This window comes from Ruegeria sp. O4, assembly GCF_056535125.1.
In genome coordinates this window covers 1-57,671 of record NZ_JBQERO010000018.1, presented here as the reverse complement: position 1 = coordinate 57,671, position 57,671 = coordinate 1, and the positions used below count along the sequence as shown (strand labels likewise).

General features: G+C 52.7%; 40 protein-coding genes and 1 tRNA gene (1 of these 41 running past the window's edge). 17 read left to right on the top strand and 24 right to left on the bottom strand.

The window, feature by feature from the left end:
• The 3 genes from ACR0J7_RS16790 to msrA form a co-directional block, all read left to right on the top strand.
• Positions 1–786, top strand: the 3' portion of a protein-coding gene (locus ACR0J7_RS16790; RefSeq protein ID WP_480898523.1) for a DMT family transporter. 99 nt of this gene lie to the left of the window's left edge; 786 of the gene's 885 nt are visible here — the last part of the coding sequence; the start codon falls outside the window, past its left edge; its stop codon occupies positions 784–786.
• A gap of 125 nt (positions 787–911) precedes the next feature.
• Positions 912–1,361 carry a peptide-methionine (R)-S-oxide reductase MsrB gene (gene msrB, locus ACR0J7_RS16785; protein WP_267363147.1) on the top strand — a complete coding sequence of 150 codons (450 nt, stop codon included), beginning with the start codon at positions 912–914 and terminating at the stop codon, positions 1,359–1,361.
• On the top strand, positions 1,358–1,870 hold the full coding sequence (gene msrA / locus ACR0J7_RS16780) for a peptide-methionine (S)-S-oxide reductase MsrA (RefSeq protein ID WP_209598908.1): 513 nt from the start codon (positions 1,358–1,360) through the stop codon (positions 1,868–1,870). Before msrB ends, msrA begins: the two co-directional genes overlap by 4 nt.
• A gap of 39 nt (positions 1,871–1,909) precedes the next feature.
• Here msrA and ACR0J7_RS16775 read toward each other — a convergent pair whose 3' ends face one another.
• The 8 genes from ACR0J7_RS16775 to ACR0J7_RS16740 form a co-directional block, all read right to left on the bottom strand.
• Positions 1,910–3,913 carry a hydantoinase/oxoprolinase family protein gene (locus ACR0J7_RS16775; protein WP_480773105.1) on the bottom strand — a complete coding sequence of 668 codons (2,004 nt, stop codon included), beginning with the start codon at positions 3,911–3,913 and terminating at the stop codon, positions 1,910–1,912.
• Positions 3,914–3,985: 72 nt separating this feature from the next.
• Entirely contained in the window at positions 3,986–5,023 is a 1,038-nt protein-coding gene (queG, locus tag ACR0J7_RS16770) for a tRNA epoxyqueuosine(34) reductase QueG (protein ID WP_480915019.1), read from the bottom strand.
• 75 nt (positions 5,024–5,098) lie between these two features.
• Complete coding sequence (fzlA, locus tag ACR0J7_RS16765) at positions 5,099–5,764, bottom strand: FtsZ-binding protein FzlA (RefSeq protein ID WP_480474603.1); 666 nt, start codon at positions 5,762–5,764, stop codon at positions 5,099–5,101.
• Positions 5,765–5,822: 58 nt separating this feature from the next.
• Positions 5,823–6,557 carry a monofunctional biosynthetic peptidoglycan transglycosylase gene (gene mtgA, locus ACR0J7_RS16760; RefSeq protein ID WP_480915017.1) on the bottom strand — a complete coding sequence of 245 codons (735 nt, stop codon included), beginning with the start codon at positions 6,555–6,557 and terminating at the stop codon, positions 5,823–5,825.
• Between the two features lie 39 nt (positions 6,558–6,596).
• The gene (locus ACR0J7_RS16755; protein ID WP_480915015.1) at positions 6,597–7,511 is read right to left on the bottom strand and encodes a Hint domain-containing protein; all 915 of its coding nucleotides are present in this window, start codon (positions 7,509–7,511) and stop codon (positions 6,597–6,599) included.
• Positions 7,512–7,692: 181 nt separating this feature from the next.
• Entirely contained in the window at positions 7,693–12,225 is a 4,533-nt protein-coding gene (gltB, locus tag ACR0J7_RS16750; RefSeq protein WP_480915014.1) for a glutamate synthase large subunit, read from the bottom strand.
• On the bottom strand, positions 12,222–12,659 hold the full coding sequence (locus ACR0J7_RS16745) for a GFA family protein (protein WP_480487077.1): 438 nt from the start codon (positions 12,657–12,659) through the stop codon (positions 12,222–12,224). The genes gltB and ACR0J7_RS16745 overlap by 4 nt, the downstream gene beginning before the upstream one ends.
• Positions 12,660–12,683: 24 nt before the next feature.
• The gene (locus tag ACR0J7_RS16740; RefSeq protein ID WP_480487075.1) at positions 12,684–14,117 is read right to left on the bottom strand and encodes an NAD(P)-dependent oxidoreductase; all 1,434 of its coding nucleotides are present in this window, start codon (positions 14,115–14,117) and stop codon (positions 12,684–12,686) included.
• A gap of 231 nt (positions 14,118–14,348) precedes the next feature.
• Here ACR0J7_RS16740 and ACR0J7_RS16735 point away from each other — a divergent pair, with 231 nt between their 5' ends.
• A complete protein-coding gene (locus tag ACR0J7_RS16735; RefSeq protein WP_480487073.1) occupies positions 14,349–15,152 on the top strand; it encodes an undecaprenyl-diphosphate phosphatase in 804 nt (267 codons plus the stop codon).
• On the opposite strand, the gene ACR0J7_RS16730 is transcribed toward ACR0J7_RS16735, so the two are convergent.
• The gene (locus ACR0J7_RS16730; protein ID WP_480915012.1) at positions 15,153–16,136 is read right to left on the bottom strand and encodes a complex I NDUFA9 subunit family protein; all 984 of its coding nucleotides are present in this window, start codon (positions 16,134–16,136) and stop codon (positions 15,153–15,155) included. It abuts the gene before it with no gap.
• Positions 16,137–16,337: 201 nt separating this feature from the next.
• On the opposite strand from ACR0J7_RS16730, the gene ACR0J7_RS16725 reads away from it, so the two are divergent.
• Positions 16,338–16,424, top strand: a tRNA-Leu gene (locus ACR0J7_RS16725).
• A gap of 821 nt (positions 16,425–17,245) precedes the next feature.
• Here ACR0J7_RS16725 and ACR0J7_RS16720 read toward each other — a convergent pair.
• Positions 17,246–20,554 (bottom strand): hypothetical protein, encoded by a 3,309-nt coding sequence (locus ACR0J7_RS16720; protein WP_480915010.1) that lies wholly within the window; start codon positions 20,552–20,554, stop codon positions 17,246–17,248.
• A 349-nt stretch (positions 20,555–20,903) separates the two neighbouring features.
• Between ACR0J7_RS16720 and ACR0J7_RS16715 the strand changes: the two genes are divergently transcribed.
• Both ACR0J7_RS16715 and ACR0J7_RS16710 read left to right on the top strand, forming a co-directional pair.
• Complete coding sequence (locus ACR0J7_RS16715; protein ID WP_480915008.1) at positions 20,904–21,584, top strand: AAA family ATPase; 681 nt, start codon at positions 20,904–20,906, stop codon at positions 21,582–21,584.
• A gap of 13 nt (positions 21,585–21,597) precedes the next feature.
• A complete protein-coding gene (locus ACR0J7_RS16710; protein WP_480915006.1) occupies positions 21,598–21,897 on the top strand; it encodes a hypothetical protein in 300 nt (99 codons plus the stop codon).
• Positions 21,898–22,107: 210 nt separating this feature from the next.
• On the opposite strand, the gene ACR0J7_RS16705 is transcribed toward ACR0J7_RS16710, so the two are convergent.
• Genes ACR0J7_RS16705 through ACR0J7_RS16690 form a run of 4 tightly spaced genes read right to left on the bottom strand, consistent with a single transcriptional unit; the run spans position 22,108 to position 32,511 of the window.
• Positions 22,108–25,425: a DUF499 domain-containing protein gene (locus ACR0J7_RS16705; protein ID WP_480915004.1), complete on the bottom strand. Its 3,318-nt coding sequence runs from the start codon at positions 25,423–25,425 to the stop codon at positions 22,108–22,110.
• A gap of 10 nt (positions 25,426–25,435) precedes the next feature.
• The gene (locus ACR0J7_RS16700) at positions 25,436–28,228 is read right to left on the bottom strand and encodes a DUF1156 domain-containing protein (RefSeq protein ID WP_480915002.1); all 2,793 of its coding nucleotides are present in this window, start codon (positions 28,226–28,228) and stop codon (positions 25,436–25,438) included.
• Positions 28,229–28,243: 15 nt separating this feature from the next.
• Complete coding sequence (locus ACR0J7_RS16695) at positions 28,244–28,999, bottom strand: hypothetical protein (protein WP_480915000.1); 756 nt, start codon at positions 28,997–28,999, stop codon at positions 28,244–28,246.
• Positions 28,996–32,511 carry a helicase-related protein gene (locus ACR0J7_RS16690; RefSeq protein WP_480914998.1) on the bottom strand — a complete coding sequence of 1,172 codons (3,516 nt, stop codon included), beginning with the start codon at positions 32,509–32,511 and terminating at the stop codon, positions 28,996–28,998. The genes ACR0J7_RS16695 and ACR0J7_RS16690 overlap by 4 nt, the downstream gene beginning before the upstream one ends.
• Positions 32,512–33,451: 940 nt before the next feature.
• Between ACR0J7_RS16690 and ACR0J7_RS16685 the strand changes: the two genes are divergently transcribed.
• From ACR0J7_RS16685 to ACR0J7_RS16675, 3 genes are all read left to right on the top strand, one after another.
• The gene (locus tag ACR0J7_RS16685; protein WP_480914997.1) at positions 33,452–35,224 is read left to right on the top strand and encodes a hypothetical protein; all 1,773 of its coding nucleotides are present in this window, start codon (positions 33,452–33,454) and stop codon (positions 35,222–35,224) included.
• A 498-nt stretch (positions 35,225–35,722) separates the two neighbouring features.
• Positions 35,723–38,083, top strand: coding sequence for a hypothetical protein (locus ACR0J7_RS16680; RefSeq protein ID WP_480914995.1), 2,361 nt, complete (start codon positions 35,723–35,725; stop codon positions 38,081–38,083).
• 59 nt (positions 38,084–38,142) lie between these two features.
• Complete coding sequence (locus ACR0J7_RS16675) at positions 38,143–39,600, top strand: hypothetical protein (protein ID WP_480914993.1); 1,458 nt, start codon at positions 38,143–38,145, stop codon at positions 39,598–39,600.
• A 397-nt stretch (positions 39,601–39,997) separates the two neighbouring features.
• On the opposite strand, the gene ACR0J7_RS16670 is transcribed toward ACR0J7_RS16675, so the two are convergent.
• Both ACR0J7_RS16670 and ACR0J7_RS16665 read right to left on the bottom strand, forming a co-directional pair.
• Positions 39,998–40,171 (bottom strand): hypothetical protein, encoded by a 174-nt coding sequence (locus ACR0J7_RS16670; RefSeq protein ID WP_170558597.1) that lies wholly within the window; start codon positions 40,169–40,171, stop codon positions 39,998–40,000.
• Between the two features lie 286 nt (positions 40,172–40,457).
• On the bottom strand, positions 40,458–40,892 hold the full coding sequence (locus ACR0J7_RS16665; RefSeq protein WP_480914991.1) for a hypothetical protein: 435 nt from the start codon (positions 40,890–40,892) through the stop codon (positions 40,458–40,460).
• A 171-nt stretch (positions 40,893–41,063) separates the two neighbouring features.
• Here ACR0J7_RS16665 and ACR0J7_RS16660 point away from each other — a divergent pair, with 171 nt between their 5' ends.
• Together ACR0J7_RS16660 and ACR0J7_RS16655 are read left to right on the top strand one after the other, a co-directional pair.
• A complete protein-coding gene (locus ACR0J7_RS16660) occupies positions 41,064–41,474 on the top strand; it encodes a hypothetical protein (protein ID WP_480914989.1) in 411 nt (136 codons plus the stop codon).
• Positions 41,471–42,403, top strand: coding sequence for a hypothetical protein (locus tag ACR0J7_RS16655; protein ID WP_480914987.1), 933 nt, complete (start codon positions 41,471–41,473; stop codon positions 42,401–42,403). The genes ACR0J7_RS16660 and ACR0J7_RS16655 overlap by 4 nt, the downstream gene beginning before the upstream one ends.
• A gap of 38 nt (positions 42,404–42,441) precedes the next feature.
• Here the strand turns inward: ACR0J7_RS16655 and ACR0J7_RS16650 are convergent, their stop codons facing one another.
• The 8 genes from ACR0J7_RS16650 to ACR0J7_RS16615 all read right to left on the bottom strand — a co-directional run bounded on the left by ACR0J7_RS16650 (position 42,442) and on the right by ACR0J7_RS16615 (position 49,596).
• The gene (locus ACR0J7_RS16650) at positions 42,442–44,562 is read right to left on the bottom strand and encodes an AAA family ATPase (RefSeq protein WP_480914985.1); all 2,121 of its coding nucleotides are present in this window, start codon (positions 44,560–44,562) and stop codon (positions 42,442–42,444) included.
• A 259-nt stretch (positions 44,563–44,821) separates the two neighbouring features.
• Positions 44,822–45,124: a hypothetical protein gene (locus tag ACR0J7_RS16645; protein WP_480914983.1), complete on the bottom strand. Its 303-nt coding sequence runs from the start codon at positions 45,122–45,124 to the stop codon at positions 44,822–44,824.
• Positions 45,125–45,446: 322 nt separating this feature from the next.
• The gene (locus ACR0J7_RS16640) at positions 45,447–46,028 is read right to left on the bottom strand and encodes a hypothetical protein (protein WP_480914982.1); all 582 of its coding nucleotides are present in this window, start codon (positions 46,026–46,028) and stop codon (positions 45,447–45,449) included.
• Between the two features lie 253 nt (positions 46,029–46,281).
• The gene (locus tag ACR0J7_RS16635; protein ID WP_480914980.1) at positions 46,282–46,623 is read right to left on the bottom strand and encodes a hypothetical protein; all 342 of its coding nucleotides are present in this window, start codon (positions 46,621–46,623) and stop codon (positions 46,282–46,284) included.
• Between the two features lie 401 nt (positions 46,624–47,024).
• Entirely contained in the window at positions 47,025–47,768 is a 744-nt protein-coding gene (locus ACR0J7_RS16630) for a hypothetical protein (RefSeq protein ID WP_480914978.1), read from the bottom strand.
• Positions 47,765–48,493, bottom strand: a complete 729-nt coding sequence (locus tag ACR0J7_RS16625) for a hypothetical protein (protein WP_480914976.1) — start codon at positions 48,491–48,493, stop codon at positions 47,765–47,767. Before ACR0J7_RS16625 ends, ACR0J7_RS16630 begins: the two co-directional genes overlap by 4 nt.
• Positions 48,478–48,972, bottom strand: coding sequence for a hypothetical protein (locus tag ACR0J7_RS16620; RefSeq protein ID WP_480914974.1), 495 nt, complete (start codon positions 48,970–48,972; stop codon positions 48,478–48,480). The genes ACR0J7_RS16625 and ACR0J7_RS16620 overlap by 16 nt, the downstream gene beginning before the upstream one ends.
• A 33-nt stretch (positions 48,973–49,005) precedes the next feature.
• Entirely contained in the window at positions 49,006–49,596 is a 591-nt protein-coding gene (locus ACR0J7_RS16615) for a hypothetical protein (protein WP_480914972.1), read from the bottom strand.
• A 698-nt stretch (positions 49,597–50,294) separates the two neighbouring features.
• On the opposite strand from ACR0J7_RS16615, the gene ACR0J7_RS16610 reads away from it, so the two are divergent.
• The 5 genes from ACR0J7_RS16610 (at position 50,295) to ACR0J7_RS16590 (ending at position 57,622) form a co-directional block, all read left to right on the top strand.
• The gene (locus ACR0J7_RS16610; protein ID WP_480914970.1) at positions 50,295–52,217 is read left to right on the top strand and encodes a hypothetical protein; all 1,923 of its coding nucleotides are present in this window, start codon (positions 50,295–50,297) and stop codon (positions 52,215–52,217) included.
• Positions 52,211–52,588 carry a hypothetical protein gene (locus tag ACR0J7_RS16605; protein WP_480914969.1) on the top strand — a complete coding sequence of 126 codons (378 nt, stop codon included), beginning with the start codon at positions 52,211–52,213 and terminating at the stop codon, positions 52,586–52,588. Before ACR0J7_RS16610 ends, ACR0J7_RS16605 begins: the two co-directional genes overlap by 7 nt.
• Positions 52,589–52,592: 4 nt before the next feature.
• Positions 52,593–55,109: an Hsp70 family protein gene (locus ACR0J7_RS16600; protein WP_480914967.1), complete on the top strand. Its 2,517-nt coding sequence runs from the start codon at positions 52,593–52,595 to the stop codon at positions 55,107–55,109.
• A 707-nt stretch (positions 55,110–55,816) separates the two neighbouring features.
• Entirely contained in the window at positions 55,817–56,122 is a 306-nt protein-coding gene (locus ACR0J7_RS16595; RefSeq protein ID WP_480914964.1) for a hypothetical protein, read from the top strand.
• A 132-nt stretch (positions 56,123–56,254) separates the two neighbouring features.
• Positions 56,255–57,622: a hypothetical protein gene (locus tag ACR0J7_RS16590; protein ID WP_480914962.1), complete on the top strand. Its 1,368-nt coding sequence runs from the start codon at positions 56,255–56,257 to the stop codon at positions 57,620–57,622.
• Positions 57,623–57,671: the final 49 nt, after the last annotated feature.

Below are 57,671 nucleotides of genomic sequence, written 5' to 3'. Positions count from 1 at the left end.
TTTTCGTTGGCTCTGCGGTTTTTGATCTCAGGGGGTCTGGGGGTTCTGATTGCCCGGGCGATGGGGCAAAGTTGGCACCTGACCCGGAACCAATGGCGGGCAACGATCCTGTTCGGAACTTGCCAAAATGCCCTTTATTTGGGTCTGAATTTTTACGCGATGCAGACGGTTGAAGCCTCGGTCGCGGCGATTATCGCGTCCACAATGCCCTTGCTGGTGGCGCTGGCAGGGTGGCTGATTTTTGGCGAGAAACTGCGCCCTCTCGGGATTTTGGGATTGTTTGCCGGATTCACTGGCGTCGCCCTGATCATGAGCAGCCGGATCAGTGCTGGTGTCGACATTTTCGGCGTCGCGCTATGCGGCATCGGAGCTTTGGCGCTGACCTTTGCCACCCTCGCGGTTCGCGGCGCGACTTCGGGCGGTAACTTCATGATGGTCGTGGGTCTACAGATGCTTGTAGGCTCAGCCATGTTGTTCGTGGCCGCGCCGATCTTTGAGACCATTTTCATCCACCCGACGCTGCCACTGGCCTTGGCGTTCACTTACACAACCCTGTTTCCTGGGCTGCTAGCCACGCTGATCTGGTTCCTTCTTCTGGATCGCATCGGCGCAATCCGCGCAGCCACGTTCCATTTTTTGAATCCGGTATTCGGTGTCACGATTGCGGCCATATTGTTGGGCGAGAAACTGGGCGCGATGGACGCAATTGGCGTTACAGTCACGACATTGGGTATTCTTGCTGTTCAGCTGTCACGCCAACCTGCCGGCAAAACGACTTCGGCCTAACGCAAGGACCTACGTGTTTGCGTCTGACCGACTGCACGACTGTGAGAGCGCTTTGAAATATCGCTTTGCTTTCTGTACGGCAGCCCCCAGATAATGGCACAAACGTCAAATCAGCCGGAGGATCCATGACACGCTACACCAAAGACCCCACGGTTATTGCGGCGCTTTCGCCCGAAGAATTTCACGTCACCCAACGCAACGGCACCGAACGGCCGGGGACAGGCAAGTATTTGGGGAACAAGGAACCGGGTATCTACGTGGACATCGTGTCAGGCGAACCGCTGTTTGCTTCGACCCACAAATACGAATCCGGATGTGGCTGGCCCAGCTTTACCAAGCCGATCATCCATGAGCATGTGGAAGAGTTTCGCGACACGACACATGGTATGATCCGGACCGAGGTTCGCTCGAAACACGGCGACAGCCATCTGGGGCATGTCTTCCCCGACGGCCCGCGAGAACATGGCGGCCTGCGATATTGCATCAACTCGGCCTCGCTCAGGTTCATCCATCGGGATGAGATGGAGGCTGAAGGTTACGCCGAATTCCTGATCCACGTGGAGGAAATCCAATGACTGAACAACGTGCTGTACTGGCCGGAGGCTGCTTTTGGGGTATGCAGGACCTGATCCGCAAGCTGCCAGGCGTCTTGCGAACTCGGGTGGGCTATACCGGAGGCGATGTGCCCAACGCCACCTATCGCAACCACGGCACCCACGCCGAAGGGATCGAAATCTGGTTTGACCCATCGCTAATCAGTTACCGCGACCTGCTGGAATTTTTCTTCCAGATTCACGACCCGACCACGGTGAATCGACAAGGCAACGACCGAGGCATGAGCTATCGTTCCGCGATTTACCACGTCGATGAAGCCCAAAGAGCAACCGCCCTGGATACAATCGCAGACGTGAATGCCAGCGGCTTGTGGCCGGGAAAAGTCGTAACCGAAGTCGAACCCGTCGGCGATTTCTGGGAGGCCGAACCCGAGCATCAGGATTATCTTGAGCGTATCCCGAACGGATATACCTGCCACTTCCCGCGCCAGGACTGGGTTCTTCCCAAACGTGCCAGCGCCGCAGAATAATGCACCACCTGCCCGGCCCCTCTGAACGAGTCAGAGGGGCTAGCCCGCCGCAACCCGCGGTCGCCCGCTCGCCTCGACCGTGATCATTGCTTCGACAAACACATCATTGGCCTCGACCCGCGCGGTTTTGATGTCGCGATCCACGATCACCCGGATATCTTCTGCACCGGCTTCGCGCACCGCGCCTTCAGCTTCCGACCTCAGAACATTTTCCAGCAAAGCCAGCGCATCTTCTGATGCGGAAAAATCCTTGGGCCCGCCCTCGAGATGTACACGATACCGCCCTTCGGCAGGACTTGTCACCGTGCCCGTTCGCCGTAAGGTCAACCGCCCCACGACAGCGCCAATCGCATTGGCTACGCCCGCATGTTCCGGCAGTATCATCCGGCAGTGAAGCCGTTCACCAACCGCCGGGTAATAGCTGGGGGCAGATGCCCCAAGTCCCACAACATCAACGTTCAGGGCTGCGGTCAGCGACAACAAACCGCGATGCTGCGCCAATCCGCGCTGTGTCAGGATATGCCGCGCCAGCTCCTGCGGCGAATGCCCGAAACTGTCTGGCTCCTCATCAAAAGCAGCCTCTAACAAGGTCAAACTGGTCTGTTCTGTCAACTGGTCCACGATCATCTGCGCCAGCGCTTCGGCGGAATTTGCCAACATATCTCCGGACCCGACCCGTTTGCGCGCGACCAGTTCAAGTGCCTTACGGGCGGCGTCCGCATCCCAGGCATCCACCCGCCCCAGTACATGGCTGGCATCCGACGGCGTCACGCCCGAGATCTGAATGATCCCGCGGTCCACCAACCGGGTCAATGCGCCGCTCTCCATTCGGGACCGAAGCAAGGAACCGATCGGCAGAACCTGATCTCCCAACCGCTCCAACAGGGCTTCTTCTCGCACATCTATACCGTCGTCACGTATTCCCGGCACGCGACGGGCAAAGCGCGTATCGTGCTCACCAACCGTCGTGGCCCGCAATTGCTCGTCCAGAACGGCATGGACGATCTCGGGCGCTTCCGAGGCGATCAGGGACACCGGAAGAACGCGGCGCGGCCCCAGAAAAACACCGCCCTGCAACCCCTCGGTCACGACATGCACCTGACTGTCACCTCCAAGGCCATGGGTGCGCATCGCAACTGCCTCGACCATTGTGCGGAACCCGCCCACCTGTGCCCCGGCCGAGTCTATCGCGGGCTTACCGTCACGGATCAACGCCACGTCAGTTGTCGTGCCGCCAATATCCGACACCAACGCATTCTCTGCGCCGGTCAACCAGCGCGCGCCTACAATTGACGCGGCTGGTCCGCTCAGGATCGTTTCAATGGGGCGTTCACGCGCCTGTTCAGCACTCATCAACGCCCCATCACCGCGCACGACCATCATCGGGGCCATTATCCCCAACTCGCGCAGCTGGTCCTGCGCACGCCCGATCAAACGATCGATCATCCCGATCAGCCGCGCATTCAACACGGCCGTCACGGCGCGTTTCGGCCCATTCAGCTTTGCCGACAAGTGATGCGAACATGTTACCGGAGCCCCGGTTCTTTCCGTAACGATCCGTGCGGCTTCCAGTTCATGCGCGGGATTACGGGTGGCAAACTGAGCGGCTATGGCAAAGCCAGAAATCCCTTTATGAGAGTCTAAAAACTGCTCCAGCGCGGCAACGTCCAATGGCGCAGCTTCGCTGCCAGAATGAGAATGCCCACCAGACATAACCAGGGACGGGTCCCCTTTTAACGCGTCCTTCAAACCGTGCTTTTCAAGGTCGCTGTCTTTGAATCCGATATAGATCAACGCAACGCGCCCGCCCTGCCCTTCGACCAAGGCATTAGTCGCCAATGTTGTGGACAAAGACGCCATTGAAATCTGATCCGGCGCAACTTTCGCCTGCTCCAGAACGGCAGAAATCGCCTTGCCCACACCAATTGCCAAATCCGCGCGTGTGGTCAGGGACTTGGCCGAGGCTATGACCTCTTTTTCATCCCGGATCAGTACCGCATCGGTATAGGTTCCACCCGTATCCACCCCCAAAGCCAGCGCCATCGGGTTCTCCTTACTGTTCGCTGCAGATTGGTGTAGCGATTGGGGCCGACACGTCCAGCCTGTTTGCGGCAATTATGAAAGTTGTTCCACCGCCCAGCGCGCTGCGTCTGCCACGGTTTCATCCGGGTCATCTGTCAAACTCTGGGCCGCAGCCCTCAGTTTCGACTGCCCCGAGTTTCCAATGGCATAAAGCACGTTGCGCACAAACCGGTCGCGCCCAATCCGTTTGATGGGTGAGCCAGAGAACTTCGCTCGGAACGAGGTATCATCAAGTGCCACCAGCTCTTCCAACGCAGGCGCTGCCAGATCTTCACGCGCGGCATAGCGTATGTCACTTGCGGCAACCGCAAACTTGTTCCACGGGCAAGCTGCCAGGCAATCATCACAGCCGTAGATTCGATTGCCCAGCTTTCCGCGAAGTTCAGGCTCTACAGGGCCTTTATGTTCGATGGTCAGATAGGAGATGCACCGCCGTGCATCCAATTGATACGGGCCTGGAAAGGCGTCCGTGGGGCAGCTGTCCAAACAGGCCCGACAAGACCCGCAGCGATCAATCTCAGCAGAATCTGCGGGTATATCCAAAGTTGAAAAAACAGACCCTATAAAGGCCCAATTACCCCATTCCCGACTGACAAGATTCGTGTGTTTCCCCTGCCAGCCCAACCCGGCAGCCTGCCCCAAGGCTTTCTCTGGCACGGGTGCAGTGTCAACAAACACCTTAACCTCGCCGCCCGCCTCGGCAATCAGCCACCGCGCCAGGCGCTTCAGTCGCTTTTTGACCAGATCATGATAGTCTTTGTTCTGCGCATAGACAGAAATCGCCCCGTGGACGCGTTGCTTCAAGACGTCTGTAGGATCATGTTCCGGCGTGTAACTCTCGGCCAGCATGATCACTGATCGCGCCTCGGGCCAAAGGGCCGCAGGATCACCGCGCCAATGCGTCCGCTCGGCCATCCATCCCATCTGCCCATGATACCCTGCGTCCAGGAACGCTGCCAAACGCTCGGGAACTTTTGGAACATCCCAGGGGCGGCAGACACGGCACGCAACAAACCCCTCTTCAAGGGCCTGCTGTACCAGCTTTTCCTTCAAATCTGATCCGCTCTTCATCTGGCCAAAAATATCCTCGGGGGGAATCGCGCAGATGCGCGATGGGGGGGCAGACAGCCCCCCTGGCACACCCTATCAGAAATCCAGATCCGCGTAATGGGGCGGCGGCCGGAAACCCGGCACCTGATCCGCCAGAATAGAGCGAAAAGCAGGGCGCGATTTGATTTTTGCATACCAGTCCTTGACCACCTGACTGCGGTTCCAATCCACATCCGAGATATAGTCCAGCGACGACAGGTGCGCCGCTGCCGCGAAATCAGCCAGTGTCATCTGATCACCGGCCAACCACCGGCGGTGATCCAACAGCCATGCCATATAATCCAGATGGTACTTGATCGCTTTAGCACCCTGTTTGACGTTCTTGCTGTCAGGATAGCCCTGACCCGTCACTTTTTTGTTCACCCGTTCGTACAGCAGCTTCGACGTCACCTCATGATGGAATTTGTCGTCAAACCAACCGACAAGGCGCCGTACTTCGTATCGGGCTTCGGGGCTTTTTGGCATTAATGATGGTTCGGGGCGGGTTTCCTCAATATATTCGCAGATCGCCGCGCTTTCCGACATCATTTGTCCGTCCAGACGCAATACTGGTACTTTACCCGCAGGGTTTCGGCGCAAAAAGTCGGGATCCTGCTCCCAGTATCGCTCTTCGACAAGCTCAACCTCGATCTTCTTTTCCGCCAAAGACAGCCGAACCTTGCGGCAATACGGAGAGAGGGGAACATGAAACAAACGCGCCATGGGCTTCCAATCGAACCAGTGAGTACCCGACAGATTTAGCCTTGGCAGGCGACGGGTTTCAATCCTCGAAACAATCTGCGCGACCATCTGCGCGGATGGTGGCCGCCCCATCCAGAATAGATGCCGCCCGTCTGCGCGTACGCGCCGTCGGATCTGTGACTGACCTGTTGCGCGGTGACGGCAGAATGGCGGCAATCCGCGCTGCCTGAACTGGGGTCAGTTTCGATGCGCTGGTGTTGAAATACTGTTGCGCGGCAGCCTCGACCCCAAAAACGCCATTCCCGGTTTCGGCAACGTTCAGATAGACCTCAAGGATGCGCCGCTTGCTCCAGAAAATCTCGACCACAGGTGTGATCGAAGTTTCCAACGCCTTGCGTATCCAACTGCGCCCCTGCCAAAGGAATACGTTCTTTACCACTTGCTGTGTAATGGTCGAGGCGCCGCGATTTCCGCCATCCTCAAGCGCATCTCGAATGGCCTCTACATCAAATCCCCAATGCAGGCAGAAATTCGCATCCTCTGCTGCCACAACCGATCGCGCCATGATCGGAGCCATGTCCTCGATCGGCACCCATTCGCGCTCAACCTTTCCCAATCGGCGCCATTCTGACCAGATCGTATGGGTTACAGGTGGGTTCACAACCGAATACAACAGGATTATCGCAAGCAAAGCTCCGGCAATTGCCGCAACCGCACGAGTCAGCCAACGGCGAATCTGACGCACCGTAGGTGTTTTTCTGCTGGATGCCTTGTTTTTCTTACCGCTTGATTTGCGGGCTGCTTTCTTCGCCATGCCTCAGCTATACGACGCGCGGTCCGGGTTTGAAACGGCCTAAATCGCGAAAGCGCGCGCTTCGCGCGGGTGAACAACCGGTCGTGCGGTTTCTACCGACATCGGATCATGACCTGCCAGTTCGGGGAACAAGTGCAGGACCTCGCTCTGCGTTTCGCGGTCCGAGGCCGACAACGCGTGCCCCGGATAATAGCTTTCGCTTTTGGCGCCATTGGCGATGACGATCTCGTGCTGCTTGAACAAAAGGTGGAAATACTCCACCTTGCCGCCTTCCACCCGGGTCACCGTTTTTCCATTGACCAGAGCATGTGCCGGAATCAGCGCTTCAGCGTGCCCAGACAAGTACGAGGCCCGCCAGTCTTCAACCAGCATCCGATGCTGAGGCGAAACAAGCAGCGGACGATCCAGGTCGAACACTCCGGCCTCAAACCGGATCGGGGCCAGCTTTCCTTCGGCCGCCACCACTGTACGCCCAACCCAGATCAAAGGCTGGGGGCCATGATCCACGGTCGTGACCAGATCGCCGACTTCAAGATCTTCAACCGCACGTTCGCCTTCCGGGGTCGCTATCATGGTGCCCGGCGTGAAACAGGGCGGACCCAGATTGCCGACATTCAGCGGCCCCTGTGTGTTGACGAAGGTGGCTGAAACAAATGTTCCCGGCTGCAGGACCTGGCCGTCTGTCGGTGTGAAAACCCGAGATCCGTCAGCCAGATAAAACGTGGTGCCGGTATAGGTTACGTTCCCGACGCCCGCCACGTTGATGGTAACAGTGTCCCCTGGCCAGGAATTCGTGACGTCCTGACCGTTGACGGTGTCGCCGCTCGGTGCATCGATTTCGTTGTCATCGTCTGCATCGATCAAAGTGAAGCTGCTAACAGTGACTGCCGTTCCCGCAGGTGGCGGGTTTGCTGGATCGAAAGTATAAAACTGATCCTGATACGGTGTTGGCATCCGGTTGCCCCTGTTTGCTTATCATCTGGCGCCTAGATCGGCCCATGATTGTCGCCTGAGTGTGAAGAAAGATTGGCGATTTTCGGATAAACGGGCAAGACCTGCACTGAAACGTCGTTAACATACGAACCCCGCGTGGTGCAAATGACACGCGGGGCTTTTAGAGACAATAGGTTTCGGCTTATTCCGCCGGAACTGCTTTGGCTTCAACACTCAGCGGGTGGCTGAGCTTGTTCAGCATCTCCTTCGGGCAAACCTGCAGGAAGTTGCCTTTTTCCACTTCCCAGTGCTGAAGAATGTCAGTGGCCTTGCGGCTTTGCGATTCAGCAGCATGGCGCATGATGAGCGATTTCAACTGCTCTTCCCAGTGATCCACAGTGACCAGGCAAGTGACCAGCGTTTCCCTATTCATCAGCGCCTCAGCCTTGCCTTCGGGATCATACAGATAGGCCATGCCGCCTGTCATGCCCGCGCCAAAGTTGGCTCCGATCGTTCCAAGGATAACGGCGACACCGCCGGTCATGTATTCACACCCGTTGGAACCGCACCCCTCGACAACAACCTTGGCACCAGAGTTCCGGACCGCGAACCGTTCACCGGCGCGACCGGCCGCGAACAGATACCCGTCGGTGGCGCCATAGAGCACCGTATTGCCAATGATCGTGTTGTCATCTGCTTTCAGCGGGCTGACCTGCGGTGGACGCACGACGATCATACCGCCGGACAGGCCCTTACCGACATAGTCATTGGCATCGCCCGACACTTCCAGCTTCAGACCGGGGGCCGCAAAAGCTCCCAGCGATTGCCCGGCCGAGCCTTGCAGTTTCACATGCAGATGGTCGTCCTGAAAGGTGTTTCGCATCCCGAAATTCTGCACAATATGGCTGGACACTCGGGTTCCAACTGTCCGGTGTGTGTTCTGCACTGCATACGACAGCTGCATCTTCTCACCATCCTTCAGGAACCGGGCCGCATCACGAACGATTTCGGCGTCCAGCGTATCTGGCACCGCGTTGCGCTCTTTGTCGCGGTTGTAGACGATGTTATGTGCCCCATCGACAGTGATCAGCAGCGGGTTGAGGTCCAGATCATCCAGATGAGCCGATCCCCGGCTGACCTGAGCCAACAGGTCGGCTCGGCCGATGATCTCATCGATTGAACGCGCGCCGAGGCTGGCCAGCAGCTCGCGCACTTCCTGCGCATAAAAGGTGATCAGGTTTACCACCTTGTCCGCATTACCGGTGAACTTGGCGCGCAGGGATTCATCCTGCGTACACACGCCCACCGGACAGGTGTTCGACTGACACTGACGCACCATGATACAGCCCATGGCGATCAGCGCAGCGGTACCGATGCCGAATTCCTCGGCCCCCATCATCGCGGCCATGACAATGTCGCGCCCCGTGCGCAGGCCACCGTCGGTCCGCAGGGTGACGCGGTCGCGCAGGTTGTTCATCGCCAGAACCTGATGCGCCTCGGTCAGGCCCATCTCCCACGGCAGACCAGCGTATTTGATCGAGGTCGCAGGCGACGCGCCTGTACCGCCATTGTGACCCGAAATAAGGATAATATCCGCTTTCGCTTTGGCTACACCGGCAGCAATCGTGCCAACGCCCGAGGACGCTACCAGCTTGACCGTCACCTTGCAGCGCGGGTTGATCTGCTTCAGATCGTAGATCAGCTGCGCCAGATCCTCGATCGAATAGATATCGTGGTGCGGCGGCGGCGAGATCAGCGTCACGCCCTTGGTCGAATGGCGCAGGCGCGCGATCAGGTCGGTGACCTTCATACCTGGCAACTGACCACCTTCGCCGGGTTTTGCACCCTGAGCGACCTTGATCTCAAGCTCCTCACACTGGTTGAGGTATTCCGCAGTCACACCAAACCGACCTGAAGCCACCTGTTTGATCTTGGCCGAAGGGTTGTCGCCATTGGGTTCAGGCACGAAATGTGCCGGATCTTCGCCACCTTCGCCACTGTCGGATTTCGCACCGATCCGGTTCATCGCCACGTTCAGTGTTTTATGCGCTTCTGGCGACAATGCACCCAGCGACATACCTGGCGTGACAAAGCGTTTGCGGATCGAGGTGATCGATTCCACCTCTTCGATCGGCACCGGCTTGCCCAGCGGTTTGAAATCCATCAGATCGCGCAGATGAATTGGCGGGTTCGACTGCATCTTGGCTGAATACTGTTTCCACAGCTCATACGAAGCCTTGTTGCAGGCCATCTGCATCATGTGCATCGAGGTCGCTTCCCACGCGTGGGTCTCACCTGACTTACGCGCCTTGTAGAAACCACCGATGGGCAGCACATCCAGACCGCTGTTCCAACCCTTGGCATGGATTTCTTCGGCCTTGGCCTGAATACCTTTGATACCTATGCCCGAGATACGGCTGGTCATTCCAGGGAAATACTCGGCCACCATGGCACGGCTGAGGCCAACGGCCTCAAAGTTCAGACCACCGCGATAAGACGAAATGACCGAGATGCCCATCTTGGCCATGATCTTCAGCAAGCCCTGATCGATCGCCTCGCGATAGCGCGCGACGTTTTCGGTCAGGCTTCCGTCCAGCAAACCGCGATCGATACGGTCAGCCAAAGAATCCTCGGCCAGATAGGCGTTCACCACAGTCGCGCCACAGCCGATCAGAACGGCAAAGTAATGCGGGTCTACACATTCAGCCGAACGGACGTTCAACGAACAGAAGGTCCGCAAACCCTGACGCGTCAAATGGGAATGCACAGCGCTGGTCGCGAGGATCATTGGCATCGCAATCCGATCCTCGCCCGACCGCATATCAGACAAGACGATATGCCCGGCACCAGATCGCACAGCTTCTTCGGATTCGGCTCTGATACGGGCCAAAGCCGCGCTCAATGCGCCTTGACCAGCCTCGAAGCTACAGTCGATTTCCGCCAGCGGCGCATCAAAGTTCTCAACCAGCTTGTCCCATTGCGCGTTGCCGACAAAGGGGCTTTCCAGAACCACGATCTCGGTCTGGCTGCTGTCTTCGTCCAGCACGTTCTTGAGGTTGGCAAACCGGGTTTTCAGCGACATCACGCGGTATTCACGCAGGCTGTCGATCGGCGGGTTGGTCACCTGGCTGAAGTTCTGACGGAAAAAATGGCTGAGTGGGCGGTATTGCTTTGACAGAACAGCCGAGGGCGTATCATCCCCCATGGATGCCAGGGCTTCCTTGCCGTCTTCCGCCATCGGAGCAAGGATTTGTTCCAGCTCTTCCACCGAGTATCCCGCAGCAATCTGGCGCTTGCGCAACTCGCCACCCGCAAAGATCGGAACTTCGCTCACACCCGCAAGCGTTTCGTCCAGATCGTTTATCTTGCCAACCCATTCGCCAAATGGCAGCGCGCGGGCCAGCTTGTTCTTGATCTGGGTATCGCGGTACAGCTTGCCCTTTTTCATGTCGACCGCCAGCATCTGACCCGGCCCCAACGCGCCTTTTTCGGTCACGGTAGCTTCGTTGATCGGCACCATTCCGGCCTCGGATCCTGCGATGACAAGGCCATCGCCAGTCACAACGTACCGCATGGGGCGCAACCCGTTCCGGTCCAGACCGGCGCAGACCCAGCGTCCATCGGTCATCGCCAGCGCGGCCGGGCCATCCCATGGCTCCATCACCGAGTTGCAGTAGGAATACATGTCGCGCCACGCTTGCGGCAGCTCGACCGCCTGCTTGGACCAGCTTTCCGGAACCAGCATGGTTTTTGCCATCGGGGCCGACCGCCCCGCGCGCACCAGAACCTCGAAAACCGAGTCTAATGCGGCAGAATCTGATGAACCACCTGCGATGATTGGCTTGATATCTTCAGCATAGTCACCAAAGGTTCCGCTGGCCATCCGGATCTCATGGCTTTTCATCCAGTTGACGTTGCCCTTGAGGGTGTTGATCTCGCCGTTGTGGGCCAGCATGCGGAATGGCTGCGCCAGCCACCATTGCGGAAACGTGTTGGTCGAATAACGCTGGTGGTAAATCGCGAATGCCGATTCAAAGCGTTCGTCCATGAGATCGGGATAGAATACAGCGACCTGTTCGGCCAGCATCATACCCTTGTAGATGATCGACCGGCAGGACAGCGACGCAAGATAAAGACCAGAGATACCCGACACCAAAGCCGCTTTTTCGATGCGGCGACGGATGACATAGAGCTCGCGCTCGAAAGTTTCTTCGTCCACACCCTTGGAGTTCGAGATCAGGATCTGCTCAATCTCGGGGCGGGTTGCGTTGGCCTTTTCCCCAAGGCAAGTCACATCGACCGGCACGTGTCGCCAGCCATAGATGTAGTAACCCATACGCAGAACTTCGCTTTCGACGATGGTCCGGCACCGCTCCTGCGCGCCGAAATCGGTGCGGGGCAGGAAAACCTGACCAACAGCAATCAGCTCATTCAGCTTGGGTTCGTGACCCGTGCGGCGGACCTGATCATAGAAGAAGGGAACCGGAATCTGCACATGGATGCCCGCGCCATCGCCGGTCTTGCCATCCGCGTCAACGGCCCCGCGATGCCAGATCGCTTTCAGGGCATCGATCCCGGCATCCACCACCTTGCGCGACCGTTTGCCATCCACGGACACAACAAGGCCCACACCGCACGAAGAATGCTCTTCTGCCTCGGAATAGAGACCATTTTCGGCCATCCACTTGCGTTTTGCTTCTTCTGCCCGCACCCAATCGGCATCATATTTGGTCATTGGCTGTCTCCTTCGTCAGAGGGGGAATACATGGCTTCGACCTCGGCTTTGGTCATTTGCCGACGTTCACCTGCGAACGCGTATCCCTCGGGCTTTTTGTCGATATAAAGTTCAAGTTTCAGCGGGTTACCTGTTGCATTTTCAAACAGGCCAGCCGCCATTTGTGTCTGTCCGTGCATCTCACCCGGCAGCGTGATCCGATACCAGAGCGAGGATCCGCATTCGCCGCAAAAAGCACGTTCTGCCCAGTCGGACGAGGTAAATGTCTTGACCGGGCCCAGCGCTGCATAGCCTTCTTTCGCCTGAAAGGTCACCAGCATCGAACTGGTCCACCGACGGCATTGATCACAGTGACACGCCCCCAGAGCATCCCGCACAGGGGTGGCGGTGACTGTGACCGCGCCACACATGCATTGGCCTTGAAGTTCCGACATTTCGAACCCTCCTGAAAACTGGGGTTATTCCGCCGCCACGGCAGTTTTGGCGTTGAACCGGTCGATGATCGCGTCAGCGCAGTCGCGCCCGTCGCGGATCGCCCATACGACCAGTGAGGCACCGCGCACGATGTCCCCGATCGCGTACACACCATCCATTTCGGTTTCCCCGGTCTGGAATGCTGCCCTGACCGTTCCCCATCGGGTGACAGGCAAGTCGGGCTGCCCGAACAAGGTGGGCAGGTCTTCAGGCTCAAAACCCAATGCCTTGATCACCAGATCGGCGCCCTCAACATAATCCGCGCCTTCGATCACTTCGGGGGCCTGGCGACCAGATGCATCGGGTTGCCCCAGACGCATCTTCTGCACCATCACGCCAGAAACCTTGTCGTCGCCCGTGAACCCCTTGGGTGCACTGAGCCATTCGAATACCACGCCTTCTTCCTCGGCGTTCTGTGTCTCGCGCTGCGAACCCGGCATGTTTGCCCGGTCACGACGGTACAGGCATTTGACCGATGTCGCGCCCTGACGGATCGACGTACGCACACAATCCATCGCGGTGTCACCACCACCGATCACGACAACCTTCTTGCCCTCGGCATTCAGCCGTCCGTTGTCGAAATCCTCAACAGTGTCACCAAAGCTTTTACGGTTTGATGCAGTCAGGAAATCGATTGCCTTCTCGATCCCGGCAAGACCACTGCCCGGCATGGACAGATCCCTCGACTTGTAAACGCCCGTTGCGATGATGATCGCGTCATGCTTAGCGTGAAGTTCAGCGAATTTTGCGGCGTCCACGTCGCAGTTCAATACGAACTCGACACCGCCGTCCGCCAACAGGTCGTTACGCCGCTGGACGATTTCTTTTTCCAGCTTGAAGCCCGGAATGCCATACATCAGCAGACCACCCGCACGGTCGTAGCGGTCATAGACCGTGACCTGAACACCGGCCCGACGCAGCATGTCCGCCGCGGCAAGACCACCCGGCCCGCCACCGATAATGCCGACGCTTTCACGGCGCTCTGTCGCAGGGACCACTGGTTTGACCCAGCCTTTGTCCCACGCCGTGTCGGTAATGTACTTTTCGATCGTGCCGATGGTGACCGTTCCGTGGCCGGATTGTTCGATCACGCAATTTCCTTCGCACAAACGGTCTTGCGGGCAGATGCGGCCGCAAATCTCGGGGAAGGTGTTTGTCGCCTGGCTGGTTTCGTAAGCCTCTTCCAGCCGTCCGGTTGCAGTCAGCCGCAACCAGTCGGGAATGTTGTTATGCAGCGGGCAGTGCGATTGACAGTAGGGCACACCGCATTGACTGCAACGGCTGGCCTGTTCTGCTGCTTTCTCGGCGGCGAACTCGGCATAAATTTCGTTAAAGTCTTCTCTGCGGTCATTGGCGGCACGCTTTTCCGGCATGACGCGGTCGATCTGCACAAATTTCAGCATCGGTTGCTTGGCCACGGGTCAGACTCCATGAATTGGCTTGGTTGGATTTCTTTATGCGATGCGCAAACGGATGAAAAGTCATATATGCTGACCTATTGTGAGAATTTTCCGCCCACCCGCTCGAAATCTGTGAATTCTTAAAGGAATTTTAGGTACGATTCGGACCTATATGAAGACTTTCCTTTTCCCCACCACCCTTATAGCCATACACCACATAAAAAACGTGGCGGCAGCACGGCAGGGCAGATGAGTCTTTTCCACCTGATTCTCGTGGCAATCATTCAGGGAATAACTGAGTTTTTGCCCATTTCGTCTTCGGGTCACCTGATCCTGCTGCCGAACTTGTCGGGCCTTCAGGATCAGGGTCAGGCCATAGACATCGCGGTGCACGTGGGAACTCTTGGTGCGGTCGTTCTGTATTTCTGGGCGGATGTGAAGCAGGCTCTTGCCGGGGTGCCGCGCGCCCTGACCGGCCGGACAGATACACCGCAGGCCCGTTTGGCTCTGGGCCTCATCATTGCGACACTTCCAACCGTGATTGCAGGTCTAATTTTGCATCTGACCGGGTTAAGCGAGGCCATGCGTTCGATCGCTGTAATCGGGTGGACGATGCTGGGCTTTGGCCTGCTGCTCTATTGGATTGACCAGAAAGGCCCCCAAAAGAAAGAGGCGTCTGATTGGGATATTCGCGATGCTTTCGTCATGGGGCTGTGGCAGGTTCTTGCGCTGATCCCCGGAACATCGCGGTCCGGGATCACCATTACAGGGGCACGTCAACTGGGCTATACCAGAGAAGACGGCGCGCGGATTGCCATGCTGATGTCAATCCCAACCATTCTGGCCTCTGGCACACTGCTTGCACTGGATGTGATACGCGACGCTGATGCGCAACTGGCCCGGGATGGGGCCATTGCCGCGGCATTTGCTTTTGTCTCGGCACTATTGGCGCTTAGCCTTATGATGCGATTGCTGCGCAGTGTCAGCTTTACGCCCTATGTGATCTACCGCGTCATTCTGGGCGCGGCATTGTTGTTCATGGCCTACAGCTGATCAGATACGCAGGTTTTTCGCCGAGTTCTGAATGTCGTCATACTGCCCCGATGGGCGGAATTTCCAAAGATATTCCGGCAGCACCGATTCCAGAGTGGTCGGCGCAATGCCTAGGTCCGCAAAGGACTTGGCCCCGTCAGATACCACGTTGTCATGACGCAGATTCCTGACTTGATCGCGGGTCAAAATGTTGTTCGGGAACAGCTGAAAGCTGACGAATTTCGCAATATCCAGCACGCCCGCCATAATCCGGGCAGCAAAAAACGGCAGACCGACAATGATGCGCCGCCGGTGGATCACTTCAAGCATCTGCTGCATCAGGGCGCGGAAGGTTTTCACCTCCGGCCCGCCAAGCTCGTACACGCCCGGCTCAGCCTGCCCCAGAATGCCTTTGACCGCTGCCTGGGCCACGTCATCCACGTAAACGGGCTGGAATTTGGTCTCGGCACCAACCACCGGCAGAAACGGACCCATGCGGGTCATCCCGGCGAAACGGTTGAAGAACTGATCCTCGGTTCCGAAGATAACCGAGGGGCGCAGGATCATGGCATTGGGCATATGCTTCAAAACACCTGCTTCGCCTTGCGCTTTGCTTTGAGAGTACTCGCTGGCTGAACCTGCATCTGCACCAATCGCCGAGATGTGAACCATCCGTTCGATACCCTGCTCGGCTGCAAGCCGCGCGATACGTTCGGCTCCTTCGGCCTGAACTGCATCAAACGCGTTCTTGCCCAGTTCGTTCAGCACGCCCACACAGTTCACCACGACATCGGCGCTCTGCATCGCCAGCGCGACCGAGGCGTCATCGCGGATATTGCACAGCACAGGCTCAACCTGTCCGACGGCGCCGTAGGGTTTCACGAACATGGCTTCGTTCGGGCGTCGTACAGCCACCCGCACACGCCACCCCTCACTCGCCATGCGCCGCGCGATGTAGCGGCCGACAAATCCCGATCCGCCATAAATCGTCACCAGTTTCGACATGAGAGGGCTCCTGCTGAGAAATTGCGCCCTAGAACTAACGCCCGCAGGCCAGCCAAACAAGGCACTAATTCGCCGCGCCGGTCATGAAATATTCAGGCCAAAATCTCAGTTCGAAAACCGAATTCAAAAAACTTTCAAAATTCATTCAGAATCCGGTTGACGCCCCCCGCCAGTCAGCTTAAACGCCGCTCCACGACACCTGCCCAGGTGGCGGAATTGGTAGACGCGCTAGCTTCAGGTGCTAGTGTCCGTATGGACGTGGAGGTTCGAGTCCTCTCCTGGGCACCAAATCCCATCTCAATATGCTGTATAACAGGCTGTTTTCGAAGGAAAACTGCACTGTCCATCGATTTCCGCAATGAATTCCTGTATCACATTTTGTATCACATTCTCGCGCTGATCAGTGTTGTGTTAATTCAACACGCAAGTTTTTCGGAGACCGCAAAGAACTCGTAGAATCGTGTGGTTCTGTTCGAAAGACTCGATCAAAAACAAACGAAAACCGCCGGCATATCTACCGGCGGCGCATGAAGGATAAGGGTTTTGCTCCGCTTAAGTAAATGACCCTTTTGGCGAGTTTCCACGAGCAGCAATCATAGCAATTCTTGTCTTCGTGCCAAACTTGGTTCTGCGTTCCTTTATCTCTGCCTCCAGTCTTTCGAAGATCGGAATGTATAGTTCGCCGTCAGAACGATTTTGGATTGCGCAGGCAACGTACTGAAGATGACATTCTAGTTGTTCGATTGTGATATTCATCGGGCTTGGCCTCTATTTTTGTTATTGAGAACCTTTTGCCTAGCCTCGGTTAATCTGATGTTAAGTAAGTCTCGTTTTGCCATTGGTTAGCATTCGGCCAGCCAAAAACTGCAAACTGAACGTACTCTACTTAGACAAAATCCTGAAATGTCTGGTCTTCCCCTTATTCTGCTAACTCCAGTTCGAATTCGACTTATTGCCCTCACTCCAACCGGCGGCCAACTTCTGCTCCATCATCCAGAATGCTCTATGAACGCAACTCGATCCTCCCCGCCATCGACCTTGCCTTTGGTGAGTGTTCGCAAGAATGGATACGACCGAACTTTCGGCCGTATCTTGCATATGTTGGCAGCCTACTTGCCCGCTACTGAAATTCGCTGAACTTCGCCGACAAGTTTGTCTAAGCTGGCCGAAATGTCCTTTCGCGAGCCATAGTACAGGGCTTTCTTTTTTCTGGATCTCTGATTTTTGGAGACACCCGGCCAAAATTCGATAATTCGCGGGCTCTTATCGTCAAACTTCCCATGTAGATACAAACTACATGGCGAATCTGACATTAGCTTCGCGCGGTGGAGGTCGATGCTGGCAGTTTGGGGATTGGTCCAGATCTCTGACATGTATCTGGCACAGTCTCTGGGCGACAAGAACAAAAGGCCGTGAGTCTCGATTGCCCGTTCGATCCGGCTGCCACCCTTTTTGAACTCCCGCCACTCTACAACCTTCTCTACGGTGGCGTTGATGACAACGGGGCTAAGGAGGAACACCTGCTTTGGCTCCTCGTTGTATGTCAACCTGATCCGGTCAATAGCCTGTTCGACTTCAGCTTCGCGTATCTGTCGCAAAATGCGGTCTCCCCAAGGATCAACATGGGCTGAGACTTTCAACACAGTTGGATCTCCTGTTGTGCGAATTGCCCTTGGGATTTGCACAAAGTCACTGCTGGTGAATGTGCTTCCTGCGGCTGATGCATAAGCTCGTGCTTTCTCCTCAACACCGGCCAGAGGTGGTTGTTCGCGACCGACAACAACAACTTCTTCTCGGTTCTCCCAGCGGTTTTGACCACGCAGCTTACCAAAGTGCCCAAAGCGGGTCGGATCGTCGATTTCCAAGCTTTCCACAATTGCCTTTGAAGCAAAGACAGCTGCACTTGGACGCCTTGCTATGACTTGGTTGACGTGTTCGCGCAGCGCGTTGTTCTCGTTGATTTGTTTGTCCGTCAGTGCTTGCTTCTTAAATTGCTGCTTGCACAGTCGTCGTTTGGCGAAATTGCAGCCCAGCACCTGTGTAACTTGGGCATTTCTTTCGACTGGGTAGTAGTGGTGTGTGAGGTTCTGACCAAAAGCGATCCTACAAAGATCTGGATCGGCAGTGCCGTCCAAGTGCAAGAAAGGCTGGGTAAGACCGTGTTTAAGTTCGTTGACCGCAGAAACAGCAAATCCGGGTTCAGTTTTTGAGTATCCGGCGCCGGTGCTAATTTTGAACACCGATGCACAATTCTCGTTTTCGCTTTCAATTTCGGATGCCAGGCCTCGAAATAACTGTTGCATACGACGTGCAAGGAGCGCTGGGTGGTTGGCCAAGTTGCGCTTAATGGACGCTGACCATGACGTCGCATTACCTTCCTTCGCGGAATCCATTGAATAGGCAACTTGGGAATACAAGCTGGATTTGGTAAATCGTTCCAAATCTTCGATTGCGGTCTCCAGAAGGTTTTTCGTCACCCCCTCATTTCGAAGAGCCCTAAGCGAGACCTCTGCACTTGCGCCCGCTGTCTTCAACAAAGCATTTTTTATTGGGTTAATGGCGCGTTCTTGTTCTAAAAACGCCTCACAAACCTGAATGCTTCGCGCTTCATCAGAGACATATATGGGCTGGCGGGCCGGGAGTATCTTGTCTACCAACTCAGAATAGCTGACCTCCGTCGCTTTAACCGAAAAGTCCCTGGGACGCTCATCGAAGATGACCAAGTGCGGCACTGCTTCACCAGGTAGTGGCAGATAAGCGTACTCATGAGCAGCAAAAATCACGAGGCCCTTCTCTGCCTTCAGGTACCCTTCAATTGCCCGCTCTTGCCGCATGTAACCACAGCTGTCTTTGAGCGGGCAGCGAGGGCAAATAGTATTCCGGATGCTCAGACCAGCTTGGGAAAGCACCGCGGCACTGTCGTGCGCGTGACACATTTTTGTACCTTGATCCGTCGATACCGGGTCAGGTCGGTTACGGCCAAGGAGACCGATTGCGGGCGGAGAATTCTCCAGCGCGTTTTTGCAATAGTCTTCGAGCGCTTCCGAGACCTTGTCATGATCTGGCAAGAGCATCAAAGTTACGAGCCCTTGCGTCTGGTGCAGTGCGCCGGCCACACCCCGCCTTCCCACCAGAGTTGAGGTTTTTCCCACACCCATGGCCCCTGATAGCAGGTAGCGTGGAGGAACACCTTGGCTTTCCAAACCTTTGCTTGCATTGGAGTTGAACTCCTTGGCTTTCCTTACCCACGATAGGATTGTCTTCGAATGCAAAGCGATTGCTGCCTGGCGTTCAATCGTCGGGGCTTTAAAGAATGGTTCGAGTGCTTCCAGACTTCCATTTGCTCGTAGCGGACGCTTCAACCCAGCCTCAAAACCGTTTTTGACGGCTTCACAAAAGCGCGCGTGACCCGATTTGGCGGCGGAGTACAACAAGGCACCAAGAGCAAACTCATAACCTATTTCGCCCCCGGCGACATATCCGCCGATCAATCGGGCTTCGTTGTAAATTTTTGTGTTGCCGGTATTCGAGCTCTCAATTTTCTGGCAAGACGCAAGGAGAACTGTTTGGCCAGCCTTGGATGTTCTCTGATTATTGCGAACTGCGCTGGGTTTACTTGCTTTGCCTTGTCTTGGTTGGTTTTCCCTTGCCAATTCAGTCTTTGGCTTAGGTGGGCTTGGGAAGTTAATACTTGTAGTGCCAAGGCAAGCCTTGGCTTTCTCGAACACCCCAGACCGGGGCAAATCTTCCAGCGGATCCGTGATGCCATCGAAAACGGGGCGGGCGACATAGTTTGGCTGTGCCGGTGAAGCGAGCCGCTGATCACTTCCCACGGTCTTGAACAAGTGTTTGCGTTCATAAGCACGCAGAGGCCGGTCTGCCAAAATCCAGAAGTGGAATTTCGCGAGATGCTCTTTTCCTTCGGTCGCTGCACTGGCAGACGCCTGCCAAAAGACCGATACTTTCTGCATAGCAGGTAACCGGTTGCAAATCCGATCCCAGGTCCACTTCGCCAGAGCCTCTGGGTCGTTCCATCCAATGTGGTCAGGGCTTGATACGTCATCCACATCAAAATGAAGCAGGTAGGATCCCGAGTCTTCGAGCGTTGCGGGCTCTTCTTTAGTTGAGTTTAAACGTCGAACAATCCTCTGATCGTTAGTGAATTCCGCTTTAACCGAGCCCACAACAATCATTTTGGTTGGATCGGCTTCAAGATCGCGCAACAAGCCGACAAGCGCATCAAAGTCTGAGATCGTAGCCTCTTTGTGAGTGAAATACTTGGCTAGGCTAAATTGTTCACACCCGCCGGGGTGAAAACGCTTGGTCAGCCTCTTGTTCCCCAATGCTTCTAAAATAGTGACCTTGATGTCTTCGGTTGAATACTCTTCATCAAATGTTTCTATGGCTTTCTTCGCCATCTGAACTGCTCCTGGAGCCCGTTGGCTGGGAAGCGTTCAGTCTTGTATTGCGTTGAAATAATCTTTCTCAAACTCATTCGAAGCAAACCCGGCCTCTTCGGCTCTCAATTTTTGGCTGGCGGAATTGCCTGCGAGTACAAGGTAGGAGGACTGGGTTTCGGTGGGATTTAAGAGACTATGCAGTTTGCCATCGAAAGCTTGCGTTCTTGCTTCGGAAGGCAAGCAAGGACTTGGTTAGCATTGGCAGAGCTTGGGAACTCAAGTCGTTCAAAGAAAAGGCAATTAATTTAAATTTTTCCGAAACCTCCATTTGGCAAACTGTCTCCAGAGTTAAAAAAGGAGATTTAAATTGCCAACTCTTTCATTTTGCTCACCAAAAGGTGGCAGCGGAAAAAGCACGACATGCATTCTGATGGCTCTTGAGATCGCTCGATCTGGGCTGTCCGTCATGATTTTAGACACGGACCCCAAGCTCTGGCTATCAAGCTGGTCAGGCCTGAAGCCGCTTCCTGAATGCATTCGGGTCCGGCAGGTCTCACAAAAGGATCTGACCGATGAAGCCTTCAGCGCGGCTGAGCAAGCGGACTACGTTCTGATCGATGTAGAAGGTTCCGATGATGCTTCTCTCATTGATGCCGTTCTGGTCAGTGACTTGGTTGTCGTTCCGACCAAGGCTTCCCGATTGGATGCCCTGGCAGCGGTGCAAGTTTTGAAACAAGTGCGCCAGAAAAGCTTGGTATCGCGGAGGAACATTCCAGGTCGAGTTTTGATGACGCAGACCGAGCCTGGTGCTGTTCAACACCGCATTACTGGTGAGATCAAATCTATCCTGAATCAGGCCAACGCTCCCTTAATGCGGACTCAACTGGCGGATCGCCCAATTTTCAAAGCCATGGTTAGTCTGGGAGGCGATTATTTGGAGTTGCCCAAAGAGTTCCAAGGTTCATCCCCTCATACGGCGAGAGCCAATGTCTCGGCCTTGGCGCGGGAAATTTCCGAAATCCTAACGACAGAATTGCAAGCAGCGTGAAAGGAGAGACCCAATGAAAACACAAAATCCAACTCAAGCCGCCGGTATTGGACATGTCGAAGAAAGAGCCGAAGGCGACATGCTGTTTCCAAGGACAGAGCGTCGTGCTCGAAACTCGTTGTCGGCAAGCGAACTTAGTCCTAGTAAACGGCGAGCCGCCGCGCGGACAAAAACGTTCACAGCGAACGTTAACCCAGAACTATATGCAGTGTGGGACGGCATTCGGGAGGGCAATGAACAGTCTGTTGTCCGAGCTCTCGAACTTTCCCTGATTGCGTTCCTGGAAAAGCACGGGAAAGAATTTGAACTCTAATAGTTTGTTTTCAAAGGTAAGCGTTGGCTTGCCTTGGGGTGCACTGCGATTAGATAGAAGCGCCTTCCTGTGGACGAGAAGACGCCAATGAGGGGCTTGAAAGAAATGCTACAGATCGCTGCAACAAAGCGATCTGTCGACCCCTAACTCAGTTGAAGCTAACTACCGCTGGCTTTGTGCCCAATCTTCTTAGGCTTGAGTTCTTCCAGATTATTCAACTATTTTATCAATGAATCCCAAAGTGTTAGCGTTTTCAAGAAGCGTTCGAACTTTCGAGCGGTCCAAGCCAGAACCGACTTCTGCATCGATTTCAAGTTTCAGTGAAACCTCCGCTCCTTGAATTGTAGTCAATTGCTCGACAATTGCTTCAACGATCTGATGCATGTCCCTAGCGGGTCGATCCGCAGACAACATTACAGTCCCAACAAATCTGGTAGGATCTGGCTCGGATGAAGCGGTTTCAGGTCCAGCAGACGAAGAAAGGCCGGATGTAGGCGATTGCTCAGTCGATCCACCACCCGGAGTAGAAGGTGTCGGCTCAGCTTCAGGCGATTGGACTTTTGGACGATGTTTTTCGGCCACGTCGCGCTGAATAATGACGGAGTCACTGTCGATTGTAACTGCCGCTGATGAATTGTTTTCGATTGCCAGCCCTTCGTATTTGCCAGTCCGCTCGTCCCAACGCTCGGCATAGGCAAACGGACCAGGCAACATGCCACCAATTGCTGCCTGAACCACTCTGATCAACGTTTCGCGATTCTTTAGACGCGGAAGGTACGTGTATCGATTTGAATACTCCCACAAATCCCTGAGGATCAGATGGCTTTTGTCCTGCCAAATGTTTTTCTGAATCTCTCTGTTAAGTCGCTCGGGGCCAATCTCAGGAAGAAGCGCTTCATCGCTAACAAGTTTTTTGCTAGCTCGGCCGAGTACGCCATCTTGTGCTGGAATTTTCGACGTAGTGTAAGCAACGTCCGCTTGGGCTGAATCTTGGTATGGGTAGACCAAGTAGCACCACGTTTCCTTCATGCGAGTTTGCGCAGTGTCTCTGGCTTCTTTTGATTTCTCTTTTGCCAAGGCAATATCGCTGGTCTTCAAGTCCAAACGCCCGGATTCCGCATCTCGAACGATACCATCCCATGCCAAAGAGGCCCTCATTGCATCCTTAAGGTTATCCAATTGCCGGTTTTCTGGAGCGATGAAAACAAGTGTATTTCGGTAAACCCGAGGCGTGCTTCCTCTCTGATGCAGAATATCTTTGATCTCCACCATCGCATCAGAGCTGTCTCGACCGTTGTGAGGATGCTTCACACCTAACACAACGACTCGAACGCCACCGGGCTCATCGGGAACCGCCGCAGATCCATCTGGAGCAACTTGAACAGTATCAAAATGACCACGATCCCCAATACCGTTGATATATGAAGCAAGAGCTTTGTCGATTTCTAGGTCAATCAAAGCATCTTCAAGTTGTCCCGCGCGATCTGCTGCGACCCTGTTGAGGCTCGCGGCCATTGAATACCAATAGCGCCCAAGATCACTGTGCATGAACTTGGCTTGGTTTGTTAGCCGACGAAGGGCATCCCCAAAGATCGCCACCTTTTCACCGGGTTGGACAACTCCAAGATTGATCTGCTTGTCATCTAGGCCTTTGTTCTCTTGTCCACTCAGGGGTGAAGTGCCCATAAAAACTGTTCGCGCAACGCGGCGAGTGGCAGAATACCGATTCAGGTTTGGAGCTCCTTGGTCGATCTTGTAGGGAGTGGAATTCACTCCATCAATGTCACCAGCAATGATAGACTGCCATGATACGTCTAAGTAGTGTAGCAACTCCGGCTCAACTCGTGCTGAACCAATGGCTACACTCCCCGGCATGATCATAACGGACTTGTCTTCTGACATCCAAAGCTCATGGATAACCTGGGCCATCAAACGCAGAACGCCTCTTGTGCGTTGGAATTTTTCTAACGATCCCCAAGCCGTATAGAGCTGATCGAAAAGGTCGGGGTGGATGGGATAAGCTTTCTCCAGTTTGCGTCGGTAGTCTTCGTCTGCGCAACCTTGGGGGAAGTCATTAGGGTTTTCGCGATAGAGTTTAGCGAATTGTTTTAAGGTGTTGTCCCGGTGCATGAACTTGTCACCGGGGATCTCCTTAAACAGCCGACGGCGCACAATTTCGTAGCTTTCTTCTTGCGAAGCCGGACGCCAAGAGCTCTCTACTCGGCTAAAGGTCTGTTTAAGGCGAATGAGAGCCTCCTGACCTCCTTCGCCACCTACTTCAATTTGTGAAGCTGGCAACGAAGCGACCAGTAATGTTTGAGGCGACGCCTTTACCGCTTCTGTCAAAGCCTGAACAAAAGACAGGTTGGCATCGAAAGATCCGGAAGGAAGGTCGGATATCTTATAAATCTGTCGAAGATAGGCTACCCATTCATCGATAAGGATCAGGCAGGGAGCCGCTTCTCGAAAGAGTTGTTCCAGTAGGTTTGAGCCCGGAGCAATACCCTTTTCGTCATGCTCTGCGACCAAAGCGTAGCCTCGTTCACCACCAAGTTGCCAAGCTAGCTCACCCCAAGTGGTCCGGATTGGCTTGCCGTAATCCTTCTCTCGCTTTGACTGGTCGGCAGGTCCGTAAGAAGTTCCAACAAGAACGGCCCGATTGATTTTTTCTGGCAGTGTCAAACCTTCCGAAGAAAGCAACTGATCCAAGCCATGCAAATCTTGCGCCGGTGTATCGCCGACCATATGGTACAACGCCAGCATGGAATGCGTTTTACCACCTCCAAAGTTGGTCTGGAGCTCTACGACGGGGTCGCCGCCTGATCCAGATAGGCGCTTTGCGGCTCCTTTGACCAATGTACTCAACCCGTCCGTGAGATATGTGCGTCCAAAGAACTCCTGTGGATCCCGATACTCAGGAGGCGCGCTACCATTGTGGACCTTAGCAAGATCAGCAGCAAACTCAGCTTGCTGGAACTCACCTGTCGCCACATCCTGATGGGGCTCCACCACTTCACGCCAAGGCAAAAGGCCCGCAACGGTTTCAGTTGCAATGGCCGTAGAGTTTGACTGGCGCCGTTCCTCGGATCTTACTTGCTCTGAAAACTTGGTTCGCAAAATGCTTTCACGCATCTTGCTGATTTCGGATGCTGAATCTCCGGCACTCACGGCTTCAAGAATGCGCCGCATGTTGTCCAAAGCGCGCTCTGTATCGTCGTAGGAAAACTTCGCGTCGTGAGCCAGTTTGTTTCGAACATCGGTTAGCTCGATGACGATGGATCGGTGACTCTTATCAAGTGTCGAACGGAACGCCTCATTCCAGCAACGGTCCATAATCTGGAGCAGCTTTTGAGTGTCGAGGGAGAACTTGCCGTTCGACTGCGGGCGCCAATGCGGGAACTTGGCGATCACTTCCTGTGGCCACCCCTTGCCCAAACCGGCCTCCAAGGATCGCATGACATAAGGCTGGAGACCCTTTTGCATATGCTCCATGCCTTCGAAAACATACTGGCGATTGCTTTTTGCCATTTGCTCGTCCTCAGATGTCCATTGCCGTCTGGCGGTTGGTGTCGATATCGCGGATCGTTGCTGCCAGTCGGGTGAGTTCAGTCCAGCCCGAGATCAGCGCATTGTAATGGGTGGCCTCTTTGGCATCCTGTCGTTTGTTCGAGCAGACGTCGTAGAGGTAGTAGGCTAGATCCTTGACCGATTCAGCGTTGTCACTACCGATCTTTTTCAGAAGAACCGCGGCGGCGTATTCGCCGTCGTTCTCCATAACCCGGATGACATGCTGACAGCCCTCCCAGATCGTAGGGTGATCGTCAGCGTTTGGATCCCAGTCTTCTTCCATCTCATCTCGTTTAAGGATTCGAACCTTGCCTGCTGAGCTGTCGACAATTCCGGCAGTTTTCACATTTTCAACAGAAATACCTCTTGCTCGCGCCAGATTATCAGCCGCGCCGTAGTCCCCCTTGTTGTTGCCGTGTTGCTCGAACCAAGTCGCGGCAAACCGGGTTTCGGCATCGAATTCGCCGTGCAAGTCGTTCAGAAACTCATCCAGCTCTGCATTTATGAGCTGGAGCGCAGTCTTGACCGTCATTGGGCTGTCATCAGCCTCAAGCACTGACTTGTAGCGCGAAAAAACACCCATGCCGGGGCCTATAGCCGATTGTGGCATATCAGCGGGGGAAACGTTGGCAGCCTGAAGCTCGCTAATGGCAGGAGGCAATTCGCGTTTCAACGCCCTAATGAACTCCGCTCGTGTAACCGTCTCTGCGGTGTCTTCCTTTTTGCGGCATACAAGGACAACTGAATTCGCCAATGCATTGTTACCCATTGCAATTTGGCGGGTACGCATTTCCGTTCGCAGGGGCCATGTGCCTACAATGGAGAACCCTGCATCGATAATAGCTTGTATGAATGTAGCCCAGCCAGTCGAACTTATACCTTCTGAAGACATCTCGCTTTGTTTGAAAGCATAATAAATTGCAGCTGGAACACTTGTATTTAGTTGACCTTGGACGTTTGACAGTGCTGACCTCATGCCATCCAAGAAGAATTCCTCCGCAGCTTCTTTGCTGGGGTGCAGGTATGTTGTTGCGACCAACTCTTCAGACTTTGGCGTTGCTAAAACACCGAGCAACTGCGGAAAAATACTTTTTAGCGCGGGGCGCATCCAGCAATAAAAGAAATCAGAGAGATCAGCGTAGGCAATGTTGTCGTAGTATGGAGGGTCAGTGTTCAAAACTGATCCGGCAGGTAAATCAACTGTTTGTGCGTCAGCCTGCCTGATATTGCCGTTATCACCTACAATAGACATCAAACCATTTTCGGCCATCTCATAAGCAGCTTTGAATGAACCGGTGGCATTGCCCATTGGGTTGGTCTCTGCAAAATCCCATAACATTGGGATCGCCTGGCGCCCAAAGACGTGTTGTGCCTTTTGTCCTACCGGATTCCAGCGAACCAAGCTGTTCCCTGACATTGCAACACGATCTATTGCAAAGGAAAGATATACACATACAGCGTCAGCATACGCATTTGCTCCTTGGCCGCCGTCTTGGAGGCGGGCATGGTCCAAAGCCAGATTGGATGATTTAGCATCAGCGAACACTTGGCTTCTAACCTCAGGCAGAAGAGTCAAAAAGGTCTGGAGCGCAACAAGTTGTCGATCTGTGAACATATCGCCAAAAACGTCAATCCCATAGTTAGAGACATTTACACGTGTCTTTCCAGAAAGTTTCGTCGTTGGGCGATCTGGTTCAAATGGTAGGTTCACGGGTAGCTCTTGGACTTGATCTGTTCCCAAGTAGATACGAGATCGAGCACCTTCAGCGACAACGGCTAATAACTTTTCACGAATTTCACCGTCTTGCCCCATCTTTCTGATGTATTCATAGCTAATTGGCGCGCCGCTAATTAAACACCTAAATGCCTGGCGCTTGCCGGCAGACGTTCCCGACTTGGCGGCGTCAAGCTCTACCGCTGTCCCTCCAGACCGAACTCGGTATTCAATGTCTTTTCTTGCTTTGTCTACAACTGGCTCAACCCATGCTTCCTTACCTTTCTTCGAGCTCAGCATGAAATTCGAGACGAGTGGAACATGTACATCTGAAAACGCCGGGTCTGGGCTTGGCACCGTGCGCGCCCAAATCCAAGCAATCACGGTAGCTTCACCACCGCCGTTTTCGTTTGGAAGGTCCACCTGCGGATAGAGATGCCCGACGCGCTCCAACGCCTTTCTGCGCATCCATTCACCATAGTATTTCACATCTTCAGCAAGTCCTTGGGCATTCCTATATCCGCCATGACCAGCCTCGTTGTCCCCCGGATGGATCGGCTCCAAATCCTTGAATTTTGGCGGGATCTCGACCATCGCCTTGCCGATCATTACCGCCACCGGATTCAGGTCTGACCCATAGGCAGGCAACCCCAACCGCTGCGCCTCTAGCGGGATCGACCCGCCTCCAGAGAATGGATCATAGACCGGAGGTAACTTGCCGCCGCAGCTCTTCCGTATCTCGGCCCGTGCGCGCTCAAGCACTTCTTCGTTGGTCGAGTTCTCCCACTTCACTAGGTCCTCGATGATCTGGAAAAGCCGCTTGCGTTCGGCCTCTACGGCTTCCTCAGTCGGGAACTTGTCCGGGTGGCTCGACGGATCGTCTACCAGCTGCGCGAACAGAACCGCCCGGCACGCTGCCAAGGGTCGCCGCGCCCACCACAGGTGCAGTGTCGAGGGATGCCCATGCCGGATCGACTTTTCTCTTGCCGAAGCTGCATTAATTGCCTCAAGCGGGATAGCGACTTCGATGAGTTTTTTCTTGTAGTTCATTTTCTTTCTCCGAAGTCAGTCCCCGATGAAAAGACCATAGACACCCTTACCCAAGTTTTGGTTGGCACTTTCACCGAGAAGCCGTTCAAATTGCTCTTCGCTGGTCAACGGTTCAACATCGCCGTCAACGCTGTTTGGGTCACGGGAAACTGGTATTCCAATCCCTCTATCTCCGAAAGGGGGCAATGCAAGATCGAAGCCTGCTCCTTGCCATCCCCGCATCAAGAATCGCAGCAACGACCCGCTCTTGCCCTCGTAGGCCTCAATGATGTCATGTGCGAACATTAGGCAAAAACACCCGAACTGATCGCAAGTTCGCTCGACTGTCAGACCTTTATCGAGCCTTTGGCTCTCAAGTTTAGAAGAGGTCGTGTCTAAGGAGAATGATGCAGATTGTTGCCCGGTCGAGAAAGAGGAAGAGAAGCGTGAAGGTGGGCAGCACCAGGCATGCGAAAACAAACAGTTTTCCTTTCCCGCTACAAAAATATCTTCGGCTTCAGGGAACACATAGAATGTACTGTTAGGGTATTTGGCTTCAATTTTTTCAAGGTTCTCGTACTGTTCGCCTTCAATTTTGATCTTTCCTTTCTGCTTTGCTTTGAATTGAAAGATCACTAGACGCCCGCCGATACCAAGAACCGTATCGATACCCGCCTTTCGCTCCTCAGCTTGAGTAAGGCCAAACCACTTTGGATTTCGATTCATAGGCATGATTGCGGCAGTCAGCGCTGCGCAGAACCGCACCTCAAAACTCTTTTCCGCGTATCTCACCGAATCTCTCCAGGAGCCGTGGATCGGGGCATCAGGCGGCTGATTTTGAACTGAATGGCGTTCTGGTCGAATGGAGGCTCACGTGTGTCAAGCGGGCCCAATATGTAACGAGGTTCGTGAACATAGCCTTCCCCAACTTGAACTATAGCCAATATGAACTTTTCAGGTTCGTTGAGCGAAGTGATCAATTCCTGACGGGTGATCATCACTGTGTCCGCGCTCTCGATCCGGCCTTTAACTTCGATAAAACGCATATGGTCCGACTTCGGATCATAGGAGGCGATGTCGTAACCAATCTTTTGAGCTGAGACGTCTTCAGGCCTATTACCCAATGCTCTTTCTGCCGACATGACAGCATCCATCGCCTTCAGCTCAATTTCGCGGCGGGCAATTGGATCTTCCGAAAATCCCGTTGAGTGTTCTGCGGCAGTCGAAGCCCCTCTTTGGACTAGTAGCCCTCTAGGAACGACGATCATTCCCCCTCGTACGCGAGGCGGTTGCGAGGAAATAAATCTTTCTTGTTCGATGAGTTGCAACCGGCGTTCAAGGCGTTCGGCTAGGTCCTCAGCTCGCCGCTGGGCGTTTTTCCAGTTGAGACGCGTTTTCTTGCCGGCTTTTTCCTCCTCCTGGAGCTCAAAAGCGCGGGAATCCCAATAGTTAATCTCCTTCTTGAGGCGCACCTTAACCTCGTGCTCAACTTTGTTTATTTCAGGTTCCCGGCGTTTTCGTACCTCGGTCAGGTGCGCTTGTGCCAGCTCAACAGTCGCGAATTGAACGACCCGCTTTTCAAGATCTGCGCTCAACCAATCTGCACTTAGATCATCCTTCAGAAGTTCGATCTCACCAGGTTTTGCTGCTCTAAGATTCAAGTGAGGAGCTATCCCCGCATTGGTTACCTGATCCGATGCTCCAATCGAAGCAAACTGAAGTTTTTGCGAGAGGATATTTGGGTTTTGAGAGCTAGTGAGCCGGCCATCCTGTACGCTGTGCTCCAGCAAATAAAGCGCAGAGAGATCGGTTCCATCGTCACTGTCATCGACCAGAACTGCACCTTGTTTCATTAGATGCTCATATTGTTCCCGGACGATGCTAATCACAGCCTCAAGCAACGGGTGACCTGGAAAAACGAACGCTGCGACAGGTTGCTGATTGATTTTGTCTTTCTCGAAACAGATACGCTCATACTTCTTTTGTAGTGGCGCACCTAAACCAATTTGCCGATCTCTTTCCCGTACGGATAATGGAACATGCGTAATTTCCCAGCGACCTTCTTCGCGGGCTCTGATTTGTCCGCCCAACTGTTTGAAAGCTTCAACGAAAAAGCTCTGTACATGGTGGGGTTGCAACCGCTGCGCCTCGGCGCGTTCCATTTCGAGGCGAAGCTCTTGCACACGAGCTTCGGGCATGGTGTCGTTGGTGAGCTGCCTTTGTTGCAGCAAATGTAGAAGGTGGCTCTGATCCACTGCACCATCGACCGTTTCGAATAACCGTGCCTTAACCTCGTCTTGTTCACCGTATTGGATCGCTTCAAATAGCAAGTCTCTCAGCGCGCGTTCTTCAAACAGTTCACCAAGAACGTCATAGACGCGCCCACCCAAAGCTTCTCGGGCCGCCTCAAGTTTGTCGAGAAGTCGAGCGTAGACTTCGCCTTCCCTTGTGTCGTTCGCAACGAGATTCCAGAGGTGGCAGACTTCTGTCTGACCAATCCGATGGATTCGGCCGAACCGTTGTTCAATTTTATTGGGGTTCCATGGCAGATCATAATTGACCATGAGGTGGCCACGCTGAAGGTTTACACCTTCTCCTGCTGCATCATTCGCGATCAGAACCAACAGTTCGCGATCCTGCATGAAACGTTCGACCACCTTGCGGCGCTCTTCGCGTGAAACTCCACCGTGTATGACATCCACAGCTTCTGGACGCCCGAGCCTAGCGGTCACTTTCTGACGCAAGTATTCCAGCGTGTCCTTGGGCTCAGTAAATATGATGAGCTTTCTCCGATGCCCATCGGCATCGGTCATTAGATCGTCATTTAGAATGCGGTCAAGCTGTTGCCACTTGGTATCCTGGCCAGAACCCAAAACGCCCAAAGCCATACTTTCAAGGCCTTTAAGCGTTTCAACTTCAAGTTCCAACTGTTCGACGGTTTCGGCAGTGGTCGCGCTTGTGGTTACAAGCTCTTCAAGCTCGTCGATTTCGTGCTGCCCATACTCGTCCAAATTTCGCAACATTTCATCGCTGATTTTCGGCTGATCGAATGATGCAGACTTCCCTTTGACAACAAGCCGAGCTTCTGCAAGCTCACTTTCCAAGCGCTCCCTACGACGTTTGAGGGACTGGTATATGGCAGCTGGGCTCGAAGCGAGGCGGCGCTGAAGGATTTGCAATGCGAACCCAACGTTGTTTCGCTTTCTTCCGTCTTCCTCAGCAAACCTCAGGACTCGGTTCATCTCATTCCGCACATATTCCGTAACGGCGGAGTAGAGTTCCGCCTCCAGAGGCGAGAGTTCATACTTAGCCGTATAAGCACGCCGTTCAGGGAAAAGCGGCCGACCGTCAAATCGCAACAATTCCTCCTTTGTGAGGCGCCGCATCATATCCTCGACATCGGCAACATGAACGCCATCCCGAAAACGCCCTTCAAACCGGTCACCGTCCAACAACGCCATGAAAAGTTGAAAGTCTTTCTCCTTCCCGTTGTGTGGAGTGGCAGACATCAACAGAAAATGACGGCAGACTTGGCCTAACTTCTGGCCGAGCTGATATCGTTTAGTGAACTTAGCTTCATTCCCAAAGAATGTTGCTGACATCCTATGAGCTTCGTCGGAGATAATCAGATCCCACTCGGTTGAAGATTGCAGCTTTTCTTGAAGCTCTTCGTTGCGAGCTAGAACATCCAAACGGGCGATCATGCGGTTGCAATCGTCGAACGGGTTTCCGGATCTCGTACTCTCAATCATGTCCCGCGTAAGAATGTCGAACTCTAAATTGAACTTCTCACCAAGTTCATCTTGCCATTGCTCGACAAGGCTTCCGGGAGCAACGATGAGACAGCGCTCTAAGTCACTTCGGGCGATCAATTCTTTGATCAACAGGCCTGCCATGATTGTTTTACCCGCGCCAGGGTCATCGGCCAGCAAAAACCTCAACGGTTGGCGGGGCAGCATTTCTCCGTAGACCGCGGAAATTTGATGAGGAAGCGGATCAACAAGGCTAGTGTGAATTGCGAGAAAGGGATCAAAGAAGTGAGCTAACTTAATCCTATTCGCTTCGGTTACCAAACGCAGCATTGAGCCGTCCGCATCAAACGACCAGCTCCGTCCGCGCTCTAAGACCTCCAGCCTGTGCTCATCGTCTCGAAAAATTGTGCTCTCAGAGACTTGCCCAGCTGCCGAACGGAAAACAATATTAACGGCCTGGGCTCCGATCCATTCTACCGATACGATTTCGACTGGTTGTCCGGGAACTACCCCAGAAACTCTGCTACCAGGTTTTATTTCTTCGAGTTTCACAAACTGTCCTAAACAAAAAATGTCGATCCTGAATCTACCCGCGCCACACCTGGTTACGATGTGGCTGCTGGGTCGGATTCTGCAATTTCCAGTTGCGGAATACCAGCCAAAGTACGAAGGATTTTTGGACTGAGCTTGAAGAACATTTCTGTAAAATTCGGAAAAATGCGCAGAGGAATAGATCTCATAGTCTGTTTCCACGGCGCCTAACGTGTACAGACTTCTTACTGTTGGGTTTGAACCACCTTCCCAGTCCTTGTTCTATGTAGATCATCTGTCCGCTAAGCGAGCATTCGGAACGCCGACAGGGCACGCCGCAGCGCCAACCAAAATCCACGAAAAAAAATCGCTTTGATGTGAGAGTCACACATCCAGAACGGAATCTGGTGGTCGAATCTAACGTTAAAACCGAGCCACCTGACCTTAGAACAGACGACAGGAAGCAAAAAATGGGTACTACTTCAAAACAATCCTCTCCGAAAACCAAAATGACAGGTTCGGCTGCTGCGAGAATTCAGTCGGCAACAGCCAAGTCGCGCGGCGGAAAAGTGTCGACCAAGAGTTTTGCCGCTCGTGCACAGCGCGCAGCCAGCAAACCCATCAAGCGTTAAAAAAACGACAACACCGGGTGGGGAGTTTAACGACCCTCCCGGTCATGCGTTGAGGTGTTTAAACAGATGACAATTTACAGCAAGGACAAGATGATCAACGCCCTCGCTAGAGATCTTCAGCGATTGGGATGGCGTTACCGAAGAGGAAAGAAGCATGGTGTACTGACTGCCCCCAACGGGCGGAGGGTAACCGTGTCGACAACTCCAAGTGACTTTCGATCTTTCCAGAACTTTCGGCGAGATATTCGCCTGGCCTGCTCAGAAAGAGTTCAATATGAATCCCCTTCTGTGCAGAACGCCGGTAAGTGCAGCAGTGATGAGAAATGAACATGAAAAATGACAATCCAACTGCCAGCTCAATTCGTGCCCGTGTAATTCAATCGCTTACAAATGTCGGGCTTTGGCCTGGGGACGACGCGACAAGAAAGTCATTCATTGAATCGGTCAGAAGTCCAGTAGACAAGCACAAGGACCTTTTTCCGAACCGTGTACCGATGAGTGTTTTTGAGAACATCGCGATCCTTAAAATTGCCTTTGGCTTCAATAATACGGGCGTTAAAGACGTTGCCTCCGGAAACACGTCGGTAGTTGAAGGGAAATTGAAAGCGCGGGAGGCAGAAATCACATTTCTGGCCGACGCGTATCAACACGCCAAGTCTCAGTTCCCTAAATTAAGGCAAGCGCTGCAATCCGGTAAGGCTTTTCATGAGATGAGCCTTAAACAAATGATGTCATCGACACATTCCGGGCAGGCGTCAAATACAAGCGCACCTGCGGCCCCACTTCATATCGTTCGGGCTCTCGAAAAGGTTCGATGGAGCGAGGCGTACCAAGAAGGGAACCCCGATGCCATTTGTATTGCGGCCGAGCACTACCTGGCGGCTGGTGCGATGGAAATTGCTGAACCATTGATCCAAGAAGTCTTGGACGTGCATTCCGAACATCCAGGTGGTTGGTTTCAGAAGAGCCGGCTCCTACTTGAGAAATCCAAGCAGGCCGCACGAAAAGCGACGCGCTACAAGGTTATGAGCGAAGATGCGGATGTCCTTAGCGCGGCAGAACGGCATTACGAAGAATTGGCCTTTGATGAAGCTGATGCTTCAAGGAGTCTGGAGGATCAGGCATTTGAAACCTGCATCACGGCTTACAAGCTGCTGCCAGACAACAAGTCTTATGAACAATCGGCCATCAAATGGTCGCGAGACTATGGAACGCTTCGTGAACTCCGCCACAGGATGTTGCTCTTTATAGTTTCCATGGCAGCAAAAAGATGTGATCCCAATGCGTATAACAGTCCGGTTTTTGAACGCGTCCGGGCTCGGTTGGGGCGTGTTAAAAAATACGATCCCAAAACTGGAGGATCCACACCCGACTTGGACAAAATCACCGAATTGTCCGCATTACCGCTGTTTTCTGCGGACACGGATGCACTTGTACTTTCCGCCTACGACGAACTCATGAACAAGTCGCATTGGGGGCATTTTGATAGGACCGCCCTTCGGTTGAACTCGTTGAACTTCTTCCGCCTCCTAGCTCCAAAGCCGGTTTATCACGATGAAGTTGAGAAATTTGTGGAGGATTTGAAGCGCGGAATACCGGAGGATTCATGCCGCTATTTCGGGGTGTTCTCAGACCCGGAATGGCTAACCGGATGGCGAAACACTCTGCATGAACATCTCGACGCCGTGATGAGCCGGCACGAGCAACGGGAACTTGTGCGGGAACTCCATAGAGCATGGGTTACCGACATTGAGAAAAGGCGCGACGACGCGTTGCTGTCGATCTACGATGATGAACTTCGAATAAAATTTGAGGCCAGCGACCCCTTGGGCGCATTCGATGTGGCTGTTCAAGGGGAAAGTGACGGCATCTACAAACGTGACGATGGGCATGGGGCTCTGGTTCTTAGAAGAACCGCGCAGCATGCAGAGCGCGCTGCGGACATAAAGTACAGTTCAAACGCTACAATTAGATGTTTGCTACAGGATCAAAGCCTGCAATCTGTTGCAGAAGAGTATTACGAGCAGCGCCTGGCAGAATCTGATCCTTTAGATGGCCCAGATCCCTTCCCTGAGTATTTGTTTGAGGTCAATTCGGACTAGAATTTTGAATGGTCACACAAAGTAAGCTGTATCTCTTTTGAACTAGCAAATGTGGTGTGACCTAAATCTCTGATCCGGGCAACTCAGGGTGGTTGTTCTTATTTTCCTTGCTCTCGAAAGTTGGGCGCTCTGATCGCAATGGAAATCTACATTCGCTCGAAGAAGTTGCATGTAAACTCACGTCAAGTCAAAGCACCTCCGCCGTAGGTCGAGCTAAAATTTGCCACAAAATTAACAAGTTCCGAAGTGAGAGAAAGGGCTAACTTGGCTAGGTGATGGCATGTCCCAAGACCTTTCCCTGAGTGAGATTTCGATTTTGGTTTGTTTGTTACCTGCCGAAAACCGTACCCGGATCACAAAAGCCTGGTTGTGCTGAATACTGCGCTATTGAAGGACAGGAATTATAATTTTTCCAACTAAAACCATTTCGCATCGTCTCTCGCGAAGGGCTTATGTAAGTTATTGTAGGCAATATATGTTGTGAGAAAATAGTTTCCAATGAATCCAGTTGATCTCCTAATTGCCTCTTCCTGGACGCGCGTTGCATTTACAACCTACGCTTTAAGCCTTTCGTTTTTTGAAGCGGTAATACTAGATGCCTTGGTGCGCGGCCGGGCCTGTGAGGCTTTGATACTCTCTGACCCTGAAGGTATTCGATCTGCCCTGAGCGAAGAGGGCGCGCGCCGTGTCGGTCGTGACTATGAAATCGCACCTGTTGTCCGGCGTGGACCGGGTATTTTTCACCCCAAAGTGAGTGTGCTGGCGCAAAAGGACGACGCGCATTTGCTTATAGGTTCGGGGAACCTCACGTTTTCAGGCTGGGGTGGAAACCTTGAAGTCATTGAGCACCTTCACCCAAGTTTTGCCGCCGAGGCCTTTGATGACGCAGTGGTCTTCTTTGAAGCACTAGCGAGTTCTGATCACGTGGCAACGTCTGCGGGGGAAGCTAGCTATAAGATCGCAGAAGATCTGCGTAAAACAGCAACCGGAGGTCTTCGTGATGGCAGTTACCGCCTACTGCACAGCTTGGACTCGCCAATCGCTGAACAAATCGCGCTTTATGCCGACGACTTAGGAGGGGCGACGCGGATAGCAATCGCTTCCCCCTACTTTGATCTGGACGGGAGGGGACTGTCTAGATTGGCCACCGAGATGGGCTGCGACAATATCCAACTTCACTCACACCCAGCGGGGAGCGTTTGGGGCAGTTCGGCATCCGCTTGGCCCTTTGACGCAATAGAGGATTGGAAAGCGATCAGCGTTCAGCATATGGCTGGTGATGAGCGACGGCTTCACGGTAAAGCAATCGAAATTGTCTGTCGTCGAGGGCGGCTTCTTCTTTCAGGCAGTGCAAACGCCACTGAAGCTGGATTGTTTGGAGGCAACGTTGAAGCCAGCGTACTTCGCGTACAGAGGCTTGCAAAGTCATACTGGCAAACATCTCCTAGCGTGCGCCCCACGCCTTGGCCGGTGGAAGACAGTGAGGTGGATATCGTCGAAGCAAACGGAGTAGGCATCCTGGCAGCGAAGCTAGATGGCGATGTTATTGTTGGCCGTGTTTTGACGAATGTAACTGCTGGCAAAACTGAAGCCCATGTCCAGGATCCACAGGGTACCGAAGAAATTGGTGAGGCCCATGTAGACGAAAATGGGCATTTCCGCATCAAGGTTAGCGGTGTCGAATTTGAGTCGGTTCGAACCGGGCGGCTTATTCTTCGATTAATTCAAGGCCCAAAGGTGTGGGAGGGTTTTTTATCAGTCACGGTTGCGTTGGAACTGGTTCGCCGCGCTGGTCCTATGGCTGCCAAACTAATGGCGGTACTAACGAGTACCGATACTCCCGCCGATGTTGCTGCAATTCTTGCTTGGTTTAACGAAGATCCTAAGCGATTACCCAATACAACAACAAAAGGCTTCGGCGGACAATCGACCGAGGACGCTTCTCCAAGTGCAACTTTTATTTCTGCCTGCGACCTTAGACCTGAGGCCGCAACTGCAAGCAATTCAAGAGAGATTCAGGACTTAGGCCCGACCCTTGCCTGGCAGAGGGCAATGGACTTACTTCGCGCCTCATTCGCTCAAAATCGTGGACCATGGCCAAACGGCGATGTCACCGACGAAGATAGCGAGGAAGTGGATACAGCAGCGCGTTCCAAACAAATTTTGCGAGACAATAAGAGCAAAGAAAAATCGCTAAAATACTTTAACGAGCTTCTTGAAAAGATGCTCGATCCTGCCTTCGAAGGACGAAATGCTCCAGTTGCTTTGTCGCTGGCTCATTTTCTCACAGCACGTATCCAACCTGAACCGTCGGCAGTTCAGTCTTGGATGCGGAGTATCCTGAATCAGATTGTTGCTGTGGAAGGCCCAGAGGCGGACATGATCCTTGCCTCGGCTCTTCTTTATCATGACCATTCTCATCGAGGCTCTGGTGAGAAAGCTGCGCGACGCTACTTACTCAAATTAGGGTTGACCCCCGACAGTCTAACCGTCGATCCATCTTGCATTTCCGCCTTTATCGATGTCTTGAACCCTAAAATCGATCTCATTGCGGAGCTCTCGAAAGTGCGCAATGCCAAAACGATGGGTGAGCAGCTTCGTGATTACATAGCCGCAGTTACCGCATGTGGTCCAAAAAATGGGTTCGACAGCCTAAAAGCTTCTAAGTATTGGCCACAGCTACAGAGCGCAATTGACGACCCGGCCCATTTTTCCAAGTTCACTATCCTTGAAGCGCCAACTGACCTCTGCCCGCGCAAGCATATCCTCTTACCCGCAACAGCTCGCCATGAGTTACGCACCGAAGGTGTCACTTGCTGCGATTGCTGCGCTCATATCATACTCAACAGGGATTGCTAGGAATGCCATCGCTTGAGGACCTACTCGAAGAGACACGCCAACAGGCGGAGTGTCGCGTCGTGGCGCCATCCAAAACAAAACCTGGTGGTGTTGACCCTCTTGGTCTGCGTCAGATCAACTTTGACCTTATGGATCGCGTGCTTCCAGATCTTAACAACGTGGCACGGCATATCCGCCCCTACATTATCATGGCTTGGGCTTGGAGGCGCGTCAGGACTATCGTCGAAAAAGAAGACAAAATGGGTGCGATGGACGCGGAGATGCGGGACTTCGTAGACCGCATTGAAGCGATCTACGCTTGGTCGCAATTTCTTAATGACCCTGAGGCCGACATTCCGGGGCGGCAAGCCATGCAGACCCTGATATCGGAAAAAAGCTACTATTTTGGTGGCAAGGAATGGGAAGAGAGAAGGAATATGCGCCGTTACTCCACAGGCTTCATTTCTCCCCTGAACTACGGCCCTAGTCTCCGTACACTTGGATGGCTAATCCCTGTGGAAAAAGGATCTGGGGTGTTTCAACCCAACCCGAATTTGGATTCACTTCTCGACAAGTTTGAAAGCGCCTTTCGCAATGAACTCGGACACAGTGCATTTAGCAAATTGGGCGCGGTTAAAGTCAGAAGAAAAGATGCCCATCGCTGGGGAGCGCTTTGGAGTATGAACAATCCTTCAAAAATCGAGCGGAAAACGATGTTTCGCCGGTTGGGTGGCAATGAGGCAAACAATATTCGGCGTAAAGGGATTGCGCTGCTGGCTGCGGCATATTCGGATCTCGGGAAAACCGACCCATCGCCAGAGGAACTTCGCACGCGCATGGCGGATTTGCCCGTTGCGTGGAAATCTACGTCTAGCAGGCCAGAAATTTCGGATGAATGGCGTACACTCCAGGTGCGCCAACTTTTCCGCCTTGCGTTGGAAAGCCTATTTTTCTGGATTATTGGTGTTCTATTTTACGGGCCAATGAGAAGTGCACAAATCGCAGAGGCATTTATTGGCGCACTTGAGCCGACTGAGGAGCTTCCGAGAACTGCCAGTGACTGGGTACAGTCCGTGAGTTCGGGCACGAACCCCGTTGACCTGATACGTCAAATACAAGTCGAGTTGCACAGAAAACCTCGCGACGACAAGCAGCTCTGTAACATTATCCTGTGTGCCTTGGTTTTCTGCTTAAAAGAAGCGCCTAACCAATCCTACGACTTCGAAAGCGCCGACAGGCTTCCACTGTGTCGTGCGAAGCGAGACGCAGACGCGTGGAAAGATTTAACACCATCTGGGTTTCTGACCCGAGTTATTGAGGTCTGGATCCTAGCTCAACATTCGTATTGGTCAGTAGGACGCGGACTTGCGGATGCAAGGTCGCGCGGAAAACGAATTCTACGACTAAAGGTTGTGATGGATGAAGGTGGATGGACTCTTACCCCAGGCACGACAAAACAGGGAAATCCACCCGAACCGACACCAGATCGACTTGAGACAGCGCTAAGCTTGTTGAGCGAGTGCGATAAGCTGAAGTGAAATGAATTTCGTTCACGATACTGCCCTGCAATAGTTGCTGATGCATCGGAGGCTCGACAGCTAAATTAGTCATAGTTTCTTGCGCGAAGGGAGCAGCAGTTTTGATGGTCTGTGTAGCCCAACAGGGAACCCAACGACAGCTGTTTCCGAAGCGCCGCCACGTGGCCGGATTTTACATTTTACTCCGTCGTTGAAACGGAATTCCGTCGAAACGCGGAAGTGCCATACAGGGATTGCCGTGCTTTAGTTGGGTCGCTGCCGCACGACTAACTCTAAACGTCTAGAACATGTTCTGTGTCAGGCACTGGGTACGGGTGGGTTTGGAATAGGCTCCATCCTGTCCGACACCGACTTCTTTCGACGGCGGCGCAACAGGTAAGATCTAGGTGTATTTTAGTCAGCCGTTTTTTGTCGTAGAGGCGGCCAACCCCAATTTCACTAGCTCTCGGATCGCCTTGGTTCGCGCACGAATTTTATGGTCGAACCCCCAATCGTCAATCGCATCGATTTCATCCTGAGGCAGGTAGATATGCAGTCTAACGTTTTTCTCTTTTTCAACGTCGTCGGTCATATGATTCTCCTTGCCCTCAAAATGGGTATAGATGCGCTTTGTGTCAATTGTGCTATTGACACACAGTTAAATTTTTGGCACAAAAGTCCCACTAGACACAATCATGATTGGAGACGCCATGATCCAGATTGCAAAGGAAATCTATCACCAACTGCACGTTGCAGCAGTCATCATTCATGTCTCGCTGGTATTCAGTGAGATGTATCACCTGATCCCGCACGCTTGATCGAGGTCGTGATGTTTTTGTTTAATTTCATTCTGATACACCGGCCAAATCCGGCCTCGATCATGGGATGCTCGATGCGGGAAACCTGGGTCTGATCAGCCGTTTCCGAATTACACTAGACGGTCGCGGCGACTGTTCCTGCTTTACGTTTTCTAAAAAACTCAACTTCAGAGACTTCGTCTTCAAATCTTCCGCAGACACCCAAAGATTACACAAGAAGTCGCGCTCAGCGATTCTAACAGCACCGACCATGTTTGGATCACCCGAACCATTCTGTTCCATCAATTCCAGTTTTCCCTTGTAGATACAGGCGCCTTGTTCCGTGTGAGCATGGAATTGTAGGAAGACCTCCGCCTGGCGGCCTGGAAAAATTTCAATGTCGGCGACCGTGATCAAATGCTGATCATCAAGCTCCAAAACGCCAAGAAATACAGGCGCACCCGGTCGACCAAACAAGACCGATTTGTACAGTGTGACGCGAGCAATTTCTTCCATCCAAAATCTCCCTGGTGTTGGAAATCAGATTGTCGACTGCTCGCAAAGAACAAGCACCGTGTGCCAGAACGGCGCCGTCTTTGTGCCTTGCAAGCGGCCTGACACATTCTTTTGCAACCGGTTTTAGCCAGTCGTGCTGCAAGCCGGATTTGAGCAGAGGAGTTTTACAAATTGAAGAGAACAGCAATAAGGAAGCAGACGGAGATGATAGGTCTGCGGGTCGATCAGGGTCTATTCAGCGCAATTAGGGAACGCGCGGCCAACCAAGGTATTTCGACAACATCCTGCGCCCGGCTACTGATCGCTGAAGCACTTGGGTACAATGCGGATCTGCCTCTGGAGCGCGCCAGGCGAAGACGATCCAAGAAGCCGGTTCAATCTGAGCTGAAGAATGCAGTTCAGTTTTTGGCGCTCCTCATCGACATCAGCACGGACTTGAGATCGGTGGTGCGCAGGTTCGGAGAAATGTCTGCATGCGGAGAATTCTCCGCAGCGGAGTTGAGAAGCACCAAGAGTTTAATACAGAAAACACACGGTAGTCTGGCCGAAATCCGCGCTCATCTGTTGGAGCGGGTTCAATGATCATCAAATCGACGAGAGTGCCAGCTGGTCGAGCCAGGCAGATAGCGAACTATCTTTCCGATCAAAAAGACAACGAAAGAGTGTCCTGGTTGCGAGGGTGCCCCCACGACATTTTGACCATGGGCGAGATCTCCAAGCTGGCCGGCAAAGCGTTTGCGGTTCGGCATTTCACCGTGTCACCAGGTGCGAAGATGACAACCGGTGATCTGGCGCTCGTGATCTGTGAACTCTGCCGTGAGTTCAGCATCCCAAAGACTTCCGCAAATCGAATAGCAGTTGTTCAACACGACAAGCCGCGTGCATCCGGGTCGGGAAATGAACAGCACTGGCATCTGGCCGTACCGGAAGTACATGCTGAAACACTGCAAACTCTCGATAGCTCTTTTTTCAAGATACGGAACGAAAAGGTGTCTAGGGTTTGTGAAATCAGGTTGGAACACCCAGTGGTTCCTGGCAGGTTCAATCGCAAAGTGTTTCGAGAGCTTCAAAAGGCCCGCCCGGAATTGGACTTGGCGATGTTTGAGGCTGCGTTAAGGTGGGCCGCAGTTAAATCAATGATGAAGGAAGACGACTGGCTGAACTACCGCGCGGTGGCTGCCTTCTCGAACAATCATCATAGATCGTTGGAACGCAAGTTGGATCAGGTGACCGGCAAAACCTGTTTGGATGTACGTGCCGCAAAGCTCCCTGCGATCCGGGCGCATGTCGGTAAAGTGGCGGACGAACGGCCTGCGGATGCGCTCTTGTTAGAACTGCGCAGGCAAGGCTTTGAAATTAGGCGCGGGCAGAAAGGGCAGCCGGTGATCTTCGGCAAGAATGTGTACCTCGGCGGACTAGAGCGAATGTCCGGCAGTTACAAACCACCTTTTGGGTCATCCGCTCCAACCCAGTATTCGATTGAAAACGCAGTAGTCAGCAACAAGCATTGACTTCCTCCAGCATCACATTGGAAGCCGCAAGAACCTGCCTAGAAAGCCTGTACATCCGACGGTGATTGCGTCACGTCCTGTTTGCACGAGACTTTCGTGGAAGCCTCGGGATCGTGCCGACCGACCGTTGGAGTCAGAATAGCTTCCAAATCCTTCGGACCCAATTGCCGGTGCTCCATCAAGGCCGTTGCCACGACCGTGACCTCCTTTCTGCTCTTTAGAATAGCGGTCTTTGCTGTCTTCTCTGCTCGTTCCAGTCGAAGAGCTACCTTGTGGGTAAATTCGGGCTCGGTGAACAGCGAATTCAATTCATTGATCTCAACGGGGCGCCAAAGCAGTCGCTGCGCACCAAACCCAAATTGGTTTTCCATCTGAACGGCAAGCAGAGTTGCTTTCGCCAGATCGCTGCCTTCATCCCCACCAGCCCCAGTCGAGACGGAATTCAGAAAGACACGTTCCGCAATACGGCCCGCCAGAGCGGTTGAAATCAGTGCTTCCAGCTCTGACGCGGTTGGGTAATTCCCTTTAGCATGGAATTCAACAGACCCGCCTTGAGAACCGATTTCTGCTCGAATGGGGACGCCCTGTCCGAGAGCATGACCAACGATTGCATGTCCTGCTTCGTGAATGGCCGCCCTTCGCAGATCCTCAGGAAGCGGAGCCGGAGCAAAAAGCCAAGCCGCTGTTAGGAGGTCTTGGTCGGTTAACTCTCGCTTCTGGCCTCGCGCCAGACTCTTGGCCTGGCGCACAACGGCGGCGGCATCGGCACCGGTGCATCCGACCAAATGAGCGGAAACCTCATGTAACGTTTGGTTGGACACAGCAGCACCGACATGGCCGTCCAGGATTTCAGCGAACACCGCCTTATCTGGAAGCTTCATTTCAACTTTCAGATCGAACCGCCCGGATCGGATCAATGCAGAATCGAGCTTGTCAAAGCTGTTGCACGCTCCAACAACCAGAACGCCCTCTGTCGAACGAACCCCATCGAGCTTCTCAAGAAGCGCATTTACCGCGGCGCGGGTGTAGTCGGCATTGTCACCCGCAGCTGTTTCGCGATCTGTAAAACTGTCGATTTCGTCAATGAAAAGCAAGCTGGGAGCGTTGTCGCGAGCTTCATCAAAGGACTTGGCCATGGCATTTAGAAAGTCCCCCAGATGCCCATGTTTCTGCCAGTCCGCGTAGCTGGTAGCAATAAAGTGAAAACCTGTCTGCTCAGCAAGCTTGCTGGCTGTGAACGTTTTGCCGGTTCCCGGAGGGCCAAAAAGCAAGGTGCCCCGAGGGATCTCTGACCACTCTACATCACCAGCAGCCCAAGTTGTCATGTCGGCGGCAAGCTGCTCCAGCAGGATGCGGGAGTCACCTAAGCCTTTGACGTCTTTGAGAGCATCAGGGTTGGCAACTGATAGTTCTTTTCCCGAAGATTTCTCGATTGCAGAAACAACATGGGCAAAATCCAGCTGGCGCGCTGCCAGAGCCAAGCTGTCCGGTTTTGCACGCGCAAGAAAACCAGTGTCAGACGACGCAGGTTGATTCAAGATTTCGGGCCGCCGTTCCTTTCGACCATGCAAAATCTCATGCAGTCTGCGGACCATGGGCCAAGTCAACGACGCCAGGGACTTCCAATTGGTAGCGGCTTCCTTCGCCACATCCGGCAATGAATCCGAACGGTCGGTAACGAAAATGACTGGTTCCCGTTTCGCCAATCGTTCCTCTACTTCCCGTGCAAACTCATCACGTGCGGCGCGTCTTTTGGCAATCGATGGAACCTCGTGAGACACCGCCTGAATTTTTGGCAAGTACTTATGTTTGCTGCGGATTGCCGGTAACAGACCGCTGTTTAGTGCCTTCCGTGTTGAGAAAACCCAGGCTAGGTCCTCGGTTTCAATCACCGTCACCGCGAAAGGTTGGTAAACAGATTCCACAAGTTCGCCCGGAGCGCGGGGGAGTGTTGCAAACAACCGCACCAGCGCTGCTACCGAAGCTACGTCATACTGGCCAGAAATAGACTGCCAGATGGAACAGGGACCTTCTTCCTTATCGTCGGAATTCGTGACCTCCAGCCAACCAGTATTCTCGTCCAAGTATTCCAAGGCACTGGCGAAGATTTCGTTAAATTCTGGGAAGGCGGCGGTAGGGTTCTGTTTTTGACAGGCCATTAAGTGTCCTTTTCGACATCAATCTGAATACAACTGGGAAGGCACCACAGAACGCGGCGCCAAATGGATCAGTTGCGCAATATCGAGTTCGCCACAGCGAACTGTTCATACTCAGATTTCAATGTCGAAAAGCACATGAATTGTATTCCTCTCGGACGAAGCAACTTAAGGATGCGACTGCCGAAGGTCAAGGTAAAGCGCCGTCACGCGCAGGTAATGGTAATTTCAGCGACCCGCTGGATATTGGTAGACGGTCATTTCAAGCCGCCTTATCTTGGTGAGATTGGGTCCATTCAGCACGCAACTCATCAAACACATCTTTGTCGAGGAAGGACTGGATGCTGTGCCGGGTGGTCAGCACGTAACGAATGGCTTCAACTGCACACTCCGCATGTTTTGCATCAAATGACATCAGGCAGCTGGGGTCAAACGGATACCATGCTGGCTCCACGCAAAACATCAACACATCCCGAGCTACAATCCCGGAGTTCTGTTTGTGACGAGTGGCCAAACTGGCCAAAGTTTCAATGGCGGTAGCAAGTGTTGCTCGATCTTCAGTCATTTTTTGTTCTCTCTTTTGACTACGTCAGCAAGCTACCAAAAGATGTTTAAACTGAAGTTTCATCGAAACGAGCGACTTCTCTACTTGTCCTGTTCTTAAGGTCCGAAGGTTTTCGTTGGATTCTGCAATACTCAAGTTTTTTGTTTGTCAGGCGGGACGACCACGATGGCCAACTATTTGATTGCCGCATATTCGCCGAAACGGTCATGACCACGGCGAGCAACAATCGAAATGCACCCAATGCAGCTGATCGCAAACCTGATTGCCGTTCGGTGTCCGGGCGCTGATTGAATAAACTAGTCAGCACCCGGTTATTTGGAAGTCAACGAGTTCCTTTTGTTCCCAATATCTCTTTATGCAAAGCACGTTTGAAGAGATCTTTGGAACGCGGGCACTTGGCGTAGGCAATTGGGAGCATGCGATTTTGAACGTCTTGAGAGACTGACCTCGAAGCTAAAATCGCATCAGCGGCTATTCTCCAGAACCGTGACGAAAGGCTAGAAAACCTGATTCCAACCACTTCATTTGTTCGCATTTCCGTAGAAATTATGGTTAGGAGCCAAGTCTCCTCGTGTGTCAAAGAGTTGACATTTGCCAGGGCGTTCGCGATCCGCCGTTGATCTGCGGGCGCTTCCAAACCTAGCGCATAAGGGCACTCAAAGTACCCCTGGTCATTTTTGACAACAAAAATCGGAAGAACATAGCCATCAATCTTGATAGGTGTAATGGCAATTCGGGTTTTTCCTGTCCGCAGCGAGCTGATTTCCGTAGAGGTCAGATCTCTTGCGCTATAGAGAATTGTCGCTCGCAAGTTCTCATGGTCATCGCTGGCTAAATGCAGTTTGCCCCCTTCCTGTTGAAAGGGCGCGAAAGGTGGTTTCTTACTCAGTGCAATTTCGATCATTTTGGTTCCTTTGCCTGATATCGTGTTTTGAAGCCTCCACCGTGTCGAGAATGAAGGCAGGGCGTGCCATCAACAAAAGTCCATGGCATTGGGTTGATTTCAGTTTGCGGTTGTCGTTTTTCCTCCTGAGGCGAATTGCGAAGTGGCGCAGCCTGATTTCACTGGGCAAAAGAAGGACCTGCGATGAACATTTGTTCATCACCTGTTGAAACCTTAGTTTTTGCTGGTGGATCGGGGGGACTGCGCCTAGTCGTTAGGGCGCGGCTTCGAATTCGCTCTCAATTCGTTTTGCCAGCCGGCGTACTTCCAACTCGTCTGTCTCGAAGAGCTTGGCTACATGGCGCAGGCTGCGCCCATGCATCATTTCAGAGTAAGGGTAGGAACGTGAGGGTTCTCGAATTCCGACACAGCATGCAACTCGCTCTTCATCCGAAAGGTAAAATCGGCCACCGTTGTCAAAATCCCCTTCCGGGTGCGAAATGCGACGTTTTCGCTTTAGATACTCTTTGGCGGCAGCCACCACGTTGTCAGGCTCCTCGATCTGAGTGCCCGAAAGCAGCTTCTCGAATACCTGATTATACTTATCGTCCGTCATTTGATCTCCTTTGATGCAGGTGAGATCACTAAGTGTGCAAACGAGCGAGCGAGTCAATAAGCTAACCTTTTGTTATTTATTGTACTTTTCAAGGATAGCGAGCGAGACTATTCTTGCTCTGACAGGTGTTTTTCAAGAATGGCTGGCGGACCAATCCTTACTTCTCAAGAATAGGTCACCCCCCTATTCTTGAAATCGCCACGAGTTACCAAGGATTGGCGGCTCTAATTAAACTCAGAAATACAACATTTTCTGACTAAAGAATTGGTTAGACGTGTTGCCGCCCCGCAACGCTTTGAGTGCGAGGCATCCTGCTCGTAAGAACTGGAAGAAATCCTTCCTCTACCAGGAATTGCTTTTTTAAGGCTATCTCGGCGGTGAGAGATTCGATTAAAACGTATTTAAACAAGTTCAATCAGTGCATCGATGGTCAGGGCTGTGCCGGTGCCAACACCGATATCTCCCAGAATTCTCTTGGCTTCATCCTTGTCCAGCGATCCGCGCATGAGGAGTTGACGCGCTGAGATAGCGGCACTGACAGCGACCGATGCGCCCAGTGATTCAACAGCTAGCTCGGCCTCTGTTTCGCCAGCAAGGTTTTCTAAAGTGCCCGAAACCTCATCAGTCAGAGTTTCGTTGGAGAAACCAGAACTCAGTGATTTGTCGCCGAGCCTGCGCGCAACTTCATCAGTCACAAGCGCTTCAATCTCCGGATAACGGTCCATGTGGCGCTCGAATTCAGAATAGCTCTGGATAGCCTTCAACTGAATTTCTTCAACAACCTCACCGCCCTGTGTGAGGATTATGTCAGCACCCGGATGGTTAACTTCCCCGAAGAGTTCGGCCGTGACGCCATCGCCATCACCGTTTTCAGCGGCAACAAACAGCATCTCATGATACACGCCCTTTACCGCATTGGTCAGCCCAAGAAGCTGGGCTTCTGACATCGGCGCCAGGTAGTCGGAGATTTCCTCAAGGGAGGCATCTTGGAGAGAGGGGACTTGGCGCTTTAGAGCGGCGACCACCATTTCTTGCTGTGAATCCAGTGATTTCGTGAGCTGGCCCGTCAAGGCAATGAGCGTGCCGGCCACGACCATGGCGGGTGAACGGTCCAGATCGATGATGATTTTGGGGCGTTTCGTCATGTCCAATAGTCCGTAAGTACCCGCAGCCTTCGGGTTTCGTCGGTAAGCTTGTTCCGGTGGCGGGAGGTAAGTGTCTTCGGGAAGCCCCGTTGTGCGGTGACTTTCAAGTGCGTGGTCAGCTGCTGTAGGAGGTCGTCTAGAAAAGCTGTTTTGACCGCGGATTTTTCTTTGTCCTTTAAGGTGCAGAAAACCCCATCCGCTCTGCGGATGCCCTTACGGAATGCCGTTATTGCCAGAACAATTTGAGCTTCAAAACCTTCCAAATCATCGAATGTGCGCGTCTTGCCCAAAAGCATCCGCTTCCCGTAGATGCCTGCTGCAATACCTGCCCCAATTCCGCCGCTGGTAAGGATTAGACCGCCTGCGGCCATGCCCCCACCTACGATGCCGCCAATAGCTGCTAGAGTAGCGGAGTTCGCGGCGGCCCCAGAAAGGGAGGCAATCGCGGTTCCTGTTGAAGCGGTTCCAAGAGTGCTGACAAGGCCGGTGATGCTTCCTACTGCTGCGGCGCCACCAGCCGTGTTGAGAGCGGCACCCGTTGCTATACGCGTCCCGCGGCTGGTTTGTTGGAAGATAGCTTCAAGAATACTTACCAGGATTTCGTCCAGATCGACCAAGTCGGGCCCGCTCTTGATTTTGGTCGAACGCTGGGCGGCGTCACCATTTGAATCTGAGAGCTCTTGGTCTCGAACGGTAGTATTCACCGCCTTCATATCTTTTTCCACTCAATAGTCGCTTTTCCCTTCTTTTTGGGGAGATCTTTCCGGTCGACAAGCTTGTGGGATAACTCGAAGTCTTCATTTATCCTGACCACGAGAAGTTTGCTGAAGTTCCCATCCATGTTGATGACAACCTCATCTTTGTTCTTGAAAGGTGTGATCGTCTTAACTTCTACGAAGTCATTACCCATGCGACCGTCAGAGCCTTGGGCATAATTCTTGTGGAGCTCTAGACCATAAGTAATAGCGCCATAGAGCTCCCCGATATCCCCGTAGACCTGAAGGTGGTTTCCGGTAACGTGGTAGTACTCAGCTGCAATATCCAGCAGTTGCTCAAAGATAGGCACCAGAGAGAGCTTTGCATTTGGGTACTTGGCCCGCCATTCTTTGCACTGAATCTGCCAGTTGATTTCGTCCCAGCTTATCCACTCACCATCGCCTAACCAAAGTGCGTTGTGTGGACCGAGTTCATTGTTGGTATTCAACCCATGACACTCCTAGGTTGTTTTGTATTTGACTTAGGGAACTGCTCTTCTCCCGATCCTCCACCCCGAACCGGTGACTTGCCTAGCTTCATAGTAGTTTAAGCTGTCGGTATGCCTGATTTCGATGGTTTCCCCAGGCTCTGCAATTTCGAAGGAATCCGAAGTCGCTATGATCTCGTCCATTGTCCCATTCAACTCGTAAGTAACCGAGATTCTGAGTTTTTTGTCAGTCAAATTTTTGACTTTGTACTGCCATTCGTATTCAACTTCCGATCTTGGCTTATTCCAGAGATCCCAAAAGGACGCGATTTTTGGAGTTTCAGTGGTGATCCGAATGCCCTTGAATGAATCGGATATGTATTCCAAAGGAGGATCTGCCTTATCATCTTCATCCCAAGCTATCCCGGAGAAAGTGGAACTATTGCTGCCTCCAAAACTGGTCGGGATACCCCTGTAGAGCTCAGGGTGAACATTGGTGTACCCAAGAAAGAGGACCATAAGCGGGACCATAGAAAACCCGACACCATACCAAATTGGGTGATACCTGCGCATCTCTAACCTTTTCGTAAATTGGAAATATCGTTTTTTTTGTTTGGTTGGCGGAACCCTACGCACCTTCGCCATGTCTGCAAATTTTAAGCCTGAGCATGGTGATGGCCTGGAAAGGAACGTCTTCCGGATTCAAGAACCCATCGCTCACAATCCAATGGGAGCGTTCTGGTTCCGGGCAATTCACGTGCAGTATACCGTAGAAATCTCCTCGCTTTCCCTCTCCACGGACGAAGACTTCTCGGATACTCCCATCTGGATAGATGCTATCCGCTGGGGTGGCGCTCCAGCCCTGCGAATAGGGCGGTGGCAGATCATGTGTGTCATCATAAAGAAAGATGGTTTCGGCCGCGCTAGATGAAGCAGCGAGAGCCAATGCCGCTGAGAGGGCTAACTTTTTCATTGTGTTCAGTTTGTCTGCATTACTTTTGGTAGAGGTAATCTCTTCAAGATTGTGGCGGCGTCAAGGCATATCAGAATGATACCAGAGAAAAAGGAATGGGGTGCGAAGTGATGCGCCGCATGATTAGTCCAGGTAGTCCAGTGCCGCCGATTGCCAATCATTGCGGGCGACGCTCTACTTGTCCACACGTATGGGCAGATCACCTCTGTAAGGCTACTTATCAATCCCAAAACATGAATGAAGGATGTAACAAAAGGTAGAAATAAGAAATGTGAAATTCTGGTTATAGTGGTATTGGCTTTGGGAGGGCTTCGTCCTAACGTGCCTCCAAACCAAGATAATTCACTATCGATTAGGTTCGCCGTCAAGCATGAAGAACGAACGATTCAACCTAAAAGCAAACCCCTTTTACGTTCTAAAAGCAAACTACGAAGCCGACCACGCGTACATTTCTGAGCTTGCCGACGACGCTGTTTTCGAAGAAATCTTTAATGCCGAAGAGATACATCGTGCGCAGCAAAGTCTAGTCACGCCAAAACTTAGGCTTGTTGAAGAACTCTCCTGGCTTCCCGAATTAAGCGATGCCCAGGTCGCAAGTCTCGTCGCGCAATTGGCAACCGATGAAGTCAGCGGCCTTGCGGATGTCATTACTCACCTGCCGGAACTGGCGAAAGCGAATATTCTGGCACATCTGTCAGGTATGCTTCCTGTAGAGCAATCGCTCGTTCACTCGCTGATCGCAACTTGGGATGAAATTGATCCTTCCCATATTATTCGTGTCATCAATGAGGGTAGACGAGTATCAGGCTTTCCCGCTGTTAACGACCCGCAATTGCGGTCCGCCTTAAAAGAACTCGAAATTAAGCACTCCGAAACAGTCGCGGCAAGTATTTGGAGTAGTTCCAGACCTGGCGCCTTGATGGAGACGATTGTTGAGACTGGACTCTGTGAGCATCCATCCAGCGTATTCTTAGAGCACTTGGTTCGCAGCTACGACAGCCGAAGCGAGCCCGACTTGGCTCACATAAACGCTCAAATTGACCGTCACATTGAACAGGCCAAGGGCGTGGACAGAGACCTCCAAAAGAATGTGAGGGCGATCTCTGAACTTCTAGTTGCTTGGGACGAAATCAATCAACCCGTTCAAGTATATGAACAGCACCAAGGGCATGAAGAGGGGCGATCCAAGCGCGTCTATGAAAATGTAAGGGCGCTTTGTCTTGATCTCGCCAACACCCATGGAAAATACAGCGAAGCTCGGCTTCTTTCGGAAGCACTGTTGCGGACTTTCCCTGAGCTGGAATCAGTTGCCGAAGTGCTTAAAGGTGACGTCGAGCAACTTGAGGCCCTCGACGTTCAGAAGCGCATGAGCGAACTTCTTGCGCCGTTGGCAGACGCTTGTGAAGTTGCCAAGGCGGATAAGCAGTTTAAAAAACTTATCAAGCGAAACGGGTTTACAGCTGCGCGGCGGGGCGGGTCTCTTTCGCGATTGGTAACGGAATTTGAGCAATCCATCATTAACGTGAAAGACCCTTCGGTTGCTTACTTGATGGTCCGGGATATAGCCCTTTTCATTAACAATGATCGTGACGACCCAGAAACTGCCTTCCGTCTAATTGATGGCCTGCTATCTCACGAAGGAACTGCTCCTCCTGAAGACATACAAAAGAAATTGAAGGACGACCGAGCCACTCTTCATCGGAACTGGAAAATGATGGAGCTCGATAGAAAATCAGGTGACCTTTCCGGTATGTTACTGATTCTAAATGAGATGTTGGAATTTGCCGAAGGAAGCAGCCGTGCTGAAATTCTTCAAATTAAACAGAAAATTGAAAGAAAGAAGCGGCGAGCCAGAATCGAATGGGGAATCTACGCGACTATTGCAGTGGTTGTAGGTGTTTTAGCTTTAAACGGCGCATTTTTTTCCTCATCAAGCAAATCCAGCTTTGCACCTGCGACAAGCGTCGAAACCACAAGATCATCTTCGGCAACAAAAAGTCGTTCCGCAACAAATGCTTTCGTCGAAGAAAAGCCGCCTGCTGGGAGTGGGCGCACTCTCACCAAGTCTCAGGTAAGATACTGCACGTTTCAAGGGGATCGCTTGGATTTCATGAGATCCTTGTCAATGACAAACTATCAAATCGACCGCTTCAACCAGTTGATCAACGACTACAACTTAAGATGTTCGAGCTTTCGGTACCGGTCCGGAGTTCTTTCTTCTGTGCAACGTGAAGCCGCATCCAGATCAGACATACTGCAAGCTGAAGCGAGAAGGATCGTTTCGTCATGGTAGGGTACAATGGGGATCGCTTCCCTGCCGAAGCAGTCGCACTTATGTGCGTCGAATACTGGAAACTGACCCAGGTCTCTAAAAAGGCGATTGAGCAACTACCTGATGGGCAGGGCAGAAAACTAGCTGGCCAAGTGAAATACTCCCAACGCCAATTGGCAACACTGCTTGATCAGCTTGGGCTCAGGTTAATCGAGTTTGATGGCGAGGAGTTTCACACAGGGATGTCGGCTTCAGCGGACAATGCCGAAGATTTCGACGACGGGGTGTCTCTCATCGTCACCAAAACTCTAGAACCAACCATCATGGAAAACATGAAAGTCGTTCGCACTGGCCGCGTGCTAGTCGAACCCGAAATAGTCACAAAGGAATAGACGCTTGTATCTTGGTATTGATCTTGGAACGTCCAACTCAGCAGTTGTTGGGGATGTGAATGGCGATCTTCGGCTCTTTAAAGCTTCAGATGGTTCGGATGTATTGCCGAGTGTCATCTATCTGGACAAGCGAGGGCATCGGTTTGTTGGAAAATCTGCACAAGATCGAATTCTTAGCGCCCCAAAGAATGTAGCATCTGGATTTAAGCGCTTAATGGGGACCAATAGCCCAGTGCGTCTCGGCGATGAAGAATGGACACCGGTAGAGTGCAGCGCTGAAATCATTAGATCATTGGTAGGACAAGCAGTTACAGAATCTGGAACTAGTGAAGTCCAAGGGGCGGTAATAACAATACCCGCTGCATTCAATCAGATGCAAAGTGAGGCAACAATAAGTGCTGCACGACAAGCCGGGCTAGAAAAAGTTAGTCTTCTACAAGAGCCTGTCGCCGCTGCATTGGCTTCCATTGCCAACAGCAAACAAAAAGACGGTGTCTTTCTCGTATACGATCTAGGCGGCGGAACTTTCGATCTAGCGTTGGTTTTAAGCACAGCTGGCTCAGTAAACGTCGTTGCGCACGAAGGCATCAACATGCTTGGAGGTCGAGATTTCGACCGCATCATCTTTGACAACATTGTGCGTCCCTGGCTTATCGAGCACTTCAGTTTACCGACAGACTTTCAGAAAGACGGTAATTACAGCCATCTCTCAACTGTGTGTCGCCACGCAGTGGAAAAAGCAAAGATTCAGTTGTCAGCGTCTTTGACAGCATCGATTTTCGCTTCTGAAGACGAGGTCCGAGCAAAAGATCTTCATGGAGAAGAGATTTACATATCAATTGACCTGTCCCGTGATGACATGGTCGCATTGATAGAAGATCGGATCGAAGACTCTATTGAGTTGTGTCGTAAGATAATCTCCGAGAACGGATACAACAATGAGGACATCTCTCGGATAGTCCCAATAGGTGGTCCTTCCAAGATGCCGATCATACGCGAGATGCTTCAGTCGCAACTCGCTATAGAAGTGGAAAGTGGCCTTGATCCAATGACCGCAGTTGCCAGAGGTGCAGCAATTTTCGCAGAAAGTCGCGAATGGGAGGGAGGAAAATCAACGCGGAAGCCAGCCCAAAGCAGAGAAAAACTCTCCGGTTCTGTGTCGCTTTCACTCGACTACAAATCCAGGGTTTCTGACAAGTCGACCAAAATACGTATTAAACCAGCATCCGAAGACCTCAGCGGATACGAAGTTGAAATACTGGACGAACAGGGTGGCTCATCAGGTCGAATCCCAGTTAGCGGACCTCTCAGCATTAGCCTGGCAGTACGAACAATCGGGACGAACAAGTTTAAGGTAATGATCTTCGATCCAACTGGTCGAGTCGATGAAGAAGCGTCGAAGGAAATATCGATCATAAGAACTGAAGCAAGCGCCGCCAGTATCCCCATGACCTACACACTGGCAGTAAAAACGCAAACAGGGATGGTCGGTTACGAACGCAATCAGCTTGTGCCCATCCTAAAAAAGGGAACATCGCTTCCCGCTGAAGGGCAGCAGAGATTTCGGTCAGGGAAAACTTTGGTTGGCGGAGAAGACGATTTTTTAGCGTTCGAGTTTTACGAAATGGCGGATGGAGTTGACAGCCCTGAACACAACTTGCACATCGGCAACTTTCGTCTGAACAGTTTGGAAGAATTGGAGCGGGGTCAACGCATTAACAGAGGCGACGACATAATCATTGATTGGAAGATGAGTGATAATGGTACTCTGAACTTCTCGGTCGAGCTACCGACGATGGGCAGCGTAATCGATGTGAACAATCTATATTTGGCTAAAGACGGCCATATCAATTTTGATGGTCAGCAAGGAGCAGACGTCGCCAATACTTTGCTGTCGCGCGCAGAGAATGACCTGAATGAACTGGACAACATTGTTGACGGTAGCGCCGACGCCAGCGGTAGGCTTCGAAAACGCATTGAGCGTCAGCATGAAGCACTCTCGACCTCAGTCGATGCCGACACTCATAGGTCAGTTGCCGAGGAGGCTCGGAAACTACGTCAAGAGATTGCGCTCCTCCGCATTTCTCCAGAGAACGAGGAGCGGGTTCTCGATAGGGAAGTAGACAGTGCTGAGATTAGATTTGATGAGCTACGTGACATTGCTCAGCCCGTGGATGTGGAGCGCCACGACAAACTGCTCGTCACGACACGTCGGTCAATTCGAGAAGGAAACTACAATGCAGCACGACGGTCTCTGGATGAAATGCAGAGCATTCGTTTTAAAGTTCTTTCCGAAAGCCCCGACTTCTTAGTCGAAATGTTCAAGGTCTTAGCGGATGAAAGGTCGCTAGCAGTCGATTCAGAGCTACATGATCTACATATTTCAGAGGGGGTAGACGCCGCAAAAAGTGGTGACGTTGCCCAGCTCCGATTTGTGATTGGGAAAATGTTCGGGAACAGGGTGTCGACTGGTGGGGACGCGACGGAGATCGTTGAGCTGGCCCACCTGCTTGGAGGCTAAACGCTGCCAACGTTGGTTTGGTTGGGCACACCTAACACCAAGGATGCTCACTCCACTACTTGTTTACATAGGTCGGGTTGCAAACTGCGGCATTATTCATTTGCCGAGCCTCGGATCCGAGAGTATGTATTACTTAAGACGTCACGAGAATTCTCTACGATAGTCTACCAAAAGAGGGCCCCGACGCGGCAACGTCGAGGCCCTTGTTTTTTTGGGAAACGGGCGGGGTGAAACTGGGCGTCCAGTCCGCCCCGCCCTCACTCAGGTCTTACCGACCATTCGTGATAATCGCGATCCAGATGGCGACCAGTATTTGGACGACCATCAGGATCACTGTCACGAGATCCGTCATACGCATCTCCACGGATCGGAGCGTTGGATTTACTCTCACTCGGCAAAGCAAGAGCAGACTCACATCCTTGAGTCAGGTGCGCCAGGATCGCCCTGAAAAACCGTGCAGCTCGCGGATGTTGACCCGCTGAGCAGTGTCTACCTGTACTGCTCATGACCCCTACTATATCTCGTCGGAAAGCTAACCGGAACCGCTATATGTGCGCCTATTTGCATATCTTTTCTCTTTCGGTTGCTTAACTGACGCTATATGGTTGCGCGCCACAAAGCACACGGTGATTCATTCACGGATTTTTATTCTGACCAGCTGATCTCAGCTCATTCTCGAAGGCTATGCCTGCGGGTCAGTCCTAATCATGGAAGATGACTGGCGCCAGTACCGGCCGATCAGCGCCATCCCCACGCACACAGCGACTTCGGGCATATGGCAGCAGGCCCTCGTTGCCTTCGGTTCCGTCCAGGCGGGCTATTGGCTCCTGACCGTCGATATATTTCTGGGCCACAAACCCTATGACATCATAGATCGCAAACACGGGCCCGAGTTGATCTGGGATTATCTGAACGAGATCACTGCAACGAAAGATCTGTTTGAAATCGGCCTTAAAGAGATCGAGGATTGGGATTTCTGGCCACTCAAGGATCTAAAAACCTCTGAATTCTGATGAACCCACATCTGCAACACGTCCCTGCCCCTTATGGCATTACCTCAGCCCGACCAATCACCCCATACGACCGGTTGGCCTTTGAGGCTCTCTGTCGTACTTGTCGCGTGATCAAGGCAATAGGGACTCGTTGTGAAAACTGAGCGCAGAATTATTACTCAACGGTTGGCCTCCCAAAAGAAACAAGGCCCGAAGAAATCCAAAAAATCCGTTCAATTGGATGACGGTCATACCCTGCACAACGTATTCGAGGATCAGGCTGAAGCATTTAGCGAGCGCCTGAAGGTGTTTCTGAAGGTGAACCCAAACGTTCGATATGTGGATGCGGTTATCTCTGTGGCTCCCAACCAGGAGGCCCGGCGCTTGTTCCACTCGAAGGATGGCAAGAACTGGAAGATGGTCGACCTGCGCAACTATGGCACCGAGCGTTTTAGTTCTCGTTTGGTTGCTCGGGGGGCACTGGAACTGGACGGGATGGATGACTTCCCGACCGAAATCGGAATGCTTGGGCTGAAATTTCGTCAGGAAGGCGGTCGGACACTAGTAGATCTGGATGAAGATAATCGTCGGCGGTCAAGAAGCTACTTGGCAATCGAAGATCTACTTGGTCGCCGTGAATCTGAACCCACGGCAACATTCGATAAATGGGTCGAAGAGCGCGCCCGAACAGTTCGGGATATTGTAGCCGAAGAATACGTTGGAGGCCCTGGAAGCGAAGAGGCCAGACGCGGCCGGGAGAAGTCCCTGGTAACCATCGAGCGAACCATAGACGCCTTGCGAGCTAACTACAGCCCGACACGCTTCAAAAGCGATGTGACCCATAAAAGCACCAACGAGCAAGTCCGGGCTGCGCTCCAGGAACACTTCATCAAGCAAAAGTACCCGTTCCTGACGGATGTAAATATTGTTCAATACTCGATTTCTGGTTTGCCAAAGGCGAGGGCACGGAAGCAGGCCCGAAAACTCTGGGCCGATGTTGTAGGCCGTCCGCATGATGCACGGTTCGACAGTATCTACGGCGATATTCTGAGGTTTTCGAAGGGACACAAGCTCTTCGGGGATAGAGACTACCAAAAACTCGAAGAGATGCTCTCTGAGGCGCTCTCGGTCGGTATCTCGCTGGTTTCGCTGCGGGGCCTTCTGTTTGTGCGCAACGAAAACACCTGGCGCCCGGTTCGGGTGCACCCGGATGTCGATTCAGAAGCTGTTTGGGAGCAGGGCAAAGTGGTTTCAAACAACTACGGGCGCCTGATCATTCCGCCTCATATTCGGGATGGGGAGCTTGTGGATGGATACACTCGCAACGGCCCAGGAGAAGGTCGCTCGGCACTTCGGGATGAACCTCTCATCATGAAGTGCAAAGAGCTTCAGGTGGAGGATACAAACTTAGCGTGGGTGCATAGCTTCCATGAATGGGTATTCGAAAACGACTTGTCCCCTGAAAACATCAGTGCAACATGGACCTGTCCCGTTTTTGTGCCGCCCCAAGTGCTCGTTTAAGCCACTTTCCTTTCGAATGCGACGGGGCTTTTCCAGCCCAATGCTGAGT

Excerpts from the sequence above, each read along its gene's own strand:
- ACR0J7_RS16685 (WP_480914997.1), top strand. The coding sequence starts at position 33,452 with ATGAAAAATGACAATCCAACTGCCAGCTCAATTCGTGCCCGTGTAATT.
- ACR0J7_RS16610 (WP_480914970.1), top strand. The coding sequence starts at position 50,295 with ATGAAGAACGAACGATTCAACCTAAAAGCAAACCCCTTTTACGTTCTA.
- msrB (WP_267363147.1), top strand. The coding sequence starts at position 912 with ATGACACGCTACACCAAAGACCCCACGGTTATTGCGGCGCTTTCGCCC.
- mtgA (WP_480915017.1), bottom strand. The coding sequence starts at position 6,557 with ATGGCGAAGAAAGCAGCCCGCAAATCAAGCGGTAAGAAAAACAAGGCA.
- ACR0J7_RS16665 (WP_480914991.1), bottom strand. The coding sequence starts at position 40,892 with ATGGAAGAAATTGCTCGCGTCACACTGTACAAATCGGTCTTGTTTGGT.
- gltB (WP_480915014.1), bottom strand. The coding sequence starts at position 12,225 with ATGACCAAATATGATGCCGATTGGGTGCGGGCAGAAGAAGCAAAACGC.
- ACR0J7_RS16775 (WP_480773105.1), bottom strand. The coding sequence starts at position 3,913 with ATGGCGCTGGCTTTGGGGGTGGATACGGGTGGAACCTATACCGATGCG.
- ACR0J7_RS16605 (WP_480914969.1), top strand. The coding sequence starts at position 52,211 with ATGGTAGGGTACAATGGGGATCGCTTCCCTGCCGAAGCAGTCGCACTT.
- msrA (WP_209598908.1), top strand. The coding sequence starts at position 1,358 with ATGACTGAACAACGTGCTGTACTGGCCGGAGGCTGCTTTTGGGGTATG.
- fzlA (WP_480474603.1), bottom strand. The coding sequence starts at position 5,764 with ATGGCGCGTTTGTTTCATGTTCCCCTCTCTCCGTATTGCCGCAAGGTT.
- queG (WP_480915019.1), bottom strand. The coding sequence starts at position 5,023 with ATGAAGAGCGGATCAGATTTGAAGGAAAAGCTGGTACAGCAGGCCCTT.
- ACR0J7_RS16645 (WP_480914983.1), bottom strand. The coding sequence starts at position 45,124 with ATGACTGAAGATCGAGCAACACTTGCTACCGCCATTGAAACTTTGGCC.
- ACR0J7_RS16730 (WP_480915012.1), bottom strand. The coding sequence starts at position 16,136 with ATGTCGAAACTGGTGACGATTTATGGCGGATCGGGATTTGTCGGCCGC.
- ACR0J7_RS16680 (WP_480914995.1), top strand. The coding sequence starts at position 35,723 with ATGAATCCAGTTGATCTCCTAATTGCCTCTTCCTGGACGCGCGTTGCA.
- ACR0J7_RS16655 (WP_480914987.1), top strand. The coding sequence starts at position 41,471 with ATGATCATCAAATCGACGAGAGTGCCAGCTGGTCGAGCCAGGCAGATA.
- ACR0J7_RS16615 (WP_480914972.1), bottom strand. The coding sequence starts at position 49,596 with ATGGCGAAGGTGCGTAGGGTTCCGCCAACCAAACAAAAAAAACGATAT.
- ACR0J7_RS16595 (WP_480914964.1), top strand. The coding sequence starts at position 55,817 with ATGGAAGATGACTGGCGCCAGTACCGGCCGATCAGCGCCATCCCCACG.
- ACR0J7_RS16700 (WP_480915002.1), bottom strand. The coding sequence starts at position 28,228 with ATGAACTACAAGAAAAAACTCATCGAAGTCGCTATCCCGCTTGAGGCA.
- ACR0J7_RS16720 (WP_480915010.1), bottom strand. The coding sequence starts at position 20,554 with ATGGCGAAGAAAGCCATAGAAACATTTGATGAAGAGTATTCAACCGAA.
- ACR0J7_RS16640 (WP_480914982.1), bottom strand. The coding sequence starts at position 46,028 with ATGATCGAAATTGCACTGAGTAAGAAACCACCTTTCGCGCCCTTTCAA.
- ACR0J7_RS16755 (WP_480915015.1), bottom strand. The coding sequence starts at position 7,511 with ATGCCAACACCGTATCAGGATCAGTTTTATACTTTCGATCCAGCAAAC.
- ACR0J7_RS16710 (WP_480915006.1), top strand. The coding sequence starts at position 21,598 with ATGAAAACACAAAATCCAACTCAAGCCGCCGGTATTGGACATGTCGAA.
- ACR0J7_RS16735 (WP_480487073.1), top strand. The coding sequence starts at position 14,349 with ATGAGTCTTTTCCACCTGATTCTCGTGGCAATCATTCAGGGAATAACT.
- ACR0J7_RS16705 (WP_480915004.1), bottom strand. The coding sequence starts at position 25,425 with ATGGCAAAAAGCAATCGCCAGTATGTTTTCGAAGGCATGGAGCATATG.
- ACR0J7_RS16650 (WP_480914985.1), bottom strand. The coding sequence starts at position 44,562 with ATGGCCTGTCAAAAACAGAACCCTACCGCCGCCTTCCCAGAATTTAAC.
- ACR0J7_RS16745 (WP_480487077.1), bottom strand. The coding sequence starts at position 12,659 with ATGTCGGAACTTCAAGGCCAATGCATGTGTGGCGCGGTCACAGTCACC.
- ACR0J7_RS16635 (WP_480914980.1), bottom strand. The coding sequence starts at position 46,623 with ATGACGGACGATAAGTATAATCAGGTATTCGAGAAGCTGCTTTCGGGC.
- ACR0J7_RS16670 (WP_170558597.1), bottom strand. The coding sequence starts at position 40,171 with ATGACCGACGACGTTGAAAAAGAGAAAAACGTTAGACTGCATATCTAC.
- ACR0J7_RS16630 (WP_480914978.1), bottom strand. The coding sequence starts at position 47,768 with ATGACGAAACGCCCCAAAATCATCATCGATCTGGACCGTTCACCCGCC.